Below are 57671 nucleotides of genomic sequence, written 5' to 3'. Positions count from 1 at the left end.
TTCATGGTAACGGGATTGGCGAGTAAGGAAAAGCCCTGCGCTGCTACGAAGAATAAGCCGATGTATCACTTAATTTGCGGGAGCGGCAGCAACCGCAAACGCAAACCAAGACCCACTGATAGATATCCCAGAAAGATACATGGCCCGGGTCAGCTTCGCCTGTTTGTGCAGCACAGGGGGAAGTTCACTGTTCAAGAGAATAATATTAATGTTATGTTATAGCAACCTTGTTTTCGACCCCAATTCGGGTAAAGCCTCAGAATTGTTAGTTAAAGGTATGATGGCGCGTGGCCGCAAAGCGATTCAAAATATGGTGGATAACATACACCAGACATAAACTGGCGGTGATTGCCACACACACAGAGCTGAAGCGGTACAATGCGCTATATACTAAGTCTTGGTTTGGCGCGAGTGATTGTCCGAATAAAATGCCAAAGGTGGTGATAACGCCAAATCCAACCCCCGGCATACCGCCTCCTAATACATGGTAGCGACTAAACACAAAGGTGAGGATCCACAACACCAATATTGGAAACACTAAAATCTGACTGTAGGTAAACAAGAGTAATTGCGCTGCCAACGCCAAGTTGCAACCGATTAACGTGCCGATAGCGCGTTGCCAACCCGCCATTGATGCCGCTTTCCAACACAGTGGAAACAGAATCAAAATAGAGGCGGCTTGGGCCGATACCGAATCTTGTAAATCCAGTATCTGAAAGACCATAAAAGAGAGGGTGGCGACGGTGGCACATAACAGCACCTCATGGCGGACACTGGCTGCATCTTTAGCGGCGCGCGAGATGGGCGTGCGCGCGCTCACATCAGGAAATAACCAATGCATAATATAGGCGCTGACTAGGCTCACAGTTACTGCCAAAAAGTTACTAAAGATCAATGGGTATAAGCCCAAGCCGGTGGCGCTGTAACTGGCGAAATGCAGTTGAATGGATAGCCCAACCACACTCATGGCGCCGAATAGGAAGTGGGCACCGCGACTCATTTGATAAAATAACAATGCAAACATGGCAAAAGCCAGTATCGACATCAAGATCGGATGAAAACCAAATAAACCTTGCAGCACCAATACCGCAAAGCCACAAAACAATGCACTGGCGATAAACTGGCGGACAATATGCGCGTTTATGATTGGTACTAAACCCAGCAACAGCATAGGGTAGACAGTAAAGAAAATACCATTGGGCCAATTAAACAGCTTACTCAAGCTAAACCCGAGCGTTGCGCCGGTGGCGATGCGGAGCATTTGGCGAATGTCGTTGGCGGTTAGGCTCATGGCGCAGCTCCTTGGTTAATAGATATAGTGCATTAGGCTCACGGCCTGAATTTGTGCGTTGGCTAGCAGTTGCTCCACTGGGTCATCGGGCACGATTTGCACTGTGGCTCTCGCGCCACTGGCAAGGTGGATTGAGGTAAACTCATCATCGAGTTGCAAATGCACGCGTTGACGTTGGGCATCACGGACCCAGCGGTTAGAGGTTTCGACCTCAGCCAGGACCCCATTGGCGCTGAGCTGCCCGGCACTTGAGCCTGCAGCGAGCTCGCTGACATGGGCCGCAAACACTTGCCCGGGTAGAGCATCGAAGCTGACTAAGGCACGGTTGCCGATACGCACGTGATACAGCGATTTTTCACGAAAATCAGCGGCCAAGTCTAGTTGCTCGGTCACCAGCCCCGTCATCGCCATTCCTGCTTTGGCATAGGTACCTGTGGTCACTTGTAGATTGCTAATAATGCCATCATGAGGCGCCACCACTTCGGTATAACTGAGATTCAGCTGTGCCTGCTGAAGCTGATTACGGGCCTGTTGCCAAGCGATATTGTCCTCACCGTGCGCGCCGCGCTTTATTATCAGTGCTTGCAGCTTGGCTTTTACGGCACTGACCTGTGCCTGGGCACTGGCCAGAGTAGCGCTGATCTCATCACTGCGCTGCTGCGAAATAGCCTGTTTACCAAGTAGGGTACGGCTGCGTTGATGCAGGCTTTGCTGCTCATGTAACTTGGCTTGAGCCGCCGATAAGTCGGCGCGCAAAGCCTTGATGTCAGCATCAAGCTGTTGGTTTTGCTGTTGCACTTGTGCCAAGGCCAGTTCAGCTCGTTTTACCGCAAGTTGGTATGGGCGAGGGTCGATACGCATGAGTACCTCTCCTTGGCGCACATGTTGATTATTGCGAACCGCCACAGCAACAATTTTGCCATTGACCTGTGGGGTGATTTGCGTCACTGGGTGGTAAACGCGCGCCTGTGGTGTCATTGGCATGTATAAATCAGCAACAATAAAATAGCCAAAGCATAGGATAAACAGCATGATGGCGATTTTAACGTAGCGTGCGAACTGCTGATCGGGAGTCGGTTGCTGGCTCACTCTTGGTCCTCCATAAATTGATTGGCATTGTCTTCTAAGGCCACCAGGCCAAGCGCCATCATATTAAGCTGCTCATCGCTTAACCCTCGGTATAAGTGAGTCTTGACCTCGCTGATCCGCGCTTTGAGCGCCGATAATTGCTGCTCACCTTGGGCTGTGAAATACAGGCGCCGACAGCGCTTATCGTGCTCATCGACACGGCGCTCAATCACCTGTGCGTGCTCCAGTTGTTTCAGGGTGCGGGTGAGGCTTGGCATTTCTATATCTAAGCTTGTGGCCAGTTGGTGCTGTGTACAGCCTTCGCCAAGATGGTGCATATGCATCATTGCCGTCCAACCCGGTTGTGTGAATCCAAGTGGCTCAACGGCGACTGACACCGCTTGTCGGCAGATACGGTGAACGCGGCCAAGCTTGCCACATAAGCTTAAGTCGAGGGTTTCATGAAAAGGAATATCAGCCATGGTGCAGCGCTCTCATTTAGTTAGCAGGCTAAGTATATTACAATAGTTAGCACGCTAAGTAAATATTCGAGGTTATTTGCCAAGGCTATGTCGGCGGACTCAACCTGGGTCTGAGCCCTTAGAAGGGTGATGTAGTTAGCAATAAAAAGGCAATTATTGACTGTTAAGCAGCGCGCATTGGAAGGGATGTGGTTGAAAGTACAACCATTATTATATCAATGGTTTTTTTGCTCATACTGGCGATGATCTGTGGTGTGCACTTAGGCATGCTTATTTTAAAGAGGAAGGTGCCCGCATTGAGCGTTAAGTTATTAATGTTGGCCTTGGCCAATACATTAAGAGCAAGTACCAATCCACACGGCTATAAGCACGCCCGTTGCTACTTAATCGGATGGTTGCTTTATAGTACTGTTGATGGTGGTTGCGCAGCTTAAGTGGGCCTAATAGAACTGAGATTCAGGTCTGGTGATACGGGCTATTTTAGCCCATATCATGCACAAGCTTGGGCTCAGCTTTTTAGTCGCTATGCATAAAGTCGCTTTGCATTGTTAACGGTGAGAGAAACAGCTGCTCAATTCTGTTATGCCACCGCTCCCCCAGCTGCGATTTCAAGGCGCGAATAAAGTCCATGGATGTTGCTGGCCTTTGTGGATAGTGATGCTGCCGCCAAACGGTTTTTAACGCTGCAATGATGGGCTGATCGCCTACTTCCTTACGTAATGTTTGAAACACAACTGAAGCCGCTGAATACATTTCAAAGCTGGCCCGCGCATCTACTAACGACAAAGGTTCCAGCTGATTACTGGCTCGTTGCAAACGAAAGCGTTGTCGTTCATAGTCAACCAAAGCGCTTACCGCCTGTTCGCCATATTCTTGCTGTAACATCACCAGCTCTACGTACTTCGCCATGGATTCAACCAAAAAGGCCCTATCATATTGAGCGCCATTGCCAATACCATGGCCCAACCATTGATGCGCCGTTTCATGCACAGTGCGCCTGAATCTTTGGTCAAAACCGGCATCGTCACTTGGCAAAGCGCGAAAACCAACTTTGTTATTGATCAATATGATTCCGGGTAGAGCATAGCCGGTGGGTCCTATATTGGGAATGCTTATCAAGTTGAGATCACCAAATTCATGTGTCATGCCGTTATCGGCAAACCAGCTGGCCGTGGTATGCATCGCTTCTAAGTGTAACTGATTCACAGGTGGCGGCGCAGCGCTAAAAACACGGTACTCTCTATTGCTAAACGTCGCTGAAGTAGGCTTCATCGAGGTCGACAACCACCCCTGAATATTCCTAATCTTTGAGCTCTCGTAGACAAAATACGCCCGTCCAGCTGCTCGCCAGCTCTTCTGCAACTTGCCTTGGGCTATGGCAAAGTGAGCCTCCGTGGTTGATACCACCGAATGCAGTGATACCCAATCATAAGTATCAAGGTTGGAGTCTGGTTGCGCATACGCTTGAGAGGGGGCTTGCAAGGGGATAGGCTCAACACCATGTGCTTGGCGCTTGTCATTGTTTCGTATTCGGTAGTGCGGGTTAAAGCCAATAACAGGAAGTATTGGTACACTGCGAAGGTAGCCAAATTCGGGTTTTATCACTTGGTGCAGTGAGGCCGCGAACAGGCTCGGTTCAGTGTAGGACAACTTGACCTTAAGGCGCTTGTTTTCACCTTTGCGCATTGGCTGAGAGAATACGAACTGGTATTGATTCAAGCTACTATCAAAATCCACCAGTACCGCGTCCTCCAGTTGCATCTGCTGGTACTCTTGGGTGGCGAAACCGCCGACAAGAACACGCTTGATATCTATATCCGTTGTGTTAACTAACTGCATATCTAGCTGAATTTCGGCCTTTGATGCCTGAGGATAAAAATCAACGCTGGCATCTATATGCGTCACCATGGGTTGCGCCACTTCTTGCCAATGCTTATATCGCTTTTCATATTCAGCTCGCCATTGTGCACTGGTATCTAGGCCTATGAATGGGTTTTGCGCTTGCAAAACAAAGTGCGCAGCCACAACTGTAAAAGCTGCAATCGCAAACAGCGAAAGTGCGGGGTAGGGGCTAACCCCAGGTGATTTAAACCTACTTCCAGTGCCGCGATGAGACTGCTTGATGGCCAATAATATCAAGCAGCTAATAACAATAAGCCATAGGCCCATAAAAGGCAGATAGGCTTCTATGGTAGCTGCAAACCCCCAAAAGCTGTCACCCTTGCTCAATGGTGTTGCAGCGATATTCCATAACGGATGAGCCAAGCCCAATATTGCGGTCAGTGGGGTGAATTTCAATACTAACACTAAGGTATTGATCATAACTGTCATCAATGGGTAGTTACACCAGTGATTAATGGTCACAAACACAGCTGATAATAACCATAGCGACGCAAAGGCTAAACTCAGGTGCTGGATATAAGTAAGCGGGTACCATTGACTTCCTATTACCCACTCTGCGATGCTCGAGCCCAGAGCAGTGGTGAGCATAAGGGCAATCAGCATAACGGACAAAGTCAGTAATTGGCTGGTGATCATGATCGTAGTCGATACCGGACTTGCGGCTATCAATTCATGGATATGCGCGCGCTTGTTCATCCACGCAAGTTGCCATGCCCAAAACAACACAAAAACAGCCCCTAGCTTGGCGACCAGCTCCCACATAACCCTATTTAGTGCATCAAGACTAGTGGGGGCGACAATAGAAAACGGCTCAGCATAGTCAGCATTGGCGCTCACCTCGCTGAAGATCAGCACCGCCCAAGCTAACAACAGTAATAGGTTAAGCTTGTTAGTTAGTAAGCTTTGCGTAGCCGTTTTGGTTAATGTCAGCAGTGTCTTTGACGCGTTTAATTGTGTGGTTGCGAGTTGATAGTAACTAGGTTGTGCTGGGAGCGCGGCCTTATTGCTATCACCCGGCTGCCTCCTTTGGCGCCGAGGTTGCCTATGGCCTTGGCGGCGAACTGAAAAGTACACAATTGCTGCGGCGAATACGACAATAATCAGGCGGTTAACAGTGGTCGAAGGGTCTAATGTTGCTGCTTGCCCCGATAAGATTGCTTGTGTATAGGCGGTAAAGCCGAACGGGTCAACCCAGCACATCACTTCTACCAAAGTATCACTGACAACAGTACTTCCGGCTAGAATGGGTGAGCCGGACATACTGGCTAAGGTGGCATAGCCTATCCATAGCATGCCAAATGCGGCGTATAGGGTGTAGGCGCTATAGTTCTTCGCTGCCAGCCATAGGGAAATTGCGCTTAATAATAACGCCGCCGGCAGCATCAATACCAGCACATGCAGCCCCGTCGCACCCAGCAATAAAACGTCGCTCTTGTGCCATAGGCTGAGGGTCATAAGCGACATCGCAATAACCATAAAGGCGGTGCACAATGCTAATAAGGCTCCATATCTCAGCAGCAAGCGTCGAGTCGTGGATAGTGCCGTGACACCAACCAGTTCAGTCATGCCATAGCGGCTATCTCGCATGAGTAGTAGCGGTGATAGCGCAGCCATTAAAATAGGCAATGCCAGCATGATAAATGCGCAGTGTATGTAAACTAATTGCTTCTCTGGGTCGGTATGTTCTCCCCCCGTGCCATGGGCAAGTAACAGTGAAAATAGCACAAGCACGACACCGCTGAGCCAAACGAGCGGCTGGCGCACCAAAAAGCGAAACTCATTAAGCCACAGCATTATCAAGCCCCTGCTTCTTTAGTTCGAGAAAGTAACGGTCTTGCAAGCTACTGTGCACTTGCTGGGCAGCGCCATCTGGTTGTGTTTGACACCAGAGTCGGTATCGCGGCTTGCCCATATGGTGGGTCATGGATAAGATTGATTGCTCATTACTTGGTTTTTTGCTAGTAAGCCACACTTTTCCGTCAAGTAGTGACAGTAAGGCATCGACTCGACCACTTTCGACGATCCGCCCGTTCATCATCATGGCGGCATAAGTACAAAGGTTTTCGATATCTTCAACGATGTGGGTAGAGAGCAACACCAATTTGCTTTTACTAATTGTCACCAACACATTATGTAGACGCTGACGTTCGACAGGGTCGAGACCGGCGGTAGGCTCATCCATGATTAAGACCTTAGGAGAGCCTAATAGTGCTTGGGCTATGCCGAAACGTTGTCGCATGCCGCCAGAGAACGCGGTTACCTTTTTATGTGCTACTGTGCTTAAGTTAGTTAGTGCTAACAATTGCTCAATTTGTCTATCTTGCTCGCGTTTGTTGGTAACACCTTTTAATATTGCCATGTGTTGCAATAAAGCACGACAACTCATATTGGCATAAGTGCCGAAGTCTTGTGGCAAGTAGCCGAGCTGTTTGCGCATGAACATCGGCTCCTTGGTGATATCAACCCCTGCCAATGTGACTGTGCCGCTGTCGGCAGACTGTAAACATGCTAAGGTGCGCATAAGTGTCGACTTACCGGCGCCATTTGGACCTAACAGTCCGACCATGCCGCATGGTAGGGTTAGATTCACATCAAACAAGGCAGTGGTGCCATCGGCGTAGGTTTTATTTAGTGATTTTATTACAAGCATAAGCTCGTCCTGTGACTGGTTTTCTTGCCAACTTAGAAAAAGCGGCAGCGTTGCTCAATGTATCAATGACCAAGGTCGACAAGTCGGTGACAAAAGGCTATTGAGTCATTTAATCAGTGAAAACAGCACTTTCGTCATCAAAGAGCAGACGCCAGTACGCGATTTATGACAGGATTAGACTGTGTTGACTAAAAGAGACAATCTGTGCAGCCCTTATCGACCACGCTAGAGCCAAGCCAGCGCAGGCAAATGTTATTGTTAATGTTGCCACTTATTTCTGCGGCATTATTGCAAACCCTGACACTCATTTTCGTTAAAAATGTGGCTTCGATGCTACCCGCTTTAACGCTGTTGCTTACGACCTGCATTGTCTTTATTCCGTTCTTTGTCAGTCATTATCTGAGCTGGCATTACCATGGCCTACGCGCCGCAATGCTTTGGTCTGGTGGTTTTCTCGTGTACCCCACCATACTGATGGGCTTTGAGCTGACGTTGTCACTGGGGATAGAAAAGGAGATGATGACGCAAGGTGTCGGGCTTGCTATTGCTGCGAGTCTAGGTCATCGAATCAGTGTGCTGCGACGTGAGCGAAATTCCACGGCGGCCTCGCAATGGGTATCGCGGCTGTTATCGCTCAACAGTGTGGTGGCTGTGCTATTAGTTTCCTGGGCAAGCATTGCGGCAGGAATGTTTGTTTCTACCGTCGATCCTATGCACAATCAGCCAATCGCTCCTATTATTGATAGCGCGCGGGTCATGGATAATTTCGGGTTATTTATCTGGTATTGGCTGCAGTTTCTCTTTTTGGCGTCCTTAATAGCCATTATTTATTGCCTTAACCGTTATGTGCTCATTCGCAATATCTTGAGTAATCACGGGGTGTTCTTTTTTATTCTGGCCGGCATTATGAGTGTTGTGGTGTTCACCCCTATTTTAGCGTCACTTGGGTTATTATTGCCGCTAAATGAAGACAATCTAACACTGATCCCATCAGAGAATAACAATCCGTTTGATGTCATTAATTTTCAAGGTTTTTTCGCTATTTTGGCCATAACTACCCCAGTGATATTGGCGTTTGAACGACAGCAGCAGAACGCCCAAATTGAGGCCGTAGCGCGACAACAAACGCTTACCGAGTTGAAATTGTTACAACAGCAAATCAACCCTCATTTTTTATTCAATACCTTAAACAACGTATACGCTTTAACGCTCAGTAAATCCGAACAAGCACCAGAATTACTGATGCAACTGGCAAATTTATTACGCTATACCGTTTACAAAGGGCAGCAGCCGCGCGTGAAGCTGAGCGAGGAAGTTGACTACCTGGAAAACTATTTGGCCCTGCAACGCATTCGCCTGGGCGAGCGTTGTCAGTTTGATATTGAGCTTCCTAGAGGTCAACAACCATGGCTGATACCGCCTTTATTGCTAATAGTATTAGTCGAAAATGCATTCAAACATGGCATAGAGCCATCACACAGCGAGGCATATTTGAAATTGTCTATCAAGGTTCAAGGCAACCAATTGCACATGCTGTGTGAGAACTCCTTGGCGATTGAGTCGGCAGCTCATAAAGCCGGTGGTATGGGGTTAGGGAATTTACGTCGGCGGCTGACGTTGTTATTCGCAACTCATTTTGAACTCATATGTACACCACGCGAAAGTACTTGGAAAGCGTCATTGCAGTTGGAGTTAACGCCATGCTAAGTGTACTGATTGTTGACGACGAGCCTTTGGCTCATCAGGTTTTAATCCATCATCTAGAAGATCATCCAGACTGCCAATTATTAGGGCAGTGCTACAGCGCCGTGCAAGCCTTACAGTGGCTTGCTAACAATAGTGTAGATGTAGTGTTTTTAGATATCAATATGCCACATTTGAGTGGCATAGACATGCTCAAAGTGCTCGCGAATCGGCCACAGGTTGTAATTGTTAGCGCCCACCAGGATTATGCTTTGGCGGGCTTTGAATTGGAGGTGTGCGATTACCTACTCAAACCGGTTGCTAAGCAAAGGTTCGATAGAGCCTTGAATAAGTTGCGTCGAGCCAAACAAGTAACCTACGGTACTAATGAGGATCAATGCATTGTATTGAAAGTTGACCGCGAGTTACAAAAGTTCAAGCTGGCAAAGATAAGCTACTTCGAAGGCTACGGAAACTATGTAAAAGTATGGCAGGGGCAAGAGTATACTTTGGCAAGTTGCACCCTAAAGCACATTGCCGAGCAGTTATCGGATGCGCACTTTACGCAGATCCACAAATCTTATGTAGTTAACAATCATCAGGTAAAAAAAGTAGCCACCGATTCAGTGACCATGGAATCAGAGCAGCAGTTACGTATTGGTAAAACCTTTAGGGGAACCATCACCAAGATTCTGGCATAAGCAGGGCCTAGGAAGAGCTGAGGATGATACTCCCTTGCCATAAAAAAGGGGCCACAGCTTCACTGTAAACCCCTTTGACACTGTCTGGATGTGCCAGTTACAGCGGCAATACCTCGAACACGGCCACATAACTGCCACGGCGAGTTTGCGCCGGAGCTTTGGCTTGCTGGTCTTCATACTCGGCTTCAAACCAGTACATTCCTGGCTGCGTAAATTGCAGCTCAATTTGACCATTATCATCGGCGGTTAACTGTGTGGCGATGTTGCTATCACGATACCGCTCGCCTTGACGAACTAAGGTTACCTTTGCGCCAACTGCAGGCTGGCCATCGATCAGTAGCTGCATAGACGCACTTTCATCAACGTATAAATCGTTCGGGTGGGTTAGGGCATTAAGCTCGAGCCCTTGGCCGCTTGGGGTAATTGCCGTGTCATTAGGAGCTCCAAGGGTGACGAAGGTTTCCATGCGACGAGCAACATCGCTCACTTGCAACTCTTTGGCATCGCTGGGTACTTGCTGTTTGAACTGCGCTAAAGTGCCGGTCTTTCCACGGCCAGGCCAATAATGGCGCTCGCCCTCTGCATCCACCCAGCGGGCGACAATGGAGCGGCTGGCGTTAAATACGCGGTAGGTTCCTTGCTGCTGTAGGTGCAGATCAAACACACTGCGATAGCGAAGCTTGGCGCTATTTTCTAAATCCACAGCTTGGCCATCGGGACCAATTGCAGTCAGTCGCTCAAGCGGATAGGCATAATGGTCGGGATTAAAAATGCCGTTGGCGATTGCGGCGTCAAAGGTGATCCATTCATCATCACCTGAGACCACAGTGGTACTTGGTTTAAGCCACACTCGGTGGGCGTGTGCTGATTGGCTAATAACGGCTGTGGTTGCAAGGGCGGTGCATAGCGCCGCGCTGATAATTGTTGCTAGCTTCACGTGTTAGGCTCCATAGTTAGTGTAATTGTGCCGAGCTCATGCTGGCCTTGCTCGGTATGGTGTTGTGATTGGGTTATCGGTAATGTCAGGGGAATGCGGATCAACTCGCGCCCGCCTAATTCCCTCGCCGCTTCTACATTGAGGGTGTACTCACCATCAGGGAGAGCGGCCAATTGCGCTGCGAAAGGGCTTAAATCAAGGGTGGCCACGCCAGGGCGGCGCGTCGCGCCGGTGACGCCATCGACAGGGAGCGACAAGCTGCGACCACTGCGACGCCACCATAAACGCAAATCTTTTAACCACTTCTCACCCTCACGGTCAGCGAGCTTGGTGTCATACCAGATGGCTAAATCAAGCACCGCTTTGCGCTTGCTATTGGCTAACCACACGGCCACATAAGGTGGGTGATATTCGGCCACGCTTAAGCGGGGAATTTCGACTTGCAACTGGTTCGCTGACGCCGCATGGGCAGGTAGCACCAATACCAAAGCAGGTATACCTAACCCGGCCAGTACCAGTGGCCACGTTGATTTGCGGCCTTTGGCATAGCGTTTTAGTAATAACAGCCCAGTGATCGAAAAAACGATGCAGGCCACAGAGAAAAGATCAATAAACATACTCCACCACATACCGGTATTCCGGCCCTTATGTAAGTCATTTAGATAGGCTATCCAACCACGGTCGGTAGCTTCTTGATAAAATTCGCCGGTATCTAAGGTCACAGTAAACCAGCGGTCACCCCCGGCTTTGGGCATGGCCACATAAAGCTCAAAGTCGCTCCACTCAAGCTGTTTATAACTAGCAATAGACTGCTCGGTTTGACCTTGATACCAACGCTGAAAACTCTTTGGTAGCTGCTCGTTGTTGGCGGCGGCTTTCAATTGATTGAGGATGGCATTGGGCACTTGCGCTTCAATCTGCTGCACTTGCGCGCGGGACTCAATGCTCGCGGCATGGTTTAGGGTGATCCCTGTAACAGCAAAAAGCAGCATGCCAATAAGGCACACTGCTGAACTGATCCAATGCCAAGCTTTAAGATCCCAAAGCTTACTACGTTTGGCCATTTAGAAACTCCAGGCTAGCGACGCCCAGTAGCGACGTCCGTCTTCGATGTAGCCATATTCATCTTCACGAATTTCCTTATCAAAGAGGTTGTACACCCCAAAACCTAAGCGTACAGAATCCATGACTTGGTAGTTGGCGCCTAAATCAGCGGTGGTGTAAGACGGCGCAATGAGGCTCGACTGTGAAGGGCCGGTTGTCGGTTGGCTTTCCTCACCGCGATAATGCACGCGCAGCCAAGTGCCTAAGGCATCACTGGCTTGCCAGTTGAGCGACGCTTGTGCCAGGTGCTCCGGTAATTGATTCAACGGACTGCCGGCATATTCACCGGTTTTTTGTTCCGAGTCGGTGTAGGTGTAGTTAAGCGCCATTTTTACCGTGCTGGCGAGCTCGTAGTCTAGTGAGACTTCTACCCCTTGAGTGGTCGCCTCATCAACATTGGTATAGGTTGTTGGCAGTGAGCCAAACTCATTGGGCCCGTCGGTACACTTTGTTAACGGGCAAGCTACGCGAGAGATTTTATCGTCAAACTCGTTATAAAAAACCGTGGTCGATGCACTTAAGCCTTGCTCGGTATCGAGGTAAATCCCCATTTCATAGTTGAGCGAGGTTTCAGGGCTTAAATCGGGGTTACCATAGATGTTGCCGCCCCGGCTAACTTGGCCCCAAGCAGCGGTTGTTTGTCGTAGGTTCGGTGCTCTGAAACCACTGGAAATACCGCCTTTAACGGTCAGAGTGTCATTGGCGTTATACACCGCATACAACCTTGGGCTGGTATGGCCGCCGAATTGTTGGTCTTTGTCGTAGCGCAGCCCCGCAGTCAAGGCCAGCTTCTCGGTGGCTTGGAACTCATCTTCTGCAAATACCGAGTACATATCGTTATCAATTTGCGTGAGCTCACTAATACGGTTGCTGGTGTTATCTTCTAAATCTTCACGTTGGTAGGCCACGCCGGCACTCATTTTGTTGCGCTCATTAATAGGCAAGGTCCACAAACTTTGCACATCAATGTTTTCAACAATCATATCCCGTGACTTGTTGTCGTACTTATCGTATTGCGCATAGCTAAATGACTGGCCAAAATCCCAATAACCGGTGTGTGAGAGTGAAATGGTTTGATTATCGTACTCGGTTACGGTGGACTCTGGGCAGCCACGACGGCCGCAACTTTCCCCTGGAGCCAGTGGCTCTACGGTTTTGCCCAAGGTGGCATCCAGAGTTTGCGATGCACTGGCAATGTCGAGTAAAAAACTGTGGGCATCACTGGGTGTGAACGATAACTTAGCTTGGTAATTCTCCGCTTCTTTACCACGGAAGCCGCTGTAAATATCGTCTTCATCGCGGTTGCTGAATTGGCCATACACTTGCAGCCCGAGCTTTTCAGGGATCAGTGCGCCGGCGGCAAAGAAGTTGGCTTGGTGAATATCACCCGATTCACTGCTTTCTTGCATGGTGGTATCCAAGCGCAGTTCACCGTACCACTGCTTAGGGGTTTTGCGAGTAATAATGTTGATCACCCCACCGATGGCATCGGAGCCATACAGAGATGACATGGGCCCGCGCACCACTTCGATACGCTCTATGGCGGCCAGTGGCGGTGTCCAAGCGCCTTCAACCCCTGGGCCATCGCTATTCGGGCGAGTTTCCCGTGAGCTTTGGCGTTTGCCATCAACAAGAATCAGGGTGTATTGGCTGCCCATACCCCGTAGGCTGATGTCTTCACGGTCGCCGCCACCGGTAACAACCACCCCAGGGACGTCGGTCATCGCATCGGTTAAGTCGCGGTAAAAGCGTTGCGAGAGCTCCTCGCGATCGATTACGCTAATAGAGGCAGGGGCATTCTTAATAAGCTGCTCGTAACCCGAGGCGGTTACCACGATTTTTTCCATGTCGTTATCAGGTGCTTGGTTAGCATGAATGCTGGTGCTTAAGGTAGCGAGCGCAGCGGTGATAGCGAGGGATAACGGGGCGGTACGACGTTGCACCGTGAACATTGGGGAACCTCCGTGGTATAATCAAGGTAAATGATATTAATTCTTATTTAATGGTATGCTGTTGCACCTCTGCGAGCAACGCGCTTTTTCTTAAAGGTTGTTTAAGGAATTCTTAAAAGTATGAACACCAAGCTAACGCGCGCCCTCAAGGTGTTTGCGAAAACGGTGGAAACCGGCAGTATGAGCCAGGCGGCTCAGCAATTACATATGACCGCTTCAGCGGTCAGTCAACAAATCACTAAACTTGAACAAGACATTGGCCTGAGTTTATTTAACCGTAATACGCGCAAGCTCACTCTGACCGAGGCTGGTGAGATTTACTACGCCTCGTCGGTAAAGCTACTCGCCACGGCAGAACAGGCGCAGCGGCAACTCGAACAGCTTCAGCATACACCTTCAGGGCAGTTGAAAATTGTTGCTCCAATTGGCTTTGGTGGTGGCTTGTTAAGTCAGCCTATAAAGCAGTTGACCGAGCAGTTCCCAAAAATTGAAATTCAGCTTACCTTGACCGATGAGCCCTTTGATATTATTGCTAGCGGGGTTGATTTAGCCATTTGTATTGGCCCTTTAACGGACTCGGGGTTAATAGCCAGGCACTTGGCCGATTGGCAGTTGATCCCTTGCGTTAGCCGTACTCATCCATTGGCTGAGCTTAACCCTCAAGACCCGGATGCGCTTGCGGCGCAAACCTTTATTGGCCACACCGGGGCACAGCGCATAAGTCAAAAACTGACCCATCAGCACAATGGTGACACCTTTACACTCGGTCAACCTCGGTTATTAGTGAACAATATGCAGGCCGCCATTCAGCTCACTTTAGATGGCATTGGTTACGGTTTATTACCGGAGCCAGAGGTGCGACACCTGCTCGCTTGTGGTCGATTACAGCGCATATGCCCGCAATGGCAGTTGCCCCATTACAGTGTTTATGCGGTGACCCCGCATCGCGATACCGTTGCAGCTAAAACGCGCGCCGCGATTGATAGTCTGCGTGCTTGGTTTGAGCAGGTTTCCACAAATCCTGAGTTGTTTGTAGGGGAGCCTTAGTCGCGAACTTGCTGCGCTAAACAACCGCACCTATTAGGGCTGCTCGCTTTTCGCTGTTGAGCCCCTTACGCGGCGTATAAGCACGCAGGCAAGTGGCAATATGAATAACGAGCCAATCATCCCCAAAATCATATGCAACTGGTTGGGTGTATCAAGTGTAGCGAGCGCGCTCATGTCGCTACGATGGACCAAAAATGCCACAACGATAGCGGCGAAGAGCACGGGTTTGATAATGTTGTTACCGGCCAGCTTGATAAGCCCATAGGCAAAAGGCAGTGCCAGTAACAGGTTGAGAGCAAAATCATGCAGTGCTAATACCCCGTAAAATACCATGGCATGGTCGCGTATCACCGAGGAAAAATGGTTGAGTACCCAATCCATAGGGTTGTATGCGTACCAAAAGAGTAACGGCAGCGAGAAAAGATAAAGTAGCCAGCACACAGGGAGGGCGAGGTAGACTAAAACGTTATGATGTTTATCCATAAACACACCAACTTTTAATTATAATTTTATTGTATGCTTTTTAACCTAGCAAAAATCTTTAGCAATAACAACAAGCTTGGCGATTGTGTAGCTGTTTAGTGATGTTCACAGTGCAGCTGTGCCATGGCTCAAAGCGTATCTTACAGCAGAAACGAATAGGTTTAGACTGTCACCAGACAGGCAGCTAAGAGCGAGAAGGAGACGGCCGCTTTAGCAGCGCTTTGTTAGCCACTACGCTGGGCTCGTCTCTCTTCTCTTATTTACCTGCTTCTCCAGCTTCTAAAATAGGTAATCCAGCTTCTGTTGGAATATAGATTCGCTCACCACTACCATCTTGTAGGCCTTTAATCCAGACATAACGAAGGTACTCTTCATTACCTTTCAAAGATTCTCCGATAATTTTATTTGCCTGAGCCGCAGCTTTTGCACGTTCAATATTCTGACCGCGTCAATCACGATCTGTTGATGACTCAGTTAAGGAGTAAGGTGCAGGATAAGCGTCTGCTGGCGCTTATTGGCAAATACCTGCGAGCGGGCGTAATGGTCAACGACCAATTTGAAGCAAGCTTCGAAGGTGTCCCTCAGGGCGGCCCACTCTCACCATTACTATCAAATATCATGCTTGATAGTTTGGATAAAGAACTGGAAAGCCGAGGACATCACTTCGCCCGCTACGCTGATGACTTTATCATTTTGGTGAAGTCACAACGGGCGGGAACGCGTGTTCTCAAGAGTATTACTCATTATCTTGCCACTAAGCTAAAACTGGTCGTTAACGAGCACAAAAGCCAAGTGGTTAAGGTAGGCCAAAGCAAGTTCCTTGGTTTCACCTTTAACCGAGGAAAGATCCAATGGCATACAAACACGCTGCACATTTTCAAACAAACGATACGACGACTGACGAACCGCAATTGGGGAGTCAGTATGAGTTATCAACTGTTTAAACTGTGGCAATATATGCAAGGTTGGATAAATTATTTTGGGATAGCCAACGCTTACCAAGGCTGTGTCGATTTAGACCACTGGATCCGTCGTCGAGTGCGTATGTGCTATTGGCGTCAGTGGCGGAAACCACGGACTAAGGTGCAGAACTTACTTAAACGAGGTGTCAGGATCCAAGCTGCCGTTGCTTGTGGGATCACAAGTAAAGGTCCTTGGCGTAGCTCGAAAACCCCAGGCATACAACAAGCACTGAGTAACGAGTACCTAATGAAAGCAGGATTGTATTCACTAAGAAATGGATGGATTGCCGTTCACTATCCTAACCAGAAAACAGGTTAGGTGTTCTAGATGAACCGCCCTGTGCGGAGCCGCATGCAGGGTGGTGTGGGTGCTGGAGGCTAGATACCTCCGGCTACCCGATTAGGGCTAAACGCCTCAGCTTTCAATATTTTTATATGTTAGAAACTCAGCCACTTGAAACGGCAGGTACTGTTCATTGTTGTTGGAAATTATTTGGTTAGTTGCGTAAGCAGAAACCCCAAATTTAAACTCTTCATTTTCTAGCAGAACATAATAAGGTTGGCGTTTTAAACCAGCTAACAATTTGCTGGCTAAGTGCTCGGGGAGTAACTTGGCTAAGCTATCCAGCTGCAACTCATTAAAGTCTAAAGATATAGCGCATTCAACATTACCCGGTATTACGGACACTGTCGTGTACAAACCATCCTCAACCTTTGCAATAAAATTTGAATGAATGGCTGAACCAATGAATTGGAAATTATCTGACATTCCTGCACGCAGCATAAAAATACCGTAATCAGGTTTGAAATTCACTATATCGGGATCGGCTTTAGTGTCTGGGTTTAAGAGTTTGTATAGAGTATCCCATTTTTCAGAGATGTTTTTTAAAGAGACCTGAATGACGGGTTCGAATTGTCTTACATGGTATAAAACGAACTCTCTCCCGTTGCACAAAGCATAATATTCGGCTCTAATTTCTGGGTGAATGGCATAACTATAAGCTTGTTCAACATGCTTACTTTTGAAAACATCCTCGGAAGGTGATTTTGCGTCCAATATCCAATACGGTTTTTCTTCTGAAGTGAATACGTAATCAGGGATAATTGATATTTTTCTTTGCTGAGAACCGATTGCAACGTATGGGTGTACTAGCGGTTTACTTCTTATGATCCTAGAACTTCCAGATATTTTGTAACCCAAAGACTTAATAATTGGAACAATTAACTCTTCTCTTACAGCATCCTCTTTAAAATAAGGGTCTGCTAATACTGAAAAATCAAAATCTTCAAACATACTATTCCTTTAGCCCTAATGCCCGCAACACCGGGCAATTTGAAGCGCAGCGGAAAATTGATCCGCGTGCTTGCGCTTGTTAAGCCTCATTTACCAACAAGCTCTTTAATACTTTTAACGACCAAATCACGATCCGCGATATGAAGATGATGCTTTTCTGATTCAGAATAGATCACACGGCTATTCGTAGATAAACCTTTAAAGTAATTTTCCGCTTCGGAGTAAAGCTCATCCATTGATTTGGCTATGTCATCAGGAACGAAAGGCGGATCGTATCGCTCTCCCGTTAACTTGGAGCGCACAACGATAATAGGCTTGGTACCAAAATCATCTGCGTTAGCCAGTAATGCGTAGCTTTTCATATGATCTACATTTTCAGGAACTCTCTCAAACATAGGATTATGAACACTTTGCTCAAACTGATAAAAGCGTTCTAAGTCCTGATTGTCTGTTTGATAGTTTTCTGGCCACCTTGTCCCCATAGTGTAAAAGTAACCCAACGGGGGCGGATCAATCAGTACGGCTCCCATAACTTCTTGTGGGTAGAGGTTGTTATACGCAGTGATGATATAAGATGCATATGAGCCACCTGCAAAATAAAATGGCCCTTTGATATTGGCATTTTGAAGCAAACTTCTGAGTCTGCTTGCCATGTCATTGACCGTAAAAGGAACGCTACCCTTTTCGCTCTTACCCAACCCTGCACGATCATACAAACAGATGCTGAAATCATTTTTCAATCTCTTTATATTTTCTAACCAAACCCCATCCGAGCCATAACGCCCGAAACCCTGCTCCAGTATTAGTTGTGGCTTGTCGTTTTCGTAACACTCAAGATATAGCTTAAATTCACCAACATCATATAACCCAGATTTTGTCGGCTTTAAGTCTGGCTCCGCAGCTAGTGCGCAAAAACCAATAAAAATTGAAAATAACTTTATGATTGTTTTCATATCGACTCCATTCTCTCGATGAGGCTTAACAATTTAATATCGAGCGATTGGGTCGTTTTTCTGCCGCAACCTGTCTCGTTTTCGTCCTTAGACCATTGATAGCAAATTTAGGAAGTACTTACCAGCATTGAAGTTATGCTGCATTGCTCTAAATGTGGACACGACAAAAACGACCCAATGGGTCGTTTTCCTGACTATAGGAGAAATACAACAATGCTGTATATAAAGACAACTATTTGTTGAGGCTGGCTCAGTGAGAACTCATTCACCATTTTTAAACTACATCGGTGAGTTTATCCTGACGAAGCAATATTCGCTCACAGCCGTTGATATACATCTTAAATGGATTTCTTTCTATACTCATTTTCATAGTAAGCGTCACCCAGCTTCATTGGGCGATAACGAGGTTGTTTGAGCAGTGCTTACTAAGTATCGGCCTCACAAAGTGTAGTGTGTAAGTCATCACTCACCTTGTCTATTAGTCGTATCAACTCCATCCCTTCTTCATCACTGATATTTTTGAGGTTACAGCGCATTTGCTGGGGAATTTTTTGCGCGGTGTGTTTGGCTTTTTTTCCATAGTCGCTGAGTACCACCCGCTTTACCCGCTTGTCATGCTGATCATGGATCACCTGCACAAAAGATTTCTGCGTGAGCTTTTTTAAAATTAAACTCATGGCACCACCATCAATATGGGTTTTCTCAAGTAATTGATGAATGGTGATTTGGTCTTTTTCCCATAATGCCATTAACACCACGTACTGTGGGTAAGTAATATCGAGCTCACGCAATAACGGGCGATAGGCCCGGGTGAAGGCGTTAGCCACAGTGTAAAAGCGGTGACACAGCTGGTAGTCAAGTTTTAATGCATTGTCGGTCATGATCTCTCCTTTATTTTATTTTGCATGCAAATAACTTGATCTTCAAGTTGGCCATCGCTATTATTTATTTTGCATACAAAGTAAATTACTAAATAGTTAATTAGAAGGAGGCCAATAATGGCGTTAGAACAGATTCTTTATAGTGCAAAGGCCACGGCAACTGGTGGGCGAGACGGCTCTGCCAAGTCGGATGACGGCCGTTTAGATGTTGACCTATCGGTCCCAAAGGGGCTGGGGGGCGATGATGGTCAGGGCACCAACCCTGAGCAGCTTTTTGCCGCCGGTTATTCAGCGTGTTTTATTGGCGCGTTGAAAAAAGTGGCTGGCGATCAAAAAATTAAGTTACCTCAGGATATTGCCGTAACGGGTGAGGTTGCAATTGGTCCAAAAGGGCAGGGCTTTTCTATCGACGCTAAGCTCACCGTGGATTTGGGGGATATGGACAAAGCGCAGGCGCGTCAATTAGTGGATACCGCGCATCAGGTTTGCCCTTATTCCAATGCCACACGTGGCAATATTGATGTGGAATTGGTGCTGGCCTAAAGGCACAGCCTAGTCGCGACAAGGGCGGCGACAGCGTGTCGCCGCCTTTATATGGTTATTTATCGGCCTGCTTTTCGCCGTGCTTTTCAAACCACCACAGAATGTAGGCGACTTTTGCCATCAGGTTCGAGGGCCGCTTGGTGATGCCATGCGAGGCATCAGGAATACGCACCATGGCGGTATCCACCCCCTGCAATTGCAATGCTTGGTAGAACTGCTCCGTTTCGGAAATAGGCGTACGATAATCGGCCTCACCGGTTAATAGCATGGTGGGGGTGGTTACATTGCCCACATAGCTAATAGGTGAGCGCTCCATATAATGTTGCATATGCTCCCATGGTTTGCCTGGGAACCAGTAATCCGCAAAGAAGGGATAAAAATCAGCCGTTAGTACAAAGCTAAACCAATTAATTACAGGCTTGGCAACCACCGCCGCAGCAAAGCGATCGGTATGGCCGACTATCCACGAGGTAAGTACACCGCCGCCAGAGCCACCGGTTACATAGAGTTTAGTGTCATCAATAAAGCCTTTGGCAACTAAGGTATCTACACCCGTCATCAAATCATGATAGTCGTTGCTTGGGTAGTTATGATGAATCGTTTGCGCAAAGTCTTTGCCGTAAGAGTCACTGCCGCGTGGGTTCATGTACAGCACCACGTTGTCTTGAGCGGCGAATAATTGTGCTTCAGCGCTGAAGTGAGGCCCGTAGTTGGCCACCGGTCCACCGTGGATCTCGAGAATCAAAGGGTATTTCTTGGTTGCATCAAAGTGCGGTGGGTAAACAATCCAACCCTGAATGTCGAGCTCATCGTGGCTGGACTTAACCCACAATTGTTCCACTTTACCAAGCGTTTTGTTGGCCAAGGCATCTTCATTTAAATGCGTTAACCGCAGCGCTTCGCCGCGCTTAGTCAAGGCCACATCGGCAGGGCGCTGAGTGTCGGCGAGCGTGAATGCAATATCACCCTCGGTGCTAACGTCAAAATCACCGCCTGAGTAGGGGCGACCAAAAGACACGCTCCCCACTTTGTCGGTGATCACCTTGGCTTCACCGCGCAAAGGTTGGTAGCCAATGGTGGTTTTGCCTTCGCTATCGTAGCTAAAGTACAGGCCGCGACTATCATCCGCCCACTGTATTTGCGCTACTGCGCGGTCAAAGTCCGGCGTTAAGCTGCGCGTCTCGCCAGATTCTAAATCGCGGATATAGAGCTGAGTGTTTTCATAGTTAGTGCGCTTATCGTCATAGCCGGTATAGGCTAAGTAACGACCATTGGGAGACACCTGCGGTTGGCTGTCTGGGCCATCTCGGTCGGTGATGGCGCGAATGCTGAGAGTATCAAGCTCCAGCGCGTAAATTTCAGAGTTTATCGGCTTTAACTCATGGTCGCTGTGACGGTTTGCTGAAAAGTATAAGGTGCTGCCATCGTCACTAAAGCTGATACTGCCGCCATGGTCAAAGTCACCGGATGTGAGCTGCACCGCGTTGCCGCCGTTGGCAGCAATACGAAACAGGTGATTATGGCCTGTTTTGGTATAGCCGGCGCCATCAGCGCGGTAGTAAACCTCATCGATAAACAGCGCTGGGTCGGCCCATTTTGCGCCTTCGGGCTTACCGGGTAAGCTCACCGGGCTATTGGGCTTGGCGGGCACAAACATACTGAATACTAAGCTTTTGCCGTCTGGTGTCCAGGTGGGCTTGGAAGGGCTCTGTGTAAGGTTGCTGATTTTACTTACCGCACCTGTGTTTAACCACTTAACATACAGCTGTGCGCTGCCATCTCGTGTAGAAATAAACGCTAAGCGACTGCCATCGGGGGATAACACGGGGGCAAAGTCTTGATGTACGCCACTGGTTACCGGTTGCAGCTGTTTATTGTCGGTGCTGACCTGCCAAATATTACTAAATTTGCGGTCTGACTTAATGTCCATGCGATTGCGCACAAAATAGACGGTATCGCCATCATCACTGATATCGATTTGGTTGGCATATTCAAGATTGAAAACGTCTTCAAGCGCGAGTACATCATGGCGAGTGCTTTGGGCTGCATTGGCGATACCGCTGGTTGCGATAGCTAAACCCATGGCCCAAGAGAGGGGAGTGAATTTCATAATCTGTCCTTGGCAGCTATGTCAGTCTCCCTGTTATAAAACCCATACTCTGTAGGTGCAACTTTATTCGATAAAAAATGACAGCTTGGTCATGGAGTTGCAAAAAATAAGGGCAGCAGCATAGCGATTAGCGCGATGATCATGCCACATTGGTTGGTCAATGAGATTTGCTTGCGCTTGCGGCTGATGTAATCGTCACTCAGGCTGTATCCACTTTCGTTGTTGAGCCAGGCATCTAAGTTGGTTTCCAGTGCTTTGGCTTTACTGAGTTTTAGCGGGTTATGATTGAGCACTGCGCGCAAGTCGGGATAGTACTGTTCAACATAGCTACGTAGCTGTTTACGAAGGGTAAAGCGCACCCATAAGTAGGCGCCAAAAAGGAGTAAGAAAATAATTAAGTTCATTGCTGTAAATCCATTTAACGAGCGTGACGTTTTATTTGTTCCCAAGTTTAGCAAAAATGTATAAAAAGTCAGCACTTTTATACTTAGCCAAAAGTATGACTACCATAAATCATCGCTACTCAAAATCAGTTGTACTGCAACAATAATAAACATCCAGCAATGTACCAAAATAGTCACCCATAGCTTTATGATAAAGGCGCGCTTTTGCGATTTATGACGCAACCACGTTTGCGCCGCAAGGGCTCCTAGCCAGCCGCCGAATAGCGACCATATTAATAAGTCACGCTCGGGTGTACGTGGGCGTTGGCGCTGCGCCGCGCGTTTATCATGCCAAAACCACATAAAGGTAATCGTGCTCATGCATAAATAGAAGACGCTGGGCCAAAGAGTTTGCACTTGCCAACAGAGCAGTGCGACAGCGCAGACAAAGAGTAAGCTGCAAACACCTTTGCAAATCTGCAATATAAACTTCATTATGTGTTGTCCGATAAATTTTGGCTCAAGTGTACCTAATCGGTGCCGATAGTATTTAAAAGCGAGCCATGATGCCAAGGACGCGCAATGCGCATTGATTCTTCCTACTCACAATCTATACCGACAACGCCTCAATCTGATGGCACTTTACGCCTGCAACCCCAGCATAATCAAGCCAAAGCTCAGGCTGAGGCGGACATTAAGCAGAGCTTGCGCGAGCAACTGCCCGCGCATATTCAGAAAATGCTAGAGCAAATCGAGCGCGTAAAAGAGCAAATAGACCAAGCACGTGAAAGGTTGAGAACTCTGCAAAACGAGCAAGACCCCAATGATGAAGAAGCGCACAAAACTATGCTCGAATCACAGCGCAACCTTGTTGCCAATATGGAAGTACAGCTTATGCAAATGACCCAAGCGGTCACTGAAGCACTCAAAGAGGCCGGGATCTCCGACCCCGGTATACTCTTAAGCGCACTAAGCTAATAAGTTACCACTGCCTTTCGATACTAAATAGCACGCTGCGCGGACGCCCGGGGAAGTAACGATCGCCGCTGAAAGTCGTGAAATCGGCACGTTCGGCATAGGCTGTGTCAGCAACATTCTCGACCCGAGCGATCACTCGCCAGTCCTTATTCACTTGCCATGCACCGCGTACATTAATGAGGTCGTGACCACTGTAGCGGTGCAAATTTTGTGGGTCGGTGTAATAATCACTGACGTGATGCCACTCCAGGGCAACATCGACATCGTCACTGACTTGCCAGTGCAGCTGGGTATTAGCCACCCATTTGGGCGCGGTGTCCATAATGTTTCCCTTGAGTTGAGTGTCAGCTATGACTTGCTGGTGCTCATAGGTGTGCAGCGCCCGACTCAGTGCAAGTTGCAGCATTACCCGGCTGCTAGCCTGATAGCGTAGTTCTAACTCAATACCTCGGTGTTTACTTTCACCGTCACTGACATTAAAGAAGTCACTATCGCGGAAAATAAAGTTATCTTTGTGCATCACGTAGCCAGCCAGGTTGAAGCGCACTGAATTGTAAGCCCCCTTTACACCCAGCTCCACGCTATTGATGGTTTCGCTTTTTAAATCGGCCACTTGCTGCTGACGCTGGAGTTGATATAACTCTGAGGTTTGCGGTGCGCGGTAGCCTTTGGCGAGATTAGTGTAAGCAATAAGTTCAGGGCTCAGCTGATAGCTCAGCGATAGCTTCGGGGAGAGATCGGCAAAGCTGTTGTCGCCGCTCGCGGGGCGTGAATAACGACAACCGCCAAAGCCACATTCGCTGCCATCGTCACGGGTACGCCCAGCGAGCATATGGTTGTTGTAGTTGTAGTCGATGTGCTCGTAACGTGCCCCTAAAGTCACTAACCAGGCCGAATGACGATAAGAGAGCTGCGCAAAAGGGGCATACCATGTTGCATCAACGCTGTAATCGTAATGCTTTCCTTGTGGTACGGTGGCCTGTAAAAAGGCTGAGCCGGTGGTTGGCTGGTGTTGATATTGCAGCACGTCGCCTTGGGTGTACTCACCATCTATGCCTAGGTTTAGTTGCCAAGAATGATTGAGTTGGGTTTGCCAAAGCGTTTGTAGGCCAACCCCTTGCTGGCTATTTTCCTCCAGCGGTTTACCCGGTAAGAAATGCTTTAAAAAGGTCATTTGCTGGTCACGCACATAAGGGGTGATCATCCAGGTGGATTGCCCATTTGCTTGCCAAGTAAATTGCGACCATAGCCGCGTCGCGCGATTTTTGCGAAAGGCTTCTGGGTTGGGGTTTTGCTGTGCCAATTGCTCATTTTTATAGGCTTCAAAACCCTCAATATAGCCCGCTGTTTGTTGGTCTAGGTGGGTGTAGGTGAGGCCGGTTTGCACCCTCAAGGTATCGCCGCTATAGCGATAGCGCAGATTGATTTTCTCTTGTTCGACACTCTCGTCATCGCGGTAGCCGCTATCACGGGTAATACTGCTATTAATGCCAAAACCTTGCTCGCCTAAATCTTTACCGGCGCGCAGTTTTGCGCGTTTATAGCCATACGAGCCCACATCAAGGCCAGCGAAGCCGCCCCCATAAGTCGTATCGGGAGTAATCACATTAATTACCCCGTGCACAGCATTTGAGCCGTACAGCGCAGAGCCTGGCCCTTTAAGTACTTCAATACGCTCGGCCATTTCACTGTGCGCTTCAAACAGTTCATTAACGTTGCAGAAACCGGCTGCACGCAGGGCAATACCATCTTCTAGCGCCAACACTTCGGCACATGCCCCCCCGCCGGTGAATACCGGAGAGCGCAGTGATGGTAAATATTCTTGGCCGTTACCGTGTTGTAAATTGGCACCGGCGATTTGTTTCATGGCTTTTTCAATGTGTGTGCTGCCAATAAGGGCGAGTTGTTCAGCATTGATGGTAGCAATATTCAATGCCATTGCCTCATCTGTTACCGCCAATCGCGAGGCAGTGGTGGTGATGCGTTCAATCTCGGCTAAGTCATCTTGAGCGAGTGCCACTTGTGTAAACGCGAGTAGAGATAAGAATGTTGGTCTAAGCATACGTTTTCTGCGCATTTTTTGTTGATGGTACGGATTTGTAGCGCGCAGTGCAAAATTATACTCTGAGACGGTATTGGTTGATCACTGTGGTGCACAGTGGTGGCAAAATACCAAGGAATTAGTCTGACTGTCGGTTCACCGTCGGGGCGAGTGAGGTGGGGTGTTGAAAGCACCCAGCGAGGCTAGGTGCCTCGCTTCGGTGATATAAGCGCTGCTAAGCGTCGTTATTAGCCAACTTACAGTTAGCGTAATAGGTGGTGGTCGCAGGCCAGTCACTGAACACACCAATGACGCCAACATCTTGCGCTAACACATCCAGCACTTGCATCATCACACCATCTGAATCAACGGCATCGGTGATTGATTGGTAGTACCAGCCACCACCACTCTCAAGCGGTCCAGAGCGCTCTAATGACCAAGCAATGATTTTCAATCCTGCCTCGTTGGCTGCTTTGGCGTACGCCGAGGGAACAATCTGATTATTATTATCTAAATCAAGTAACATCCAAATCGGTGACGCAATAACTTCGATGCCCTGATTGACCAGCTCAGCCATACTGGGTGACCAAGTTTGCGCATTACTCGGATCAAAGCCCGGCTCGGCGTCACGACCGTCAAGGTAAACGGCCTGTGCGGCAAATTCTGGATGAGTGTTAACCCAATGCAACACATCATCGCGGTTAAATGATTGCGGCCACACCTGATCGGCGGCGACTCCCGCAAGTTCATACTCGTTCAGCATTTTTGATGCGTAATCGGTTTGCGACATGCCATTAAAGGGCATACTGACGCTAGGTGACTTCAACTCTGGGGTCATTTTTACGCCCAGTGATTTAAACAATTCAATGCTTTCTTGGTGGGTCATCAAGGTACCGCGAGCGGCATATAAGTCGGTTCGCCACGGTGCCGTGCCTTGCATATATTCACTGACAGTGGTTGCTGCTGGGTTCGCTCCATCCATTTTTCCCTTGAGCGTTTTAAACTCGGCTAAGGTGATATCGCTGGTGCAACATTGGGCGCTTGCAGGTACGCCGTCTGCGGCGGGAGTGAAAGGCTCTGAGCATTTGCTAGCAAGTTCGGTTTCTAGAATATTGGTGGTGGTATGCAAATCGCACTGCGAATGGCGGCAGACCAACTCATTGTCGGCGGTAAAGGTGACATCACATTCTAAGATCCCTGCGCCCATGCGTGCTGCCGCAATGTAACTTTCACGGGTATGCTCAGGAAACTGCATGGGCGCGCCACGGTGGCCAATGGAAAAGTCGCTAGCCACGAAGTTGTCGTCGGCACATGCTTGCAGTGCTTCTTTAAGTGGCCCCGCAGCCATGGCATCAACCAGCGCAAATGGGCGAGGGCCCAGTTGCACTGAAGCAGGAGTGGCTGTTTGTGGCTGTTCAACCACCACAGGATCAGAATCTGAGCTGCTGTTACATCCGCTTAATAAAAGCGCCGCCAACGAGCAACTAATGAGAGAAAAGCGCATAGAGTTAGTTCCTTTTTTAGGTTTTTAACCATCATAAGGACGCGATGTTTTATTTTTATTACAGCGACACAAGCACCACTTGATCGCTACAGTTAATTGCACAGTAGACTAAACTATCAGCAATGTGAATGAACAATAAGAGTTTTATGTATAAGGTGTTGATGTGTTTGTTATGGGTGGTGAGTTTTGCTAGCAGCGCTCAGTCTTATGTGATTGAGCAAGTTAAAGATAACGTGTATCGATTTAGTGCAGGCCACTACCACAGCGTTTTTATGATCACCGATAAGGGGGCATTTGTCACCGATCCTATTAATGCTGATGCGGCGAAATGGCTGAAAAAGGCGATTCACTCTCGTTTTGGTGTTGCCATTAAGTTCATGGCCTACAGTCACAACCATATTGACCACACGCTCGGTGGCGAATTTCTCGTCGATGAACAGACTACCGTTGTTTCTCATCGTTATGCAGATGAGGACATGCGCTGGACTAAAGCCCCCGTGCGCTTTGCTGACGTTACCTTCACTGATTCTTTCACCGCTGAGCTTGGACAAAGCTCTGTACAGCTTAATTATTTCGGCCCCAATAATGGGCGCGGTAACGTGAGTATGCATTTCATGCCTGCAAACGTTATGTTTGTGGTCGATTGGGTGGTGTTAGGTCGCATGCCTTACAAAGACCTACAAGGTTATGATATCCACGGCATGATCCGCTCTACAGAGCAATTACTCGCAAGCCACGACTTTGATATTTTGGTAGGGGGGCATGCACAAATGGGTGACAAGGGCGACGTGCGTCGCTACCTTGCCTACCTGAAGACCCTTTATAATAGCGTACGTGACGCGCTGTTGGCGGGCCATACTTTGACGCAAATGCAGCAACAGCTACATTTTCCTGAATTCAGCCACCTGCCCATGTACCAGAAGTGGCGAGCGCAAAATATTGCCGGTGTGTACCGCACGTTGATAGAAGAGTCTTACTTTAATTTTCGCCCCGATGTGAGCGTTAAAGATAACGAACACTAAGTGGTCGCATTGGGGTAATCAGTATAACCCTCAGGGCCACCGCCAAATAATGTTTGCGGATCATGCTCTGCTAGAGGCAAACCTGCTTTGAGGCGCTGCGGTAAATCCGGGTTGGCAACAAAGGGGCGACCAAAGCCAATCATATCGGCCCAGCCGTCCTCTAGTGCTTGTTCGGCGCGCGCCTTGGTGTATTTACCCGCGTAAATAGTGAGCCCATCAAAGGCATCACGGATAGCGTGCTTAAACTGCGTGCTCATTAAAGGCGCATCGTCCCAGTCGGCCTCCGCAATATGGACATAGCCAACGTTAAGCTCATTAAGAGCCTGCACTGCAGCCACATAGGTACTTTGAGGGTTGTCATCTACCGCGCCATTTAAGGTTGTTAACGGTGCTAATCTGACCCCTATGGCGTTTGCACCAAACACCTCACTGACCGCGCTGACGACTTCACGCAAAAAGCGCAGGCGATTATCAAGGCTACCGCCATACTCATCGCTGCGGTTATTGGCTTGTGAGTCTAAAAACTGGTTGATTAGATACCCATTGGCAGCATGCAGCTCAATGCCGTCAAAGCCTGCTTCTTTGGCGCATTGGGCGCTGTGGCGATACTGCGCGATGACCTCGTGGATTTCTGCAACGCTCATGGCGCGCGGCATTTGCGCCTCGACAAAACCTGGGTTGTTATTGTCATCGATAAACACCTTCACCCCCTTGGCTTGAATAGCAGACGATGAGATGGGCTGCTTGCCGCCAGTATTACTTTCATGAGATACGCGGCCGACATGCCACAGCTGGGCAAACATCACGCCGCCGGCTTGGTGGACGGCGTCGGTGACCTTGCGCCAACCGGCAACCTGCTCTGGGGTGTAGATCCCCGGGGTCCAGGCATAGCCTTTACCTAGTTCGCTGATTTGCGTCCCTTCACTGATAATCAGTCCGGCACTGGCACGCTGCGCGTAGTAGGTCGCCATTAAGTCATTAGCGATGTCACCCGGTTGGGTTGAACGCGAACGTGTCATCGGTGGCATAACAATGCGGTTTTTAAGCGTTTTTCCTGCCAATTTAACGGGTGAAAATAGGGATGTCATAAAGCCTCCTGATAGGTATAAACAACAGCCTATAGGAGTTTTCTTTTGCGAAAAACAGTGCTTTTGGCAAAACACTTTTACAAAAAATGTAACTAAAGCTGTAGCCGAGGGGCAATAAAGTCTAAAAATGCGCAAATGCGCGATGACACCGCACTGTTGCGATAGTACACCGCTTGTACCGACTCGCGGCGGTTGGGTGAGCTAATCGCGTCACTCAGCACGCAGTGCAGGCGTCCAGCCTGGATGTCCTTCGCCACCATAAAATTAGAAAGCAACGCCACGCCTTGCCCGGCAATACATAACTGGCGTACTGTTTCACCACTGGATGCGGTGATGGCAAAAGGTAAGTGTACAGCCTGACGTAATGGCCAATTATTAAGGTGTGGAGCGTCGCTAAAGCCGATAATTCGCGCTTTACTGAGCTGCTCAAGAGAGTTTATTGGTTGTGTTTGCAGATACTCGGGGCTGGCAACAATGTGCAGCTGCGAACGCCCTAGCAGTCGCGCATGGAGGTTCGAGTCGGCCAAATCACCAATGCGAATCGCGACATCGGCTTTGTGCTCAAGTAAGTCAATAACGTCATCATGGGAGGAGATATCTAAATTTATGCCGGGGTAGGCTTGGCAAAACTCATTCACCAATGGCGTCAGTTGATGCAGGACAAAAGGGCTCGCAGCATCAACCCGTAAATTTCCTTTAGGGCACTGATTTAACAGGCCGATTGCCTCCTCACCTTTGGCAAGCGTGTTTAAACCTTGGCGCGCATAATCGACATAAGTTTGGCCTTCATGGGTGAGGCTAATTCGTCGGGTCGTGCGGTTAAATAACGGCACATCAAGCGCCTGCTCTAGGCGGCTAATCGCACGGGATACCTTTGCTACAGGCTGGTCCATTAACTTTGCGGCATTAGAGAAGCTGCCAGCATCCACAACGGTGAGGAATATTTCAATATCTTGGGTTTTAGCAGTGAGAGGCATGATTATCTCAGTGAGTGATCATATTAGCGTTGATTTTTGCTTCTTTATTAGATTATTGCAACTGAGTAGTCACATACCCCTTGTTTTTGTGCTGATATCTTGATGACCACTTGGGCTTTATTGAGGGAGCTTGCGATTATTGATGCCGAAATAGCATCATGATAATGCCATATTGTGGCTGCTGTACCGGTAGAGATGTTGTTAAGGTGGCCCTATCAACATAATGTAGAACGTGCTAAATGAAGAGGTAATAATGACCGCTATTGCTAAGCTCAGTGTGCTTGATCTCGCGCCCGTGGTGCAAGGTAGCAACGCCAATGAAGCGTTTGCCCGCGCTAAGGAGCTTGCCCAACATGTGGAACGTTTAGGTTACCATCGTTTTTGGATGGCGGAGCATCATAATATGCCCGACATAGCCAGCGCCGCCACGTCCACCTTACTGGCGTACATCGGCGCTCATACTCAGCGTATACGTATTGGCTCGGGGGGCGTGATGCTGCCCAATCACGCGCCGATGATTGTCGCTGAACAATACGGCACCTTGGCAGCGCTGTTTCCTGAGCGCGTCGACTTAGGCATTGGCCGTGCGCCGGGGAGCGATGGCGTAACAACACGTGCGTTGCGACGTGATGCAAAGGCTGCGGAAGATTTGTTGCCGCAACTTGAAGAGCTGCAGTATTTTCTTGGTGAGGAACAACCTGGCCAACGCGTGCGAGCTTACCCTGGAGTCGGTTCTCACGTGCCGTTGTGGCTACTTGGTTCAAGCACTTACAGTGCCTTGCTCGCGGCACAAAAAGGCTTACCCTTTGCGTTCGCTGCGCACTTTGCCCCTGACTTTATGATGCGCGCGATAGAATTGTATCGTGAACAGTTTCAGCCCAGCGCTCAACTGAGTGCTCCCTATGTGATGGTAGCGGTGAATGCAATTGCCGCTGCTACTAACGAGCAAGCCGAGTTTCTCGCAACCACAGGGCAGCAAAAGTTTGTCAGTATGATCAGGGGGCAAGAGGGGCTGATCCCTCCTCCCACCGATAATATGGATGCGATCTGGACCGAACTGGAACGCCAACAAGTGACTCGGATGTTGCGCGAGTCAATCATCGGTAATAAAGAGAAAGTCCAGGCCGGGCTGCGTGGGTTACAGGCGCGTACGGAGGCTGACGAAATCATGCTACACAATATTATTTATGATCAACAAGCGCGTTTGAACTCTTATGAGCTGATAATGCACGGGTGATAGATATGGGTTGGCGCGTGGTTTATCCCCGTATATGCTTGATGAGCATCTTGCATTACTAAAAAAGGAACACAACATGATTGGCTACGTCACTTTAGGTACAAATGATTTGCAAAAGGCTGCGGCTTTTTATGATGTTTTGTTGGGCCAACTTGGTGCAGCGCGGTTTATGGAGAATGAGCGCTTAATCGCTTGGTCGACTGGCCCTGTGGGCGCCGGGTTAGCGATAGTGAAGCCCTATGATGAGAGCCCAGCAAGCGCCGGTAATGGAACTATGGTGGCATTACAGGCCAGTTCCCCGGATTTGGTCGATAAGGTTTACCAAAAGGCGATTGCTCTTGGTGCTAAAGAAGAAGGAGAGCCCGGTGAGCGTGGTGATATCCCTGGCTTTTATGCTGGCTACTTTCGAGACTTAGATGGCAATAAGTTGAATGTATTTTATATGCCAAGCCCTGCTTAATAGGTAGGGAAATGTGAATCTTACTATAGGCGCCCAGGTGGGCGCTTTGTTGCGTGTATTTGTCCCCATATAGTTAACCCTGTGTTAAAAAATAACTGCATTTTATTGACGTTTTAACGACCATGTCATATGTTATGAAAGCGCTTACATAATTTGCGCTTTTTATTTGAGTACTTTTGAAAGCGCTTACAAAATGCTGGTTGACAATAAAAATACAATTAAATCAGTTAGATACTAATAACCAATTAATGTTGGGGTTCAACAAAATGAACAAAGCAGCAACACACACGACTCGGGCTTTGGCAGCGCTCTCATTAGCTGTACTGACTGGGTGTGGCGGCTCCGCCACTGAGACTGATGTCACCACCACAGAGGTTAGTGCACCTGCCTCCAACTGGGTCATGGTTTGGGAAGATGATTTCAGTGGTGAAAGCATCGACACCTCAAAGTGGAACTATGAAATCAATTGCGCCGGTGGCGGCAACAATGAAAAGCAATGCTATACCGATAGCAGCGATAACGCATACATCGAAGATGGCGTGCTCAATATTGTTGCTCTACCAGCATCAGAAGGGGCTGAGAAGCCTTACACGTCGGCACGATTAAACACCCGATACAAGGCCGATTTTACTTACGGGCGCTTTGAAGTTCGTGCCAAGTTGCCCTCAGGACAGGGCAGTTGGCCGGCGTTTTGGATGATGCCCACCGATGAAGTGTATGGTTCGTGGCCTAAGTCGGGAGAAATCGACGTCCTCGAAGCTGTTAACCTGAAAGTGCCCACCGATGAGGGGGTGGAGTCTAATATTCATGGTACTTTGCACTATGGACGCGATTGGCCAGACAATGCGTCCAGTGGCAAAGCATATGAGTTCCCTCAAGATGAGAACCCCGCAGATGACTTCCATACTTATGCCATCGAATGGCAAGAAGGCGAAATTCGCTGGTATGTAGATGACTACCTTTACGCTACTCAGCGTCGTTCTGAGGTGCTTTATAACAGCAAAAATGAAGCTGTGGGCTTAAAGCATCGCGGTTGGTTTGCAGAGTATTTTGAGCAGGGCAGTGGTGAGCTAGTCACGCATTGGGATAATGCCCCGTATGATCAAGATTTTTATATGATCCTCAACCTTGCTGTTGGCGGTGATTGGCCGGAAAACGTCAATCAGACGGGCATTGATGCCAGCGCTTTTGCCGAGGGACAAAAGTTTGAAATTGATTATGTGCGCGTTTATGAGTGTGCATCGAACCCTGATACAGGCAAAGGCTGCGAAACAATTCGCCCTGGTTATGATGACCCTGCAGATGCATTAGTTGAAGGTAAGGCACCTGTGCCTACACCGCCATCAACAGGCATCAATCCACTGACTATTTTTGCTGACCAATTTAATCCTAATTGGCCTGCTTGGGACTGCTGTGGCGGTTCAACGCCGAGCTTAGTACCTGTAGAAGGCAAAGGCAATGTGGTGGAGTTTGTTGTCGGCAGTGCACCCACGGTAAATGGTTTTACCAGCCGTAGCGAATTTATCACTGATCCCGAGGGCGAGGCGTCGCCTTATGATGCCTCCGGGATGCTCGACACTGGTTTTGTGCGTTTCGATATGCGCGTCACTTCGGCTCCGGCGAATCCAGATGCCACGTGGATGTTCAAAATTGAAAGCTTTGATGCTGGCTCCGCCGTTGAGCTCAACCTTAGCGCCAGCGCCGAAGGTGAAGCTCCTGTCGTAGGCCAATGGCAAACGTATACATTTCCAATCCAAGCGTTAGCTGATGCTGGCCTTGATGTGTCAGCAATTGATGTGGTGATGATCTTCCCTGCTTGGGGCACTGGAGAGGGCGCCGTTTATCAAGTCGATAACGTTGAGATAAACGCCGAATACCCGCAGTTAGACCTTTTCACTGATGGCCAAAATGTTGATTGGCCCATGTGGGATTGCTGCGGTGGCAGCACACCTATCGAAGTCATGGATGATGAAACCCATGGTTTGGTTGCTGAATTTGCGATTGGTGCTACACCTACCGTTATGGGCTTTAATACGCGCAGCGATGCAGGCGGCAGTGATAACCCCTTTGATGCCACGGCTATCGTTGAAGGTGGCGTGATGCAGTTTGATATGAAAGTGACATCAATGCCGAATACGCCAGATGCGCCTTGGTTGCTCAAGTTGGAGTCAAGCGGCGGAGCAACGGCCGCTGAAGTTGATTTAACAACAAGTGCTGAAGGTCACGCCCCACAAGCGGGTGAATGGCAAACTTATACCTTCCCGTTGACTGACCTAGCGAGCGCTGGGTTAGATTTAAGCGCCATTGATGTAGTAATGGTTTTCCCGGCATGGGGCAGCGGTGAAGGTGCGGTATACCGCATTGATAACGCCAAAATTTATTACCCTGAGAATGATGGGTTAACCTTATTCAAAGACGCGGCTGCTGAGCAGTGGAGTATTTGGGCTTGCTGTGGTGGCTCTGAGCCTGCTGTAGTGACTGACGACCAAGCTCATGGCGCAGTTGCTGAGTTTACAATCGGGGCGACGCCAACCGTGATGGGTTTCCTTGCAGATGAAAACGTGTCATTTGATGCCTCCGGCTTGCTCAGCGAGGGTGTGGTGCAGTTTGAAATGAAGATTACCAGCAATGCGGGTAACCCGGACGCTCAATGGTTATTCAAGATTGAGTCATTGGGTGCTGCAACCGCAGTGGAACTGCCGCTCAGCGCCAGTCAGGAAGGGGCAGAGCCTGTAGTGGGTGAATGGCAAACCTACACCTTCACATTACAACAGCTACTCAATGCTGGCTTGGATGTCAGTGCTATCAATGTGGTGATGGTATTCCCTTCTTGGGGCATGGGTGAAGGTGCTGTGTATCGCATCGATAACGCGGTCATAGCGAATCCTTAACACACTGAGTGCGGGTAGTACGCTGCCCGCAACCTATGGCAACAATTTGTATAAGCAGGCAATCATGAAACCTACAACATTTAAGAAATCATCGCTAGCTGTCTCAGTGTCGCTGAGCCTTGCCGCAGGCCTTGGTGTGGCCATGCCAACTTGGGCACAGACAGAACAAGACAATGCTGAAAAGAAAATAGAAGTTATTCAAGTTAAAGGGATCCGAGGCAGTTTGATTCGTTCCATGGATCTTAAACGTCAATCTTCCGGCGTTGTCGATGCAATCTCTGCAGAGGAAATGGGTAAGTTCCCAGATACTAACTTGGCTGAGTCATTGCAGCGCATAACCGGGGTGTCGGTAAGTCGGGCTAACGGCGAGGGTAGCCAAATTACCGTACGTGGTTTTGGCCCTGAGTTTAACCTTATCACCCTTAATGGCCGACAAATGCCAGGAACAGGTTACACGCGTTCGTACAACCTGGAAAACATCGCCTCAGAGGGTGTGAACACCTTAGAAGTTTTTAAAACCGCGCGTGCAGATGTCCCCAGCGGTGGCTTAGGCGCGACGGTTAACATTGTTACTTCGCGACCCTTCCAACGCCCTGGGCAGCACTTTACCGTAACCGGCAAGGCTATTCACGATACCTCTAATGAACAAGGGGATGACGTCACTCCAGAGTTTTCTGCGGTGTACAGCAACACCTTTGATGATGATATGTTCGGTGTTGGCTTTACCTTCTCGCATCAGGAACGTGACTTTCAAAAACAACAAGCAAACATTCAAGGTTGGCAAGCGAACGTAGATTTACCGTCGCTTGATGACGGCAGTGTGATTGATCCCCGTCCTTTAGACGCTGATGGCAACCGGGTGGGTAATCATTTCTTTCCTAAAGATATGAACTACAGTATTGAAGACTTAGAGCGCGAGCGCACCAACGGGCAGGTCACGCTTCAGTACGCGCCTATCGATGATATTGTGGTGACGCTGGATTATACGGCGAGCCGGGCTATTACTGGCTCTAACAGCATTGGTTGGGGAATTTGGAACGAGTTTGGTGGCAATATTAACGGCTACGAGCTTGATGAAAATGGCACCGCACTCTTCGCTGACATTAGTGGTAATGATGCGTCGTTTACCGCCAACCGTTCAACCACCGAAGTCACCGCACGTTCTGTGGGCCTCAACGTCGATTGGCAAATCAACGATCAATGGCAGGTTGCTGTTGATTATCATGATTCTAATAACGAAACTGACAATGGTGCCGATGACGGGCTAGGCAGCGCCGGGCAAGTGATCTTGGGCTCCGATCAGCTTATTAATAAAATTTATGATTACCGAGAAGGGGACATCCCTCATGCCTTGGTAAACTGGAAAAATGGCACCACTACGTTAGCCCCGAGTGAAATTGATTCTAACTTTAGTCAGTTCATCTACTCACCGGGTGAATCGGATATCAAACAGGCGCAATTGCATAGCGAATGGTACAACGACAGCTTTGATATTCCACTGATCCGCGTGCAATTCGGTGGCTCGCACACTGAGCAAACCATGAGTGGTTTCACGGCGTGGAGCGGTCTGCGCGGCGGCCCTGGTTTCAATCCGGCGTTCCCCGAGATTTTCCCTGATAATATGTTCACCTACCATGAAACCGGCGATCTCCTTGATCAATTTGCTGGAGGTGGTAGTGACTTACAACCGGGTTATTACTACACCTACGACTTTGATGAGGCCATTGCTCGCCAGTTGGCTTACCTTACTGAAGATGTAGTAGGTGACAATGTATATTCTATCGATCCTTTCTTTGATGGTATTGATAGTCAGAATACCGTTGAAGAGCAAACGCAAAGCCTCTACTTGCAAACGCAGTGGGAGTTCGACGTCGCCAATTACTACGTGCAAGTGAATGCCGGTTTACGTTATGAGCAAACCGATGTAACTAGCATTGTACGCCAGCGTGTAGAGCAACAAGTGAATTGGGAAAGTGCGTCAGAGTGGATTATGCAATACGCCGAAGGCGGCACGAACAACTTCCTGACTCAAGAGGGTGACTACGACATCCTACTGCCGATGATTGATGCTAAGGTGGATTTGACCGACGATTTGGTTGCACGGGTATCATGGGGTAAAACCATGTCACGTGCACCTTTGGGTAATTTGGCCGGCGGCCGTAGTTTAACGGGCAGCCCTAAGCCAGGCTCGCGAACCGGTGCCCAAGGTAACCCCAATCTATTGCCATTTGAGTCCACTAATTTGGACTTATCGCTAGAGTATTACTACAGCGAAGGCAGCTACGCGTCACTGGGTTATTTCAAAAAAGACGTGGATAACTTTATCCAAACAACCATCACTGAAACCACCATAGACGGTTTGCACGATATTCTTGATGGTCCTCGTTACCGAGAGGCCGTGGCTGCGATTGAAGGGCGTGGTGAGCAGGCGACCAGCGATGCAATCTATAATGAAATGCTGGCACTAGGCTATGGTAATGGCGAAGGTAAAATTGAGCCAAGCAGTGATGATCCGCTTATTGTTTGGAACATCAGCCAGCCGCAGAATACCGACAGCAAAGCGGTAGACGGATTTGAAGTAGCGGTGCAGCACTTGTTCGGGGAATCTGGCTTTGGTGTGGGTGTAAACGCAACTTTTGTTGACGGCGATGTCGAGTTTGATAGTGAAAGCTTGGTGCAACAAGCTCCACTTACTGGCTTGAGCGACTCTGCAAACTTCCAGGCGTTCTATGAAAAAGATGGCTTATCGGTGAAGATCACTTATGCATGGCGTGACTCGTATCTGATTGGTGTGGGCCAAGACCAGGGCTCCTCAGATGCGCCGCCGCAGTATAGCGACACATATGGGCAATGGGATATAAGCGTTAATTACGACATTGATGAGCACATTACCGTGTTTGCCGAAGGTGTGAATCTCAATAATGAAACGGAGCGTGGTTACGGCCGATATGAAGAGCAGTTCTTATTTGCACGTCAATATGGACCGCGCTACACCTTGGGTGCGCGCTATAGCTTTTAGCCATTAATTTTAGCTCCACGACAGGGTTTATCCCTAGAACCAACCTAGCCGCTCACCGAGCGGCTTTTTTTATTTATATACAGTAACCACTTGAGCTTATGTCACTGAGTAGAAGGGGGCTTTGATGTAGCACCGCGTCAAGTACCTAAACGGACAACTGGCTATTTTTAACTGTTTTGTTTAATATTGCCCCAATTAGCGCCTAATTTCATGGTCGTATAGGTGCCTTAGGAATACTTTTAACAAGGATGAACTCATGACAACCATGCGTATTTCCCAATCTGTCGGCATCAACGGTGTCAATAATCCCAATGACATTAAAGCGGTACAGCAAGCATTAAACGCTCTACTGAGACTCATTGCGCCCACTCAGCGATTAGTCGTTGATGGTCGTTTAGGAAGCCGTCCTGAACAGTCGAAAACCGTTGCTGCGATAAACCTATTTCAACAAAAAGTGGTGGGGATGGTTCGTCCCGATGGCAAAGTGGATGTAAATGGGCGTACCCATCGCAAAGTAAATGAAAAGCTCTCTCAAGCGAGCGCCAGCGCGCAGACACCGGTTTCTGGAGCCTTGAAAGTGTCGCTTTATAGTAATATTGAGCGTTATGAGGGCCGCGTAGAGCACATGTATTTGGATACCAAAGGCTTTGCGACCGTTGGTGTGGCCACCTACTGAGTAACGTAGATGAAGCCAAGAAATTACCTTTTATTGTCAATGCCACCGGGCAGCCGGCTACTGCCGCGCAAATAGAGTCTGAATATCAGTTAATTAAAAGCAAGCCTTTCGGAAAGCGTATGCGAGCAGGTAAGTTTAAACCTTTTACTAAATTATACTTATCACAAAGCACTATGGACGCGCAGGTAGAGAAGCATATTCGGCAGTTTGAATCGGAGCTAAAAAGAATATACGGGGCCGATAAGTTCGCGGCCTTCCCAGACAATGTCAAATTGGCGCTATTCGATATGATTTTTAACCTGGGTATGACCAAGCTCAAAGATACTTTTCCTAACTTTAACCGCTATATTAACGCGGGTGACTATAGAAATGCCGCGCTGGAGTCGTCTCGTAAAGACATCTCCGAAGAGCGCAATATCTATGTTCGTAACTTATTGGCTAATCCACAATGAATAAATTAAACCTTATAGTAATGACCGCTCTTTTTGGTTCACTGAGTGCGTGTGCAACGACAAGCAATACCGTTATAGAGCCTCATTATACTTTCGACAATAAAGCCCGAAGCTTCTTTGATAAACGCATTGAGCTGAAAAATAGCTCAGAGGTTGCCGCACTTCACAACAAACAGTGGTATTACCAAGATACCCTCAATAAAGAGGGGGACTCTATAGAGGTATCGAATTGCTTAGAGCTCAAAGAGGCTTTAGCGGAAGGCTTCAAGGCAGATACATACTCTTATCAAGAGGCGGTAATAGCAACCAAACATATCTGTGATACCTGGCAGGCGATGGCGAAACTAGAAGCCTCTCACAGCAGTTGGATCAACTTTACCCACGGTAAAGAAGTGGCCGAAGAATTACCTGCCGAATTCACTCTCGCTATCTCAAATTATACAGTTGAGCAGGTGGCGCAGTCTGAGCACTGGAGTGATGTGACCACAATTAAAAAAGTCGAGCCTGTGAATGAAGATCAAGCGGTGTATTACGATACCGATGGCAGTATTCAGCGTCTGACGCTCATGGCCCAAGGCGATTACAATGGCGATGGCATCGAAGATGCTATTTTTTATATGGAAAATGGCGTCGATGGTGGTAGTTATTCTAGTGTGAAGGCTTATGTCGTAACGCGCTTGGAACAAGGGGCGCCGATAACGCTGTTGGCTCAGTGGTAATTAGGTCGTCTATGGCACATTCATAATGACTAGAAGCACTTTTTTATTATCTGGGGCCATGCTGCTCTCTGTTTCAGCCTGCGCAAATACAGAGCAATCAAGTATTGCTCCAAGTTATAGCGAAACCAATAAAACTGAGGGGCGTTTTGTCGATCCCGTGTCACTAGATAGCCGAGCGGATGTGGAAGCGCTAGCAGGTGGTAAGTGGTTTTTTAGTTATCCGCTAATAAATGATTCTGGCAAGAGCACAGAAATTGCAAGCTGTGAGCAATTAAAGCAAGCCCAGGCTCAAGGTTTCAAGGGCGAAGACTTTTCAATGCAAGGCGCTATTAAAGCGCTCGAGCTAATTTGCAACACCTGGCAGGCGATGGCGAAATTAGAAGCCTCTCACACGAGTTGGATCAACTTTACTCATGGTAAAGAAGTGGTCAAGGAATTACCTGCCGAATTCGCCCTCGCTATCTCTAATGATACGGTTGAGCGGGTGGCGCAGTCCGAGCACTGGAGTGATGTGACCACAATCAAAAAAGTTGAGCCTGCGAGTGAGGACCAAGCGGTGTATTACGATACCGATGGCAGTATTCAGCGTTTAACGCTCATGGCCCAAGGCGACTATAATGGCGATGGCATCGAAGATGCTATTTTCTATATGGAAAATGGCGTTGATGGCGGCAGCTATTCCAGTGTGAACACCTATATTGTGACTCGCTTGCAGCAAGGGGCACCGATAACGCTGCTGGCGAAGTGGTAATAGGTAAGGAGCAGCTTAGCTGCTCCCACAATGTTGCTCCCACACCATGGCACAGCTAATGGAACACTTTGCCACTAATCAAGGTGTCATCAATCACCAAAAACTGCCCATGCCATTTTTCTGTAGTGACATAAGCGGTATCCCACTCTAGATTAGCATTGCCCATGGCTTCAAGCTTGGCATAAGGGTCTCCTTGGCCAAGGCCAGCAAACTGCCACTTTGAAAATGTATCGAAGAGCTCGTTTTTGCCGTAGATGCCTGCCCTGCGGGCGGAGAAGTCTTCCATGAGTTTAATATGGTCCACTTGCTCTGCAGTAGACATCACAATTTTTTGCCGACAAGGGGTAAAAAAAGCACGCTTATTATCGGCATCGACTAGTTGAATTAGGCTGTTTCCATAGGTGCTAATATACTCGTCAATGGTCATGGCGTGTTGGTAGCAAGGAGACGTTTGCACCTTGCTAAAGTCGGTGAAGGGCTTGCCTACACTAAACCCAGCTAACTTCTGCGCCGTTTCATCAAGGTCGCTAACTTGTTGTAGTGTTAAAAATTTGGGGTCGCTATAAGCCGAGTCAATGAGTGCTGCCTGCTGGCCATCAAGGGTTGCTGTAGAAGCAAACTGTGCTCCATTTAAGGAGAATGTAAAGTCTTCGGCAACAATTTCCAACTGGTTAGCTAACGAAATAGGCAACAAAGCTTGGTTGTATTGATAACCCACTAACTTACCTTGGTGAAAACTAAAAACATGATTGCGACCAATAAAAGCCAGTAACTTTGTGTCATTTATCGGCCATAACATAGTAAAACGGCCCAGTTTTTCGAGTACTTGAGCGAATTCATCACCCATTTTAAAAGTAAATATAGAATCCTCGGTGAGAATTAAAGTCGGTGTTAACTGCTGAAGCTGTTTTAGGGGGGCGGCTGGTAATGTGAATGAAGTTTCTATATCAAGGTCGTTGCTCGTATATTTGAAAACTGTTGATGATAAATAATCAATATTCTCTTTCGTTATTTTAAATCTATCACCGTAGCATTCAGTGACTGATGCGATTTGCGCAATTGCATCAATATTGGATGAGTTGGGATCACGTTTAAAGCTGACAGCCGTTTCCATGATACCCGCATCGGTATTGTCGGCGATATCTTGCAGTTTATGCAGCAGCTTTTCTTTAGTCTGTGTAATTAGCTCATCGTCACTGAATGACCCCATAAGGGCTCGATATGTTACTTGTACAGATTGCGCCGAACGCTCGTCAACATGGCACTCACTGGCTCTGGAGTACACGCTGTGTGAGTATGAAGAGCATGAATATACAACAGCTAATGCCAATAAGTACTTAACCATAACGGCAATCCCTTTTTATCAAAGTCAGTAATGTCTATCTTTTACACAGTGATAATTAAAGTCAATATATCTAGTATTTTTCAGATTTGAATTAGTATCAATAATTAATCATCTTATTGATACTGCAATGGAAATTAAAATAAATTTAATGTAGCGTTCCTTTTGTAGGAACTTTATAAGGATATAGAAATGTACAAAGGACTTGCTTTGTTTTGCCCATTATTTTGTTTAACGCTATCGGGGTGTGGAGGAAGCGACAGTAACAAGGATGCGACACCCGTTGTAGAGAACACCTCGCAATCGGCCAAGGCTCATGTTGCTACGGTCACTCAGGCTCAGCGAGGACAACGAATACAGCTTGATGCGACCCAAAGTGTGATCCCTCGTGGCGGCAGTTTTTCTTGGCAATGGCACAGTGTGCCTGAAGATGGCGCAGTTGAACTCACTGACAAAGAGACGTTGAAGCCTACCTTTATACCCACTGTCGCGGGGACTTATCAGCTCAAGCTGGTGATAGACGCTGGCGACAATAATAGCAGTGAAGTGCTAACCACCATTACTGTCGCTGACAGTAGCAATAATACTGCGCCGGTGGCGCGCTTTGAATTGGCGCAAACACATTTTGGTAAGAATGAAACTATTCATTTAGATGCTTCAGCAAGCTTCGATGCGGATAACGATACGCTAAATTATGAGTGGCAAGCACAGCCTCATAATAGCTCTGCCGAGTTTCAACTTAGTGCCCATACCGGCGTTCAGGCATTATTTAAGGCTCAATCAGCGGGTAAGTATACCATTCGCTTAACTGTTGATGACGGTGAGTTACAGCACAGCACCGAAGGCACAGTTACTGTTCAAGAACAATCCTTAGAGCCGGTGATTTCGGCCCCTAGCAGCGTAAAGGTGGGCAACGAAATTAAACTCAGCGCAGCAAATAGCAAGCTGTACGAAGGGGTGGGAATTACTTGGCAGTTAAAGAGTAAACCCCAAGGTAGCAGCGCCGAACTCTCTACTCACGATGCTGTTGAAACGCTTTTTACCGCAGATGCCGCCGGTACTTATTTAGTACAACTAAGGCTTACGGCAAGCACTGGAGAATATGTTGTGGCAACCCAAGAGATCACCGCAACAGCTAACAATGGCGCGCCCTTTGTGCGCCTATTAAACACTCCAAGCTCAAGCAAAACCTATCAGCAAGTGACGCTCGATGGCTCAGCAACTACAGACCCTGATGGCGATACCTTAGACTTTTTATGGCAAATAGAAGCACCAGAAGGCGCCGCATACAGTCTTGAAAATGAAACCAGCGCCAAAGCCACCTTTTTAGCGCAAGACCCAGGCGATTACAAAATAACGCTGCAGGCGTCTGATGGGGCTTTAACGAGCCAAAAGTCATTGATCCATCGTGTCACATCGTCTAATAGTGCGCCTAGTGCTCAAATCGAGCTATCATCGGGCCAAGTGAAGCTTTATAAAACAGCCTCTTTTATCGCCAAAGGCCAAGATCCAGATGGTGATGTACTCACTTACCAGTGGCAGTTGATAAATAAACCAGCACAAAGTGAGGCGCAGCTTAGCAATTTAGAAAACAATGAGGTAAGCCTCACATTCGATAAGGCAGGTACCTATACGCTGAGCGTAACGGCCTCTGATGGTGAACTCTCGAGCGAGCCTCATGTTATGTCGGTACAGGTTAAAGCGGGCACCAATCGCCAGCCCTATATTCTTGGCATGCAGGTCTTGGATGAGCTAAAAGCGGATCAGCCCATTCGCTTGGTGGTTAACGCAGGCGATCCTGATGGCGACCCGCTGACTTACGAATGGCGAGTCGAGCCGCCAACAAATGCCACTGCTACCTTCTCATCGACAAGCACAGCACAGACCACGATAACGGTCAGTGATCCAGGTTGGTATTTAGTTGAGGTTTATGCCGATGATGGCATAGTGCGTACGCCCTATCCGCATGCCAAGGTGCTGATAGTCGAGTAGGCAAAGAAAAGGCGGGAATTCCCGCCTTTTTTAAGTTAATCGCCCATAAACTTCATCGCCTGCAACAAGTTACTGTAATCATCGCGCCACACAAAGGGTGTGGTTGTACTTGGCCAAGGAGATTGGCTAGAGCGCAGCGATGCCAAACGCTCAGCGCTGCGGCTAAGCACGACCCAGCGCACATCGTGACCATGGCGCTGTTGCGATTTGCTTTCGTTGTAAACAATGGCTAATTCAAAATGCTCAGCCAAGCCGCGCATCAAAGGTGTTAAATCCAAATGGGTATTGGAAATATGCACCGCCAGCATGCCGTTATCCTTGAGATGACTAAGATACAGGTCGGTGGCCTCTTGTGTTAGCAAATGCATGGGGATGGCATCGCCGCTAAAGGCATCCAGCACCAGTGCATCAAAACGCTGCGCGGGTTGCTGAGATAAGGTCACGCGACCATCACCTAAGTGATAATGCTGCTGCGCAGCTGAAGCGTTTAAGTAACTAAATTGGCTTTTAGCCGTTGCCAGTACATTGGGGTTAAGCTCGTAGAAATGGTAGTGATCGCCTGGCTTGCCATAAGCAGCCAACGTCCCCGCTCCCAAGCCGATAAAACCGACTTTGGCGTTTGCCGAGAGCTCTGAGAGCATTTGCCCAACCAAGGTTTGCTGTCGGTAGTAACTCTGTGGCTCGCCTTGTCCTGGGCCGCTCAACACTTCCACACCGTGGGTGGTGGTGCCATCAATCAGGCGTCGTTCAACGCGGTTGTCGATATTAACTTCAGTCACGGTTAATAAGCCGTAAAAGTTGCGCAAACGGGTAATATCATTACTTTTAAACTGACTGTCTAGCCATAGAAATAACAGCGCAGAGATGGCCACGCCAACAACAGCACTGCCGGCTAACCATGGCGATCTTTGGTGCTGCTTATCAAGTAGCACGGCGACAGCAAACAGCATCAAGGCCATGGCAATGGCTAATGGGTATTCGTAATACAAGGTGAATACGAGGGGCGCAACAAAGGTGATGGCCGCCGTGCCCAAGGCCCCACCTAGGGCCATTAACAAGTAAAACTGAGTGAGATAATCTGTGTTAGGTTTGGCTTTAACCAGCTCACCATGGCACACCATGCAAGCGGCAAACAGCACTAAGGAATACAGGACTACTTGGCTGACAATATCGAACTGGCTGCCAATGAAAAACAAAAAGCAGGCGATAAGCGCGCACACCGAAAGAGCCGCCAACCAAAATACCCGATGGTAAAGCTTGGTTGAGTGGAAACATAAAACAAAGGTCAGCAAATACAACGCCAGCGGTAAAAGCCATAAAAACGGCACCGGGGCGACATTTTGCGTAATGGCGTTGGTGCTGGCAGTGAGTATCATCACCCCACAGCCGCTCAGGGCTAACCATAGTAACCATTTGTGATGAAGCCCGCCACGAAACGCACTTTGCTCGGTAGTACCTAAACGCTTCGCCAAATTGTAAAAGCGTGCCATATAACCGTAAAAAACGACGCCAAATGCCACAAATAACCCACTCCAGAGCCACGATTGATAGCCTAAAGCGAACCAAGGCTCAATAGCAAATGGGTAAGAAAGTAGGGCTAAAAACGAGCCAATATTAGAGTAGCTATAGAGTTTATAGGCATGCTCGTTATCGACCTTTGCCTGCCAGCTTTGCATCAATGGGGCCGTTGCGGCGAGGGCAAAGTAGGGTAAGCCTACAGCAATACTTAGTTGCAATAACACCTGCCAAGCTGGGTGAGCACCCGGGGCGGCTAAGGCTTGGGTGCCAATAGGTAATGCTAGAGCTCCTACGAGCAGCAGCAAGCCGTGGACAATAAACTGATTCTTTAACTTAAAGCGGCTTGAGAGTAGGTGCGCATAGCCGTAACTGGCCAATAAAAAGGCTTGAAAAAACAACAGGCAAGCGGTCCATACTTGGGTGCCGCCGCCAAAGCTGGGTAACAGCATTTTGGCCATGATCGGCTGGACTTGAAACAGTAAAAAAGCACTGAGAAATACAAGAATAATTGCAAGCATAGGGGGTGAATGAGTACGTGAGCGAAAAAACGCCCGCTAATGTACCATGTTTAACCATAATGGGGAAAAGGAGCTGTACAGTCGCTCATGTTGCTCTTACTTTGGCCTATACTCAAGCAGGATGTCACAATCACAACAGGGAAACGCTATGAAATATATACTGTTACTCGCTGCATTGATGTTTACTCACAGCGGTTTAGGTGCCCAAGCTAAGTTATTGGAGAGTTTATCCAAAGCACGCGTTATTGAGCTCAATCATGTGTGGGATCACAACTCCCCGCTTTTGAGTTTTAATCCCCCTTATGCGTTGGCGCTGATGGATAATCATCAAGATACCCAAGGGATGATCCCCGAGCTCTCTTTTGCCGCCGACATTATGTATTTTAGCGGCCAGCATGGCGCGCCCAACCTTGATGCCATTGGCCATATTGGCCACAATGGCCAGGCCTATGGTGGCATCAGCACCGATGATATCGATGGCGCTCGGGGCCTTAAGGAACTTGGCATTGAGCAATATCCTCGCGAGCGCTTACTTAATCGTGCCGCGTTACTTGATGTGGCGCGTTTTAAAGGGGTGTCACACTTACCTGGCGGATACGAAATTACCGTAAAGGATTTGCAGGATACAGCCAAAGCACAACAGGTTCGCATTAAAGCTGGGATGTCGGTGTTGATCCGCACCGGTTTTGGCCAGTTTTTTAATACTGACAATGCAACTTACCTCGGACCTCGCCCGGGCCCAGGGCAGAGTGCGGCACAGTGGCTAGCACAGCAACACGTATTCTTAGCAGGCGCTGATCAACTGAGTTTCGAGGTGGTGCCTGAGAGTGGAACGCGTTTTCCCGCACACCGCATTTTACTCGCACAACATGGTATTTATATTGTTGAAAACCTTAACCTAGAAGCGCTCAGTGAGGCGCTTGCAAAGGGCAAAAGCAATGAGTTTATGTTGGTGCTAAACCCGCCTCGTGTTCGTGGAGCTACGGGAATGGCGGTGAACGCTTTTGCTATTTTGCCTTAGGTAAACATATTTGCGCTAACGCCCCACCTTGAGAATGGTTGGTAAGTGTTAACTCACCGCCTTGAGCTCTAATTATCTCTCTGCTCAATACTAATCCAATGCCAGTGCCTTGGGTTTTGGTGGAGTAAAATGGCACAAATAGGTTATCGGGATTATCTATGCCAGGGCCATTATCATACAGCTTGAGCGCGTAGTTTGGCTCCGGCGAGCTCGCTTTTTAGCAAGGTGAGATTACCTTGGGCAGTGAGTTGCTCGCTTTGCTGGGCAAGCTTTAATGCCTCAAAGTTGGCTCGTTGTTGTGCTAAAGCAAAACGGGCTCGATTTAATTGCTGCTCCAAGCTCGGGTTGCTAAGGCGTAAAATAACATCGTCTTTGGTGACGCGCGCCGGGGCGTAATACCACCTGCTCAACTTGGGCTTGGTGGTTGGCGGTTAAAAACCGTGTGTATTTAGAGCGCAGTTCGTCATACCCCGATACGTGCGTATTGAGGGGGCCTTGCTGCACGGTGGCAAGCGTCAGGGCATTGGGATCAATACTTTGGCAGCGCCACGAAAAGCCGATACTTGCCGTTATGATGATCAGAACAGCCAAGGCTGCGCCATAGATTAATGGCCGGCGCGAGGAGGTTTTGTTTTTCGCTAAGCTGTGCTTGATGCCCATAGATGACAACAGGTTAATGAATACGATACCTAGCCTTTAGCGAAATCTGTGTCAGATTCTAAAGTTATGAAATATATAAATATTTTATATATATATGGCACTGGTTTTTCCCATCAGTGGGAGAGCGCAATAGTAAAAGTGGGAATAAAATGTGTTAAATTAGCGTTGTACGTCAGCTACGCTCGCATGAGCTTGGACGAGCGGATAAGCTGTCATTAAATAGGAAGTTACTACTTCATTAATCGAGCCCAATTCTTTTTGCTAATTATACACCTGCAATTCGTGGGAGTTGATATAAATGCTGCTTGGCTGCTACTGTAAACCCCCTTTTACGTTATCTGGTGACGAAGAAGGGAGATTCGCTGAGCAAGTAGCCGTCGCATACTGCTCAGAGCTTAAATAGTATATATCTCCTTATTGATAGTTCTATAGCGCTGATACCTTCACTGGTCAGCTCTTCCTAAATCTGCTAACAAGGGTGGTAGAACAAACATGAGACTGATTGCGGTAAGTAAACAACTCGGTTGGTAGGCAGGAAGTTTTACGAGTAAACGGAAACGTGAAATTTACTCTTCAACGGGTATCTAAGTGTTTATGAGTTACAAGGAGTTCTTGGTCGAACTAAGATCCTGATTCATGCAGGTAATCACCATGAAAACATCGAGGGCTGTTTAATGCCTGGCAAATCATGGGGAGTTCAAGCTGAAAAACACTATTATGTAGGTAATAGTAGAAAAGCACTGAGTGAGATCTTTTCTGCAATTTCACAGTCAGAGCAAATAAACGTTATTATCACTAATGAGTTCGATAGGTAGGAATTGCAATGAGGAAAATTATTTTTTTAGTGTTTTCAATTTTTTCTTTATCAGCTCATGCAACATCATTGAAAAATGAAAATAATCTTTCGTGGCTACTAAACAACTACGACAAGGTTGAAGAAACAGTATCCAGAGATAAGTCTTATGAGCTTATTCCTGTTACAAATACTTTAGTTGAGATTTGGTACCACAGAGATGGAGCAACAACAGCTGAAGTATCAATTCCAATAATAATGGCTCTTATCCATCACCCTGATATTATGCTGCCTATGTTGGCTGACAATCCCGACTCATTTGATCGCTGGCTTTCTCAGTTTAATGGGATTGTATTCATGGATTTCTCAGGTGAGAGCTTTGATGAATTAACTTCATTAAAAGTGCAATTAGCTGAGTCAATGTCCTCTTTTTCACAGAGAAGCGAACACCAGCTTAAGCCATTTGTCAATAAACTAATTAAACAGCTCGAAGTAACCGAAGTCAGAACAGTTAATTAGTGCTTAATCAAATCAGGGAGCTAGAGTGTGGAGTGATACTATTACTCAACATACGGGCTCCTTAGGACTGTTGATAAACTACAAAAAATCAGTTGTTTTCTATTTACTCTTCAGGTTTCTTTATCAGAATAGTACTAACTCGGGGTCAAAAAAGACGGTTGACCTGTTCAGCCGCAGCAAACCATTTAACGCTATTGGGCCTTGTCCAATAAAATAGTTAAAAAGAACACTCAGGCTGCATCGGCAGCCAGTTCATTCCAAAGAAGAAAGCCCCCCCAATTTGCCCGTTCACATCATTAGAGTAATATCATTTTCAGTATATAAATGAAGAGGTTTTTTGGGCGATTTCAACGCTGAGCGCTCTTGGTGCCTTATAAATTGAAAGCCTTAGCGGCAGTTGTGCTGTTTTAAAGAAGAAAAAGGAGCCAATGCTCCTTTTTTGTGTAATACCTAGTTTAATAACAGCTCATGCAATACTTTGAGCTCATTGGCATTTAATAAAGAGAGCCACAGCTCACTATTGAAGCTCAAGTTATACCATTTCTGGTTCCAACCGCCATGGCACCCGTAAGGAATCAGCTTGATGTTGGTGCGATCAAAGTCCAAGCACTTACTGGTTGAGGCGTTTTTAATAACCCAAGGGTTGGTTGCATTAAATAGCCACTGTTGGGCGGTATTGCTGGTTGAGCATGATGTTAGATTGACACCACTACCCACCTGCTCGGCGCATAGCCAAGGCGTGGCGACTGGATGCAGGCGACCTAAATCGTCAAAGACCCATTGCGTGCGTTGGCCTTGATTATCGTCAGTGCGGGCAACTAACTGCACATTGCTTCCTGCGTTACCATCGTGACTAAAAAAGTAGTTATTACCCTGTACCTCACTGCCTGATAATGTCAGGTCACTGCTATCGCTCAACCCTTCGGCTAACAAGTGCGTCAGCACGCGTTGTTTAAAGGTCGGTGCGTCTAACCCTTGAGCTTGGGCATGGGCAATGAGTGCGCGCAGGCCTTGCACCGCTGCTTCCAAGTTATGAATACGCGTTAACTTGGCACGGCTAGACTCACTCAAATTAGGTAATAGCTCCGTTAGTTCATAGCTTGCCACTTTATAGGCAACACTGGCAGGTAAGAAGCTGGCATCCTCGCTTAGCGCCTGTAGCTCGGCCTCGATTTCTTCGAAATCGCGATCTTTCAATTGCTTAAAGCCGTGTTCTTGACCAACTTGGGCAACGACCGGTAATTCAGGAATAAGCCCGTTGAACTGAGTGCGGGTGAGTTCTACATCAGTGCCATCTCTGCGGCAAGTGAGCACCGCTTGGGTGGGCTTAAATTGCGCTTCTAAATTAAAGTGCAACTGGTTGATGGAATTACTCGCATGGCGTGTTGCTGATACTTTGATCTGCCGCTGCTCACCGGCCGCATTACTGACACTCACCCAGCATTGATCGTCGCTAGCACTCAAGTCGGGCGCTGGTAAATCGTATATATTCCCGTAATTGCCATGAAACACTGGGTAGATGAGAGCGTTATTGCCATCGGGATCGTATCCCCCAAGAATCGTCGCCACCGGGACTCCTACTTTTACAGGCGCTGGATGTGAGGAAATGTGCTGTGTGTAAGCACCGCTGTCAGTATCCCACTTTTTATAGCCAGACTCGTAGCTAGCATCCGGTACAGGGAAGCCAGCGACATTATTTTGAATAATACGAGCCGTAAATCCGGTGTAATAGGTATACACAGAGAAAGGCGAATTCTCCCACCCGCCAGACATGGCGTCTTTATGAAAGCCAAAGGTATTATCGCTATTAATAGCCGTGATATTGGCACGCATACGTTTGCGATGAGCTATCCATCCCCAGCCACTGTCACTGTGGTGCACAGCCCAGCGTCCATCGGTGGTCAGTCCTTGCCCAGGGTAGTGGCCCAAGCCATAAGCGTGGCCCCATTCATGGCTGGCCTCATTGCCCCATGAGGAAACAAGAGTGCCAATTCCGTTACCGCCACTTAAGCCGTGTTTGATACGTCCGTTAGTGTATTGCCCCCATGCGTGATGGTTGGTGATTTGCTTGAACACATGGCTGTAGCGTTGGTTCATACTGTTGCTGGTATAGCCATAATCGGCCATATTTATGCCCACGCTGACTTGAGATTTTGCGACATCGCCACGCATATCACCGGAGTAAATGCCGCCCTCAACAGCACTCGACACATCACGCTCTTTGTCGTAAATGGTCCCATCGCGAATGATCACTTTATCCAGTTCTTGGCCATCGTAGCTAGCGAGCACGAGACTGGAGATAGGCAGCGTTTGAAAATAGTCGGTGGCAGCAGAAACAGGATCGCGCAGTGTCCAATGACCATTGCTTTCATCGTAGTATGTCAGCATCCCCAAGCGAATACTTTTAAATACCATGTGCGAAGCATCGGCGATATCAATACTGTCCGCGCTCAGAGTGCCTGAAGCTTGCCCGGAGGAGAACTCAATAGAGAGTCCATTTCTAACATGCTGCCAAGGTAAAATTGCCCACCAAGCATTAGTGGAGTAGGCGACACCGTCACCGCCTTGAAAATCAGCGCGAGGCAAGGTGTTGGGGTGATTCAAATCAAGGTCTAAAACGGCTTGACCATCTAAGGCTATTTTGGCACTGACACCGTCAATGTTTTTGCCATCATGTGGTAAAAAAAGTATCAACGCCTCACGCTGAGCAACCACACTCGGCATGTACCGAGACAGTGTTTCATCACTGCTGTTGCGCTGATAATTATTGTTAGGTGCGACTGCATGTGACTGCACAAATTGAATTTCTGCTGCCAGCTCACCACTTAGATCATCCCGAAGCTGGCGAGGCTGGTAACTGTAATCGCGAGCATAGAAATCGATAACATCGCGGCTTAGGTAGGTATTGTGATCTTCAATTGCTATCTCGCCGCTAAACAGCCATTGCTGCTCGTCAGAAGCCACTTTTACTTTGATGTTAAACACCCCAGGGTGGGTTGGTTTGCCCGTCACCGTGTGATGTTGGGGGTCATAGCTTAGCCAAGAGGGGATGTTTAGCACTTCATAGCTGTAGTCGCCACTGGGTAGTGCGTAGTTTACCTGTGCGTAATACGCCGCTGTCCTAATGCCCGAAGGTAAGTTTAAGGGTTTGTTGATTGTATCGGCTTTCGCTTTTACCTGCAGCTCACCGCGATACAGATAAACTTTGCCATCGCCGGTGACGCGAATCGCAACAGGGCTATTGCCCGCACTTAATGGCACACCAGATAAAACCTGCGTTTGCGCATTAAAATTAAGCCATCCCGGCGCTTGCTCAAGCTCATAGCTGTACTGCGCTGATGGCAGTTGAAAATCAACGGTATGACTGTAAGCTTGCCCTTCATCAGCCATGGGTAGAGCAAGCGGTTTGTTAAGCACTGTGGTTGTTCCAGAGACATCTACTTCCCCGTATAGACGCCATGCCTGTAGGCCATTGCTGGCGTAGATAACCACATCTTGACTGCTACTATTGCTAACAACCCCAGACAGACGCAACGAGGCGGGATCGAATGATGCCCAAGAAGGCAGTGTTTTTGCTGTATAAGTGTAATCACCCTCAGGCAAAGAAGCTGAAATGGTATGCTCATAATCTGCTCCCACCGAGGCAGAGGGCAAAGTCAGTGCCACCGACTGAGCTTCAGTCACTTGAATTACACCCTTGAACGAGAAGGTCTGTTCATTTTGATACGCATTAAGGGCAAATACAAAAACGCCCGCAGAGGTCGGCGTGCCGGACAAGCGCTGTTCTGAGGTGTTAAATTGCAACCATTGCGGCTTGCTCGTGACCTGGTAGTCATAGTTTCCTGCAGGTAACGCAAGATCCAAGAGGTGTGAGTAAGGTTCATTTTTGATGCCGTTAGCAAGGGTAATGATGGTGGCTGCGTTATCGCCATGAGGTTGAATCGGGATAACCCCTGAGAGACGCCAAATATGGGCGTGGTCGATGGCATCGATAACAACGTTATACAGGCCTTCATTGCGCGGAACGCCTTTGAGAGTGTGTGTTTGCTCAGAAAAAGATAGCCAATTTGGTAGCGTCTCGGCACTAAATGTATAGTCGCTTTGGGGTAAATCAAAGGTCAGCTGTTGCTCATAAGTCGCGCCGATTAAACCACTGGCAAACGCCATTGGCTTAGCGATTAGAGTGCGCACTGGCAAGGTCGATTCAAATCGCCACGTAGCCTGAGTGCCCTCTGCGACAATCACGAATTGAGCTAGTTCGTTGCTAGTAGCCGTGCCACTGAGCGTAAGTGTTTGCGAATCGAAACTTAACCAGTCAGGCAATTGCTCTGCACTATAAGTGTATTGCCCCTCGGGTAAATCTAAAGTGAGCTGATAGGAATACGGCTCATTAGTCATGGCTCCTGCCAAATTCAAAGTCTCAGTGTTAACAGGCTGAGCAGCTTGCACTTGTAGATAACCACTGAAGCGCCAACGGTTGTCATCGGCACTCACATTTATCACTACCTGTTCTTTGCTAGCGGCTTGTGGCGTGCCCGAGAGCACCTTAGTGGCCTCGTTAAACGTGGCCCAGCTGGGCAGGGATTCCACTTCATATTGATACACAGCGCCAGGTAATTGGAAGGCGATTTTTTGCGTATATTGGACCCCGACTTGGGCGTCATTGAGGCGCAATGATTTTTCTATTACTGCCGTATTATTACCGCCTTGCTCGGTATTTTCCTCTGGCGGAGGAGTTGGTTCTGCGCTGGGCTCACTATCGCCACTGCCACCGCCACAGCCCGCAAGTGTTATTAAAGCAAGGACAAAGAATGTTGTTTTAATTGTTATGTTCACAACTTAATCCAATTCAAAGTTCCAAAAAAAGGAAATGTATTGAATAGAGTTATGACTCTATAGTCAAAAGGTTTTACCTTTTTTGCAATAAACCAATACTAAAGTATATGCTTAATAAGCAGTTATTTTACAACTACTTACTACTTTTTGGTTGAAAAAAGGGCAGCGCTGATTCGTTAACAAGTGGTGAGTTGCTGAGCGTTTTATAGTGAAGTGAGCGTGTATAGGTAACAAAGTGTTTACTTTGCCATTAAAGAAAGGCGCTGAATAAAGTAAGTGTCAAAGGCGGGCTGGGTTGCCCGCACTGGGCGTTATTTTAGTTTAAAAACACCCACAGCCACGCAGATAGCACCGCCGACCATGCCAATCCATGCCTCTATTGGGGTGTCGCCACTAAAAGTACGGGTTAGCTGAGCCTCTACTGCATCATAGACGTTATAACCCCAGGCAACTAAGGCAACACCGACCACGATTAAAATAATGCCAAGAATTTTGCCATTCATAAATGAACTCCATTGTTATTGATTATTGTTCATTGCAGCGAACAAGCATTCGCTTACTTGATATTCAGTGTATGCAATGCAGATGAATGTGCAATGTATTTAATGTTTTAAATGAACCGTGCTATCTTTTTGTATCTTAACACTTTTCAATTCTTGCACCGCCCATGCCTGAGGGGGGTGTCGTTTTTACGATAAGGGACCGTTATTTTCAGTATTAATTTAGACGCTTTGCAGGCCTTCACCCGAGGCTATTTAGCGATATTTTTCACTTGCGTGGCTGTGTTTTACACATTGCGCATCGTGCTTTTAAAGCGCAAACATGGCGAAGAGTTGATTTTTCCTGGGCAAGCCTATTGTGGCGACTGGTGGAATCACATGGCCTTTCGGGTGTTTCGCATCACTATTTGGTTAGTGTGCCTGATCCGCTGGCCTTGGCCGCAAGCGGATAGTTATCTTGGAATTTTGCAACCGCTATATCAAAACAGTACTGTTATTATTATCGGCACGGCATTGATGACAGGCGGTTTTATTAGTGCGGCGCTGATTAACCTAAACCTTAATCGTCACTGGCGCAGTGGTATTGACCGCCAAGGGCCGCAGCTGCTGCAAACCCAAGGGGTTTATAGCATCTCCCGTAACCCTATGTTTGTTGGGGTTGGCATAGCGCAGCTAGGCTTTTTTATGGCTTTGCCTTCGGCGTTCTCACTGTTGTGTCTTATTGTCGGTTGGCTCACTTTGTATCGACAAACCCAAGCTGAAGAGGCGCATTTATGTTCGGTATTCGGTGAGCGTTACCGAACTTATCAACGCCAAGTACGGCGCTGGATATAAAAAGAAAGCGGCTCAAGGCCGCTTTCTTTTTATAAGCGCTGATTAAGGGCAACTGATGGTTGCACCTTTATCCGTTTGTTTCTGCAGCCGAATATCGGCAACGCTGACTATCAACTTGCCCTGCGTCGTAAGCTCAAACGGCACTACGGTGTGAGCAAGTTTAAACCCTTGCTTTGTAAAGCATTGGCTATCAATACTGAGTGCCTGCCACGTATTAGCGGGCAGGGTACGCAGTTGCTCACTGATATCGACTTCGCTGTGGCATGCGCCCGGGGTGTCGCCTTCGCTCTCACAATTCATGATCACCTTCACCGCAGCACTGGGTGCTTGTTCAACCCTGACCTGCATGCTCAACACCGCCTCGCTGCCTAGCTTGGCTTGTAAGTCTTCGCGGAAGTAGCTTTCGCTGGCTAGGCGCATGCCTGCGCGAGCGCTGCCATCAAAGCTTAGCTTGCGGGCATCTTCTTGCACTTGTTTATCAATAGTGCGATAGCTCAGTGCCCCCAAGGTGTGAGTATTGGCACTCACAGGGAACACTTGTTCGCCAGAATAAAGCGCCATCTGCCACGGTTTTTGCACGGTACCAGTAAATAGGGCGACATCGTGCTGTTGTGCGCCCTCGGTGCGAACTTGCTCATTAAGCTCATCGCTTAAGACATTGTCATCGCCATAGCTGAGGCCAAAACCATAAGGTAGCAAGGGCTGATAATCGCTATCACCGCGATTAACAATCTGTGTGGGGGTTTTTGGCCAGGAGTAGCTTAACCGACCGCTAAAATCGTATTGCACCTGGTCTTGAGCATCGCGAAACAGCACATCGGCCACCGCTTGGCCTTCTGAGCCCGGCAACCAAGCCGCTACGAAAGCATCAGAGGCGTTGAGCTCGGGGTTGACCCACATAGGTCGGCCACTGATAAACACTGACACGACGGCAATGCCTTGTTGTTTGAGGCGTTTAAGCAGGGCTAGATCGCGCTTATCGCCGCTCTGGTACTCCAGTGTTGCACGGTCGCCATGACCTTCGGCATAGGGGTCTTCGCCAAATACCACAATGGCCACATCAGGCTTTTGTTGGTAGCTACCATCAACACTGAGCACGGCCTGCCCACCACCTTGCGTAACTTGGGCTTGGATTCCATCCCAAATAGACGAGCCGCCTGGAAAGTCTTTATTCTCGTTGTTTGTGCCCTGCCAAGTGATGGTCCACCCTCCAGACTGCTTACCGATATTGTCGGCAGCGTCGCCAGCAACGAGCACCCGCTGTTGTCTTTTGAGCGGCAGCAACTGGCCTTTGTTCTTTAGTAACACCAGTGATTCCCGTACCGCCTGACGCGCTACTTCGCGGTGCGCTTGCTGGCCAATCAAATCGGTGTTATTGGCGTATTGGCGTTGAGCTGGGCTAGGCTTGGAAAATAATCCGGCCCGCAGCTTTACCCGAAGGATGCGACGCACCGCATCATTGATACGGCTGGTGGAAATTTCGCCGCTTTTTACCTGCGCTAAGGTGTTGTTGTACAATGCTTTCCAATCACCGGGCACCATAAAGATATCCAGTCCGGCATTGATTGACTGAGCACAGCTATCGTTACTACAACCCTCTACTTGGCCGTGACCATTCCAGTCTCCGACAACAAAGCCATCAAAGCCCATCTTTTCTTTTAGTACTTCAGTAAGCAGATACTTACTGCCATGGATTTTTTCGCCATGCCAACTATTAAAAGAGGCCATCACCGATTGCGCCCCGGCGTTCAAACCGCCAACATAGCCGCCAGCATGAATGTTAAAGAGCTGCTCTTCAGAGCTGATGTTATCACCTTGGTCGTCGCCGTTAACGGTGCCGCCATCGCCAACAAAGTGCTTTACTGTGCTGATCACTTGGCCTTCACCCAAAAAGCCCTCGCCCGGTTTGCCTTGTAAGCCAGTGACAATCGCATGGGCGTAGTCACGAATTATTTCAGGGTCTTCCGAGTAACCTTCATAGGTGCGGCCCCAGCGATCATCCCGCACTGCCGCTACCGTTGGCGCAAAGACCCAATCGATACCCGTTGCCAGCACCTCTTTGGCGGTGATACGGGCAATCTTTTCTATAAGTTCAGGGTTATTAGCGGCGCCAAGACCAATGTTATGCGGGAACAAGGTCGCACCAATCACATTATTGTGACCATGTACTGCATCGGTTCCCCACATCGTCGGTATGGTGCTGCCATCAAGCGAGTCATCGACAGAGGCTTGATACATTTTTTCAGCGAGCGCAACCCAATCACTGACCTTGGCGTGCTTGTCGTTATTAGGGAAGGCGCCGCCTCCATTGAGGTAAGAGCCAAACCCGTAGCGACGCATGTCTTCAACGCTGATGTCGCGGATCTCTGGTTGGATCATCTGCGCGATTTTTTGCTCCAGCGTCATACCCGCCAAAATCTTTTCAACTTGCGCTTCCACATCGTGATGTTCAGCCACGGTACTTTCGCTTTTCGGCCAAATAGCGTCGCTATTGGTAGCTGTAGCGACTGAGCCACTAGTGTGTGGTTGCTCAGAGCAAGCACCGAGTACCAATGCCGCCACGCTGACGGCTAGATATTTTATTTTACCTGTCATTGTTATTTTCCTGATTCGATAACGGCGGGAGTCGCGCCCTTGAGACCATAGTAGGCAATGTACACATAACATAGCGCTGGCAACAGGAATGACCATTGTAGCCCAATCCCATCAGCAAGCATGCCTTGCAGCAACGGAATAATGGCGCCACCGACAATGGCCAGACACAAAATACCCGAGCCTTGTGCAGTATGCTTGCCCAGCCCATTGAGGGCCAAACTGAAAATAGTGGGGAACATCACTGAATTGCATAAACCAACGGCAAGAATGGCCCACATTGCCAAGTAGCCATCGAAAAACAC

The 57671-nt window shown here is 48.2% G+C and carries 48 protein-coding genes (1 of these 48 only partly in view); 19 read left to right on the top strand and 29 right to left on the bottom strand.

Features of this window, described 5'->3' with window-relative positions:
- Nucleotides 1-265 precede the first annotated feature (265 nt).
- From EXT46_RS07165 to EXT46_RS07145, 5 genes are all read right to left on the bottom strand, one after another.
- Complete coding sequence (locus tag EXT46_RS07165; protein ID WP_130146289.1) at nt 266-1291, bottom strand: DUF2955 domain-containing protein; 1026 nt, start codon at nt 1289-1291, stop codon at nt 266-268.
- Between the two features lie 15 nt (nt 1292-1306).
- A complete protein-coding gene (locus EXT46_RS07160; RefSeq protein ID WP_130146540.1) occupies nt 1307-2323 on the bottom strand; it encodes an HlyD family secretion protein in 1017 nt (338 codons plus the stop codon).
- 53 nt (nt 2324-2376) lie between these two features.
- Entirely contained in the window at nt 2377-2841 is a 465-nt protein-coding gene (locus EXT46_RS07155) for a MarR family transcriptional regulator (RefSeq protein WP_130146287.1), read from the bottom strand.
- Between the two features lie 516 nt (nt 2842-3357).
- Nucleotides 3358-6537, bottom strand: a complete 3180-nt coding sequence (locus tag EXT46_RS07150) for a M1 family aminopeptidase (protein WP_130146285.1) — start codon at nt 6535-6537, stop codon at nt 3358-3360.
- On the bottom strand, nt 6524-7393 hold the full coding sequence (locus tag EXT46_RS07145; RefSeq protein WP_130146283.1) for an ABC transporter ATP-binding protein: 870 nt from the start codon (nt 7391-7393) through the stop codon (nt 6524-6526). The genes EXT46_RS07150 and EXT46_RS07145 overlap by 14 nt, the downstream gene beginning before the upstream one ends.
- 204 nt (nt 7394-7597) lie before the next feature.
- Between EXT46_RS07145 and EXT46_RS07140 the strand changes: the two genes are divergently transcribed.
- Together EXT46_RS07140 and EXT46_RS07135 are read left to right on the top strand one after the other, a co-directional pair.
- The gene (locus tag EXT46_RS07140; RefSeq protein ID WP_130146281.1) at nt 7598-9100 is read left to right on the top strand and encodes a sensor histidine kinase; all 1503 of its coding nucleotides are present in this window, start codon (nt 7598-7600) and stop codon (nt 9098-9100) included.
- Nucleotides 9094-9777, top strand: a complete 684-nt coding sequence (locus EXT46_RS07135) for a LytTR family DNA-binding domain-containing protein (protein ID WP_130146279.1) — start codon at nt 9094-9096, stop codon at nt 9775-9777. Before EXT46_RS07140 ends, EXT46_RS07135 begins: the two co-directional genes overlap by 7 nt.
- A gap of 97 nt (nt 9778-9874) precedes the next feature.
- On the opposite strand, the gene EXT46_RS07130 is transcribed toward EXT46_RS07135, so the two are convergent.
- The 3 genes from EXT46_RS07130 to EXT46_RS07120 are packed head-to-tail and all read right to left on the bottom strand — an operon-like array spanning nt 9875 to nt 13770.
- Complete coding sequence (locus tag EXT46_RS07130; protein WP_130146277.1) at nt 9875-10714, bottom strand: DUF4198 domain-containing protein; 840 nt, start codon at nt 10712-10714, stop codon at nt 9875-9877.
- Nucleotides 10711-11778: a PepSY-associated TM helix domain-containing protein gene (locus EXT46_RS07125; RefSeq protein WP_130146274.1), complete on the bottom strand. Its 1068-nt coding sequence runs from the start codon at nt 11776-11778 to the stop codon at nt 10711-10713. Before EXT46_RS07125 ends, EXT46_RS07130 begins: the two co-directional genes overlap by 4 nt.
- Nucleotides 11779-13770: a ligand-gated channel protein gene (locus EXT46_RS07120; RefSeq protein WP_130146272.1), complete on the bottom strand. Its 1992-nt coding sequence runs from the start codon at nt 13768-13770 to the stop codon at nt 11779-11781.
- A 120-nt stretch (nt 13771-13890) separates the two neighbouring features.
- On the opposite strand from EXT46_RS07120, the gene EXT46_RS07115 reads away from it, so the two are divergent.
- Nucleotides 13891-14817, top strand: coding sequence for a LysR family transcriptional regulator (locus tag EXT46_RS07115; protein WP_130146270.1), 927 nt, complete (start codon nt 13891-13893; stop codon nt 14815-14817).
- Nucleotides 14818-14850: 33 nt separating this feature from the next.
- Here the strand turns inward: EXT46_RS07115 and EXT46_RS07110 are convergent, their stop codons facing one another.
- Complete coding sequence (locus EXT46_RS07110) at nt 14851-15300, bottom strand: hypothetical protein (RefSeq protein ID WP_130146268.1); 450 nt, start codon at nt 15298-15300, stop codon at nt 14851-14853.
- A gap of 256 nt (nt 15301-15556) precedes the next feature.
- Nucleotides 15557-15685: a hypothetical protein gene (locus EXT46_RS19100; protein ID WP_276319719.1), complete on the bottom strand. Its 129-nt coding sequence runs from the start codon at nt 15683-15685 to the stop codon at nt 15557-15559.
- Between the two features lie 101 nt (nt 15686-15786).
- Here EXT46_RS19100 and EXT46_RS07100 point away from each other — a divergent pair, with 101 nt between their 5' ends.
- Nucleotides 15787-16581 carry a reverse transcriptase domain-containing protein gene (locus tag EXT46_RS07100; RefSeq protein ID WP_240701098.1) on the top strand — a complete coding sequence of 265 codons (795 nt, stop codon included), beginning with the start codon at nt 15787-15789 and terminating at the stop codon, nt 16579-16581.
- A gap of 96 nt (nt 16582-16677) precedes the next feature.
- Here EXT46_RS07100 and EXT46_RS07095 read toward each other — a convergent pair whose 3' ends face one another.
- The 3 genes from EXT46_RS07095 to EXT46_RS07080 form a co-directional block, all read right to left on the bottom strand.
- Nucleotides 16678-17556 carry a type I restriction enzyme HsdR N-terminal domain-containing protein gene (locus EXT46_RS07095; protein ID WP_130146262.1) on the bottom strand — a complete coding sequence of 293 codons (879 nt, stop codon included), beginning with the start codon at nt 17554-17556 and terminating at the stop codon, nt 16678-16680.
- 86 nt (nt 17557-17642) lie between these two features.
- Nucleotides 17643-18509: an alpha/beta hydrolase gene (locus tag EXT46_RS07090; protein WP_053911374.1), complete on the bottom strand. Its 867-nt coding sequence runs from the start codon at nt 18507-18509 to the stop codon at nt 17643-17645.
- 425 nt (nt 18510-18934) lie between these two features.
- Nucleotides 18935-19390: a MarR family transcriptional regulator gene (locus EXT46_RS07080; protein WP_130146260.1), complete on the bottom strand. Its 456-nt coding sequence runs from the start codon at nt 19388-19390 to the stop codon at nt 18935-18937.
- A 114-nt stretch (nt 19391-19504) separates the two neighbouring features.
- Between EXT46_RS07080 and EXT46_RS07075 the strand changes: the two genes are divergently transcribed.
- Nucleotides 19505-19933 carry an organic hydroperoxide resistance protein gene (locus EXT46_RS07075; RefSeq protein WP_130146258.1) on the top strand — a complete coding sequence of 143 codons (429 nt, stop codon included), beginning with the start codon at nt 19505-19507 and terminating at the stop codon, nt 19931-19933.
- 55 nt (nt 19934-19988) lie between these two features.
- On the opposite strand, the gene EXT46_RS07070 is transcribed toward EXT46_RS07075, so the two are convergent.
- The 3 genes from EXT46_RS07070 to EXT46_RS19010 form a co-directional block, all read right to left on the bottom strand.
- The gene (locus EXT46_RS07070; RefSeq protein ID WP_130146255.1) at nt 19989-22043 is read right to left on the bottom strand and encodes a S9 family peptidase; all 2055 of its coding nucleotides are present in this window, start codon (nt 22041-22043) and stop codon (nt 19989-19991) included.
- Between the two features lie 89 nt (nt 22044-22132).
- Nucleotides 22133-22447, bottom strand: coding sequence for a hypothetical protein (locus tag EXT46_RS07065; RefSeq protein ID WP_022945241.1), 315 nt, complete (start codon nt 22445-22447; stop codon nt 22133-22135).
- Nucleotides 22448-22546: 99 nt separating this feature from the next.
- Entirely contained in the window at nt 22547-22807 is a 261-nt protein-coding gene (locus EXT46_RS19010; RefSeq protein ID WP_276319718.1) for a DUF1294 domain-containing protein, read from the bottom strand.
- Between the two features lie 201 nt (nt 22808-23008).
- Here EXT46_RS19010 and EXT46_RS07055 point away from each other — a divergent pair, with 201 nt between their 5' ends.
- Nucleotides 23009-23404 carry a hypothetical protein gene (locus tag EXT46_RS07055; RefSeq protein ID WP_130146251.1) on the top strand — a complete coding sequence of 132 codons (396 nt, stop codon included), beginning with the start codon at nt 23009-23011 and terminating at the stop codon, nt 23402-23404.
- Nucleotides 23405-23408: 4 nt separating this feature from the next.
- Here EXT46_RS07055 and EXT46_RS07050 read toward each other — a convergent pair whose 3' ends face one another.
- Nucleotides 23409-25466, bottom strand: a complete 2058-nt coding sequence (locus tag EXT46_RS07050; protein ID WP_130146249.1) for a TonB-dependent receptor — start codon at nt 25464-25466, stop codon at nt 23409-23411.
- 214 nt (nt 25467-25680) lie between these two features.
- On the bottom strand, nt 25681-26949 hold the full coding sequence (locus EXT46_RS07045) for a glycerophosphodiester phosphodiesterase family protein (RefSeq protein ID WP_130146246.1): 1269 nt from the start codon (nt 26947-26949) through the stop codon (nt 25681-25683).
- 128 nt (nt 26950-27077) lie between these two features.
- Here EXT46_RS07045 and EXT46_RS07040 point away from each other — a divergent pair, with 128 nt between their 5' ends.
- Nucleotides 27078-27971, top strand: coding sequence for an MBL fold metallo-hydrolase (locus tag EXT46_RS07040; RefSeq protein WP_205988223.1), 894 nt, complete (start codon nt 27078-27080; stop codon nt 27969-27971).
- On the opposite strand, the gene EXT46_RS07035 is transcribed toward EXT46_RS07040, so the two are convergent.
- Both EXT46_RS07035 and EXT46_RS07030 read right to left on the bottom strand, forming a co-directional pair.
- The gene (locus EXT46_RS07035; RefSeq protein WP_130146244.1) at nt 27968-29059 is read right to left on the bottom strand and encodes an alkene reductase; all 1092 of its coding nucleotides are present in this window, start codon (nt 29057-29059) and stop codon (nt 27968-27970) included. The genes EXT46_RS07040 and EXT46_RS07035 overlap by 4 nt on opposite strands.
- Nucleotides 29060-29151: 92 nt before the next feature.
- Nucleotides 29152-30036: a LysR substrate-binding domain-containing protein gene (locus EXT46_RS07030; RefSeq protein WP_053909490.1), complete on the bottom strand. Its 885-nt coding sequence runs from the start codon at nt 30034-30036 to the stop codon at nt 29152-29154.
- Nucleotides 30037-30289: 253 nt separating this feature from the next.
- On the opposite strand from EXT46_RS07030, the gene EXT46_RS07025 reads away from it, so the two are divergent.
- The 8 genes from EXT46_RS07025 (at nt 30290) to EXT46_RS06995 (ending at nt 40241) form a co-directional block, all read left to right on the top strand.
- Entirely contained in the window at nt 30290-31273 is a 984-nt protein-coding gene (locus tag EXT46_RS07025) for an LLM class flavin-dependent oxidoreductase (protein WP_130146242.1), read from the top strand.
- Between the two features lie 76 nt (nt 31274-31349).
- On the top strand, nt 31350-31733 hold the full coding sequence (locus EXT46_RS07020; protein WP_130146240.1) for a VOC family protein: 384 nt from the start codon (nt 31350-31352) through the stop codon (nt 31731-31733).
- Nucleotides 31734-31999: 266 nt separating this feature from the next.
- Nucleotides 32000-34624, top strand: coding sequence for a glycoside hydrolase family 16 protein (locus EXT46_RS07015; RefSeq protein WP_130146238.1), 2625 nt, complete (start codon nt 32000-32002; stop codon nt 34622-34624).
- 64 nt (nt 34625-34688) lie between these two features.
- Nucleotides 34689-37643, top strand: coding sequence for a TonB-dependent receptor (locus tag EXT46_RS07010; RefSeq protein WP_130146236.1), 2955 nt, complete (start codon nt 34689-34691; stop codon nt 37641-37643).
- A 256-nt stretch (nt 37644-37899) separates the two neighbouring features.
- The gene (locus EXT46_RS19005; RefSeq protein ID WP_240701097.1) at nt 37900-38319 is read left to right on the top strand and encodes a hypothetical protein; all 420 of its coding nucleotides are present in this window, start codon (nt 37900-37902) and stop codon (nt 38317-38319) included.
- A gap of 119 nt (nt 38320-38438) precedes the next feature.
- Nucleotides 38439-38771 carry a hypothetical protein gene (locus EXT46_RS19000; RefSeq protein ID WP_240701096.1) on the top strand — a complete coding sequence of 111 codons (333 nt, stop codon included), beginning with the start codon at nt 38439-38441 and terminating at the stop codon, nt 38769-38771.
- The gene (locus EXT46_RS07000) at nt 38768-39490 is read left to right on the top strand and encodes a hypothetical protein (RefSeq protein ID WP_130146234.1); all 723 of its coding nucleotides are present in this window, start codon (nt 38768-38770) and stop codon (nt 39488-39490) included. Before EXT46_RS19000 ends, EXT46_RS07000 begins: the two co-directional genes overlap by 4 nt.
- 25 nt (nt 39491-39515) lie before the next feature.
- Nucleotides 39516-40241, top strand: coding sequence for a hypothetical protein (locus EXT46_RS06995; protein ID WP_130146232.1), 726 nt, complete (start codon nt 39516-39518; stop codon nt 40239-40241).
- 55 nt (nt 40242-40296) lie between these two features.
- Here the strand turns inward: EXT46_RS06995 and EXT46_RS06990 are convergent, their stop codons facing one another.
- Nucleotides 40297-41586: a hypothetical protein gene (locus EXT46_RS06990; RefSeq protein WP_130146230.1), complete on the bottom strand. Its 1290-nt coding sequence runs from the start codon at nt 41584-41586 to the stop codon at nt 40297-40299.
- 189 nt (nt 41587-41775) lie between these two features.
- On the opposite strand from EXT46_RS06990, the gene EXT46_RS06985 reads away from it, so the two are divergent.
- The gene (locus EXT46_RS06985) at nt 41776-43575 is read left to right on the top strand and encodes a PKD domain-containing protein (RefSeq protein ID WP_130146228.1); all 1800 of its coding nucleotides are present in this window, start codon (nt 41776-41778) and stop codon (nt 43573-43575) included.
- Nucleotides 43576-43610: 35 nt separating this feature from the next.
- Here the strand turns inward: EXT46_RS06985 and EXT46_RS06980 are convergent, their stop codons facing one another.
- On the bottom strand, nt 43611-45611 hold the full coding sequence (locus tag EXT46_RS06980) for a fused MFS/spermidine synthase (protein WP_130146226.1): 2001 nt from the start codon (nt 45609-45611) through the stop codon (nt 43611-43613).
- 148 nt (nt 45612-45759) lie between these two features.
- Here EXT46_RS06980 and EXT46_RS06975 point away from each other — a divergent pair, with 148 nt between their 5' ends.
- Nucleotides 45760-46632 carry a cyclase family protein gene (locus EXT46_RS06975; protein WP_165381076.1) on the top strand — a complete coding sequence of 291 codons (873 nt, stop codon included), beginning with the start codon at nt 45760-45762 and terminating at the stop codon, nt 46630-46632.
- On the opposite strand, the gene EXT46_RS06970 is transcribed toward EXT46_RS06975, so the two are convergent.
- From EXT46_RS06970 to EXT46_RS06965, 3 genes are read right to left on the bottom strand one after another with little or no spacing between them, the layout of a single operon-like run.
- A complete protein-coding gene (locus EXT46_RS06970; protein ID WP_240701095.1) occupies nt 46619-46768 on the bottom strand; it encodes an ATP-binding protein in 150 nt (49 codons plus the stop codon). The genes EXT46_RS06975 and EXT46_RS06970 overlap by 14 nt on opposite strands.
- 37 nt (nt 46769-46805) lie before the next feature.
- On the bottom strand, nt 46806-46970 hold the full coding sequence (locus EXT46_RS18860; protein WP_165381075.1) for a hypothetical protein: 165 nt from the start codon (nt 46968-46970) through the stop codon (nt 46806-46808).
- A 10-nt stretch (nt 46971-46980) separates the two neighbouring features.
- Nucleotides 46981-47292, bottom strand: a complete 312-nt coding sequence (locus tag EXT46_RS06965) for a hypothetical protein (protein WP_130146222.1) — start codon at nt 47290-47292, stop codon at nt 46981-46983.
- Between the two features lie 823 nt (nt 47293-48115).
- On the opposite strand from EXT46_RS06965, the gene EXT46_RS06960 reads away from it, so the two are divergent.
- Nucleotides 48116-48604 carry a hypothetical protein gene (locus EXT46_RS06960; protein ID WP_130146220.1) on the top strand — a complete coding sequence of 163 codons (489 nt, stop codon included), beginning with the start codon at nt 48116-48118 and terminating at the stop codon, nt 48602-48604.
- Between the two features lie 450 nt (nt 48605-49054).
- On the opposite strand, the gene EXT46_RS06955 is transcribed toward EXT46_RS06960, so the two are convergent.
- Nucleotides 49055-53440, bottom strand: a complete 4386-nt coding sequence (locus EXT46_RS06955) for a putative Ig domain-containing protein (protein ID WP_130146218.1) — start codon at nt 53438-53440, stop codon at nt 49055-49057.
- A gap of 311 nt (nt 53441-53751) precedes the next feature.
- Nucleotides 53752-53943: a DUF3185 family protein gene (locus EXT46_RS06950; RefSeq protein ID WP_022944803.1), complete on the bottom strand. Its 192-nt coding sequence runs from the start codon at nt 53941-53943 to the stop codon at nt 53752-53754.
- A gap of 279 nt (nt 53944-54222) precedes the next feature.
- Here EXT46_RS06950 and EXT46_RS06945 point away from each other — a divergent pair, with 279 nt between their 5' ends.
- Nucleotides 54223-54774, top strand: a complete 552-nt coding sequence (locus EXT46_RS06945; protein ID WP_239408144.1) for an isoprenylcysteine carboxylmethyltransferase family protein — start codon at nt 54223-54225, stop codon at nt 54772-54774.
- 42 nt (nt 54775-54816) lie between these two features.
- Here the strand turns inward: EXT46_RS06945 and EXT46_RS06940 are convergent, their stop codons facing one another.
- Entirely contained in the window at nt 54817-57369 is a 2553-nt protein-coding gene (locus EXT46_RS06940; RefSeq protein ID WP_130146213.1) for an exo 1,3/1,4-beta-D-glucan glucohydrolase, read from the bottom strand.
- A 2-nt stretch (nt 57370-57371) separates the two neighbouring features.
- Nucleotides 57372-57671, bottom strand: the final stretch of a protein-coding gene (locus EXT46_RS06935; RefSeq protein WP_022944806.1) for a sugar MFS transporter. Its footprint extends 942 nt past the window's final position; 300 of the gene's 1242 nt are visible here — the last part of the coding sequence; its start codon lies beyond the right edge, outside the window; the stop codon is at nt 57372-57374.

The organism is Pseudoalteromonas sp. CO325X (assembly GCF_004208955.1).
Taxonomy (GTDB): domain Bacteria; phylum Pseudomonadota; class Gammaproteobacteria; order Enterobacterales; family Alteromonadaceae; genus Pseudoalteromonas; species Pseudoalteromonas ruthenica.
The sequence above is the reverse complement of the archived record's forward strand: the minus strand, read 5'-3'. Positions and strand labels throughout refer to the sequence as shown.

What these genes read in the sequence shown, in the direction of transcription:
- EXT46_RS07165 (WP_130146289.1), bottom strand. Translation starts at nt 1,291, where the DNA reads ATGAGCCTAACCGCCAACGACATTCGCCAAATGCTCCGCATCGCCACC.
- EXT46_RS07160 (WP_130146540.1), bottom strand. Translation starts at nt 2,323, where the DNA reads ATGCTGTTTATCCTATGCTTTGGCTATTTTATTGTTGCTGATTTATAC.
- EXT46_RS07155 (WP_130146287.1), bottom strand. Translation starts at nt 2,841, where the DNA reads ATGGCTGATATTCCTTTTCATGAAACCCTCGACTTAAGCTTATGTGGC.
- EXT46_RS07150 (WP_130146285.1), bottom strand. Translation starts at nt 6,537, where the DNA reads ATGCTGTGGCTTAATGAGTTTCGCTTTTTGGTGCGCCAGCCGCTCGTT.
- EXT46_RS07145 (WP_130146283.1), bottom strand. Translation starts at nt 7,393, where the DNA reads ATGCTTGTAATAAAATCACTAAATAAAACCTACGCCGATGGCACCACT.
- EXT46_RS07135 (WP_130146279.1), top strand. Translation starts at nt 9,094, where the DNA reads ATGCTAAGTGTACTGATTGTTGACGACGAGCCTTTGGCTCATCAGGTT.
- EXT46_RS07125 (WP_130146274.1), bottom strand. Translation starts at nt 11,778, where the DNA reads ATGGCCAAACGTAGTAAGCTTTGGGATCTTAAAGCTTGGCATTGGATC.
- EXT46_RS07120 (WP_130146272.1), bottom strand. Translation starts at nt 13,770, where the DNA reads ATGTTCACGGTGCAACGTCGTACCGCCCCGTTATCCCTCGCTATCACC.
- EXT46_RS07115 (WP_130146270.1), top strand. Translation starts at nt 13,891, where the DNA reads ATGAACACCAAGCTAACGCGCGCCCTCAAGGTGTTTGCGAAAACGGTG.
- EXT46_RS07110 (WP_130146268.1), bottom strand. Translation starts at nt 15,300, where the DNA reads ATGGATAAACATCATAACGTTTTAGTCTACCTCGCCCTCCCTGTGTGC.
- EXT46_RS07095 (WP_130146262.1), bottom strand. Translation starts at nt 17,556, where the DNA reads ATGTTTGAAGATTTTGATTTTTCAGTATTAGCAGACCCTTATTTTAAA.
- EXT46_RS07090 (WP_053911374.1), bottom strand. Translation starts at nt 18,509, where the DNA reads ATGAAAACAATCATAAAGTTATTTTCAATTTTTATTGGTTTTTGCGCA.
- EXT46_RS07080 (WP_130146260.1), bottom strand. Translation starts at nt 19,390, where the DNA reads ATGACCGACAATGCATTAAAACTTGACTACCAGCTGTGTCACCGCTTT.
- EXT46_RS07070 (WP_130146255.1), bottom strand. Translation starts at nt 22,043, where the DNA reads ATGAAATTCACTCCCCTCTCTTGGGCCATGGGTTTAGCTATCGCAACC.
- EXT46_RS07065 (WP_022945241.1), bottom strand. Translation starts at nt 22,447, where the DNA reads ATGAACTTAATTATTTTCTTACTCCTTTTTGGCGCCTACTTATGGGTG.
- EXT46_RS19010 (WP_276319718.1), bottom strand. Translation starts at nt 22,807, where the DNA reads ATGAGCACGATTACCTTTATGTGGTTTTGGCATGATAAACGCGCGGCG.
- EXT46_RS07055 (WP_130146251.1), top strand. Translation starts at nt 23,009, where the DNA reads ATGCGCATTGATTCTTCCTACTCACAATCTATACCGACAACGCCTCAA.
- EXT46_RS07050 (WP_130146249.1), bottom strand. Translation starts at nt 25,466, where the DNA reads ATGCTTAGACCAACATTCTTATCTCTACTCGCGTTTACACAAGTGGCA.
- EXT46_RS07045 (WP_130146246.1), bottom strand. Translation starts at nt 26,949, where the DNA reads ATGCGCTTTTCTCTCATTAGTTGCTCGTTGGCGGCGCTTTTATTAAGC.
- EXT46_RS07040 (WP_205988223.1), top strand. Translation starts at nt 27,078, where the DNA reads ATGAACAATAAGAGTTTTATGTATAAGGTGTTGATGTGTTTGTTATGG.
- EXT46_RS07035 (WP_130146244.1), bottom strand. Translation starts at nt 29,059, where the DNA reads ATGACATCCCTATTTTCACCCGTTAAATTGGCAGGAAAAACGCTTAAA.
- EXT46_RS07030 (WP_053909490.1), bottom strand. Translation starts at nt 30,036, where the DNA reads ATGCCTCTCACTGCTAAAACCCAAGATATTGAAATATTCCTCACCGTT.
- EXT46_RS07025 (WP_130146242.1), top strand. Translation starts at nt 30,290, where the DNA reads ATGACCGCTATTGCTAAGCTCAGTGTGCTTGATCTCGCGCCCGTGGTG.
- EXT46_RS07020 (WP_130146240.1), top strand. Translation starts at nt 31,350, where the DNA reads ATGATTGGCTACGTCACTTTAGGTACAAATGATTTGCAAAAGGCTGCG.
- EXT46_RS07015 (WP_130146238.1), top strand. Translation starts at nt 32,000, where the DNA reads ATGAACAAAGCAGCAACACACACGACTCGGGCTTTGGCAGCGCTCTCA.
- EXT46_RS07010 (WP_130146236.1), top strand. Translation starts at nt 34,689, where the DNA reads ATGAAACCTACAACATTTAAGAAATCATCGCTAGCTGTCTCAGTGTCG.
- EXT46_RS19005 (WP_240701097.1), top strand. Translation starts at nt 37,900, where the DNA reads ATGACAACCATGCGTATTTCCCAATCTGTCGGCATCAACGGTGTCAAT.
- EXT46_RS19000 (WP_240701096.1), top strand. Translation starts at nt 38,439, where the DNA reads ATGCGAGCAGGTAAGTTTAAACCTTTTACTAAATTATACTTATCACAA.
- EXT46_RS07000 (WP_130146234.1), top strand. Translation starts at nt 38,768, where the DNA reads ATGAATAAATTAAACCTTATAGTAATGACCGCTCTTTTTGGTTCACTG.
- EXT46_RS06995 (WP_130146232.1), top strand. Translation starts at nt 39,516, where the DNA reads ATGACTAGAAGCACTTTTTTATTATCTGGGGCCATGCTGCTCTCTGTT.
- EXT46_RS06990 (WP_130146230.1), bottom strand. Translation starts at nt 41,586, where the DNA reads ATGGTTAAGTACTTATTGGCATTAGCTGTTGTATATTCATGCTCTTCA.
- EXT46_RS06985 (WP_130146228.1), top strand. Translation starts at nt 41,776, where the DNA reads ATGTACAAAGGACTTGCTTTGTTTTGCCCATTATTTTGTTTAACGCTA.
- EXT46_RS06980 (WP_130146226.1), bottom strand. Translation starts at nt 45,611, where the DNA reads ATGCTTGCAATTATTCTTGTATTTCTCAGTGCTTTTTTACTGTTTCAA.
- EXT46_RS06975 (WP_165381076.1), top strand. Translation starts at nt 45,760, where the DNA reads ATGAAATATATACTGTTACTCGCTGCATTGATGTTTACTCACAGCGGT.
- EXT46_RS06965 (WP_130146222.1), bottom strand. Translation starts at nt 47,292, where the DNA reads ATGGGCATCAAGCACAGCTTAGCGAAAAACAAAACCTCCTCGCGCCGG.
- EXT46_RS06960 (WP_130146220.1), top strand. Translation starts at nt 48,116, where the DNA reads ATGAGGAAAATTATTTTTTTAGTGTTTTCAATTTTTTCTTTATCAGCT.
- EXT46_RS06950 (WP_022944803.1), bottom strand. Translation starts at nt 53,943, where the DNA reads ATGAATGGCAAAATTCTTGGCATTATTTTAATCGTGGTCGGTGTTGCC.
- EXT46_RS06940 (WP_130146213.1), bottom strand. Translation starts at nt 57,369, where the DNA reads ATGACAGGTAAAATAAAATATCTAGCCGTCAGCGTGGCGGCATTGGTA.